Annotated in this window: 48 protein-coding genes, 7 pseudogenes and 1 riboswitch (1 of these 56 running past the window's edge); of the genes and pseudogenes, 10 read left to right on the forward strand and 45 right to left on the reverse strand. The window is 39.8% G+C overall.

The genetic code is table 11. The annotated features are described in order from the left end of the window. Nucleotides 1-292 precede the first annotated feature (292 nt). Nucleotides 293-433, forward strand: a pseudogene (locus O0550_RS09875) (helix-turn-helix domain-containing protein); the annotation flags it as partial. Nucleotides 434-468: 35 nt separating this feature from the next. Here O0550_RS09875 and O0550_RS09880 read toward each other — a convergent pair. From O0550_RS09880 to O0550_RS09970, 19 genes and pseudogenes are all read right to left on the reverse strand, one after another. Next, complete coding sequence (locus tag O0550_RS09880; RefSeq protein ID WP_255253011.1) at nt 469-657, reverse strand: hypothetical protein; 189 nt, start codon at nt 655-657, stop codon at nt 469-471. A gap of 161 nt (nt 658-818) precedes the next feature. Next, complete coding sequence (locus O0550_RS09885) at nt 819-2,171, reverse strand: glycosyltransferase family 2 protein (protein ID WP_258426179.1); 1,353 nt, start codon at nt 2,169-2,171, stop codon at nt 819-821. A 135-nt stretch (nt 2,172-2,306) separates the two neighbouring features. Continuing rightward, nucleotides 2,307-2,647: pseudogene (locus O0550_RS09890) on the reverse strand (transposase); the annotation flags it as partial. A gap of 737 nt (nt 2,648-3,384) precedes the next feature. After that, nucleotides 3,385-4,011, reverse strand: coding sequence for a hypothetical protein (locus tag O0550_RS09895; RefSeq protein ID WP_258426180.1), 627 nt, complete (start codon nt 4,009-4,011; stop codon nt 3,385-3,387). A gap of 263 nt (nt 4,012-4,274) precedes the next feature. Further along, nucleotides 4,275-4,607, reverse strand: a complete 333-nt coding sequence (locus tag O0550_RS09900; RefSeq protein ID WP_035318564.1) for a hypothetical protein — start codon at nt 4,605-4,607, stop codon at nt 4,275-4,277. A gap of 510 nt (nt 4,608-5,117) precedes the next feature. Further along, nucleotides 5,118-5,363, reverse strand: a pseudogene (locus tag O0550_RS24645) (RHS repeat-associated core domain-containing protein); the annotation flags it as partial. A 153-nt stretch (nt 5,364-5,516) separates the two neighbouring features. Then, on the reverse strand, nt 5,517-5,759 hold the full coding sequence (locus O0550_RS09905) for a hypothetical protein (RefSeq protein ID WP_138976951.1): 243 nt from the start codon (nt 5,757-5,759) through the stop codon (nt 5,517-5,519). A 152-nt stretch (nt 5,760-5,911) separates the two neighbouring features. Beyond that, the gene (locus tag O0550_RS09910; RefSeq protein WP_258426181.1) at nt 5,912-6,271 is read right to left on the reverse strand and encodes a DUF7674 family protein; all 360 of its coding nucleotides are present in this window, start codon (nt 6,269-6,271) and stop codon (nt 5,912-5,914) included. Nucleotides 6,272-7,299: 1,028 nt separating this feature from the next. Then, entirely contained in the window at nt 7,300-7,677 is a 378-nt protein-coding gene (locus tag O0550_RS09915) for a YxiJ-like family protein (protein WP_258426183.1), read from the reverse strand. 83 nt (nt 7,678-7,760) lie between these two features. Then, nucleotides 7,761-8,463, reverse strand: a pseudogene (locus tag O0550_RS09920) (polymorphic toxin-type HINT domain-containing protein); the annotation flags it as partial. Between the two features lie 97 nt (nt 8,464-8,560). Then, entirely contained in the window at nt 8,561-8,995 is a 435-nt protein-coding gene (locus tag O0550_RS09930; protein ID WP_258426186.1) for a hypothetical protein, read from the reverse strand. Next, the gene (locus O0550_RS24520; protein WP_258426187.1) at nt 8,992-9,579 is read right to left on the reverse strand and encodes a polymorphic toxin type 35 domain-containing protein; all 588 of its coding nucleotides are present in this window, start codon (nt 9,577-9,579) and stop codon (nt 8,992-8,994) included. Before O0550_RS24520 ends, O0550_RS09930 begins: the two co-directional genes overlap by 4 nt. 101 nt (nt 9,580-9,680) lie before the next feature. Then, the gene (locus tag O0550_RS24525) at nt 9,681-9,941 is read right to left on the reverse strand and encodes an RHS repeat-associated core domain-containing protein (RefSeq protein ID WP_258426188.1); all 261 of its coding nucleotides are present in this window, start codon (nt 9,939-9,941) and stop codon (nt 9,681-9,683) included. A 133-nt stretch (nt 9,942-10,074) separates the two neighbouring features. Further along, nucleotides 10,075-10,395 (reverse strand): hypothetical protein, encoded by a 321-nt coding sequence (locus O0550_RS09945; RefSeq protein WP_018674242.1) that lies wholly within the window; start codon nt 10,393-10,395, stop codon nt 10,075-10,077. Nucleotides 10,396-10,413: 18 nt separating this feature from the next. Next, complete coding sequence (locus tag O0550_RS09950; protein ID WP_258426189.1) at nt 10,414-10,866, reverse strand: hypothetical protein; 453 nt, start codon at nt 10,864-10,866, stop codon at nt 10,414-10,416. Nucleotides 10,867-11,324: 458 nt separating this feature from the next. After that, entirely contained in the window at nt 11,325-11,612 is a 288-nt protein-coding gene (locus O0550_RS09955) for a magnesium and cobalt transport protein CorA (RefSeq protein WP_176489377.1), read from the reverse strand. Between the two features lie 19 nt (nt 11,613-11,631). Then, a complete protein-coding gene (locus tag O0550_RS09960; RefSeq protein WP_258426190.1) occupies nt 11,632-16,956 on the reverse strand; it encodes an RHS repeat domain-containing protein in 5,325 nt (1,774 codons plus the stop codon). Between the two features lie 23 nt (nt 16,957-16,979). After that, nucleotides 16,980-19,049, reverse strand: coding sequence for a fibronectin type III domain-containing protein (locus tag O0550_RS09965; protein WP_258426191.1), 2,070 nt, complete (start codon nt 19,047-19,049; stop codon nt 16,980-16,982). Between the two features lie 428 nt (nt 19,050-19,477). Further along, entirely contained in the window at nt 19,478-20,473 is a 996-nt protein-coding gene (locus tag O0550_RS09970; RefSeq protein ID WP_258426192.1) for a DUF2167 domain-containing protein, read from the reverse strand. A 425-nt stretch (nt 20,474-20,898) separates the two neighbouring features. On the opposite strand from O0550_RS09970, the gene O0550_RS09975 reads away from it, so the two are divergent. Next, nucleotides 20,899-21,294, forward strand: a complete 396-nt coding sequence (locus O0550_RS09975) for a RidA family protein (protein WP_003341972.1) — start codon at nt 20,899-20,901, stop codon at nt 21,292-21,294. 411 nt (nt 21,295-21,705) lie between these two features. On the opposite strand, the gene O0550_RS09980 is transcribed toward O0550_RS09975, so the two are convergent. The 11 genes from O0550_RS09980 to O0550_RS10030 all read right to left on the reverse strand — a co-directional run bounded on the left by O0550_RS09980 (nt 21,706) and on the right by O0550_RS10030 (nt 35,570). Further along, nucleotides 21,706-22,689, reverse strand: coding sequence for a glycerophosphodiester phosphodiesterase family protein (locus O0550_RS09980; protein WP_258426193.1), 984 nt, complete (start codon nt 22,687-22,689; stop codon nt 21,706-21,708). A 249-nt stretch (nt 22,690-22,938) separates the two neighbouring features. Continuing rightward, nucleotides 22,939-23,895, reverse strand: a complete 957-nt coding sequence (gene arcC, locus O0550_RS09985) for a carbamate kinase (RefSeq protein ID WP_121474185.1) — start codon at nt 23,893-23,895, stop codon at nt 22,939-22,941. Next, a complete protein-coding gene (locus O0550_RS09990) occupies nt 23,877-24,791 on the reverse strand; it encodes an oxamate carbamoyltransferase subunit AllH family protein (RefSeq protein WP_258426194.1) in 915 nt (304 codons plus the stop codon). The genes arcC and O0550_RS09990 overlap by 19 nt, the downstream gene beginning before the upstream one ends. Before the next feature lie 26 nt (nt 24,792-24,817). Further along, nucleotides 24,818-26,083: a YlbE family protein gene (locus tag O0550_RS09995; protein WP_003341981.1), complete on the reverse strand. Its 1,266-nt coding sequence runs from the start codon at nt 26,081-26,083 to the stop codon at nt 24,818-24,820. A 102-nt stretch (nt 26,084-26,185) separates the two neighbouring features. Then, nucleotides 26,186-27,928, reverse strand: coding sequence for an acyl-CoA synthetase FdrA (fdrA, locus tag O0550_RS10000; RefSeq protein WP_258426315.1), 1,743 nt, complete (start codon nt 27,926-27,928; stop codon nt 26,186-26,188). A gap of 121 nt (nt 27,929-28,049) precedes the next feature. Next, nucleotides 28,050-29,099 carry an ureidoglycolate dehydrogenase gene (allD, locus tag O0550_RS10005; RefSeq protein ID WP_181748557.1) on the reverse strand — a complete coding sequence of 350 codons (1,050 nt, stop codon included), beginning with the start codon at nt 29,097-29,099 and terminating at the stop codon, nt 28,050-28,052. Between the two features lie 37 nt (nt 29,100-29,136). Further along, nucleotides 29,137-30,186, reverse strand: a complete 1,050-nt coding sequence (gene allD / locus O0550_RS10010) for an ureidoglycolate dehydrogenase (RefSeq protein ID WP_096885911.1) — start codon at nt 30,184-30,186, stop codon at nt 29,137-29,139. Between the two features lie 120 nt (nt 30,187-30,306). Next, entirely contained in the window at nt 30,307-31,071 is a 765-nt protein-coding gene (gene allE / locus O0550_RS10015) for a (S)-ureidoglycine aminohydrolase (protein WP_022585260.1), read from the reverse strand. A 64-nt stretch (nt 31,072-31,135) separates the two neighbouring features. Beyond that, nucleotides 31,136-32,416, reverse strand: a complete 1,281-nt coding sequence (locus O0550_RS10020) for an MFS transporter (protein WP_003341991.1) — start codon at nt 32,414-32,416, stop codon at nt 31,136-31,138. A gap of 55 nt (nt 32,417-32,471) precedes the next feature. Continuing rightward, nucleotides 32,472-33,704, reverse strand: a complete 1,233-nt coding sequence (allC, locus tag O0550_RS10025) for an allantoate deiminase (RefSeq protein ID WP_003341993.1) — start codon at nt 33,702-33,704, stop codon at nt 32,472-32,474. Between the two features lie 183 nt (nt 33,705-33,887). Further along, entirely contained in the window at nt 33,888-35,570 is a 1,683-nt protein-coding gene (locus O0550_RS10030; protein WP_035318569.1) for a PucR family transcriptional regulator, read from the reverse strand. Nucleotides 35,571-35,770: 200 nt separating this feature from the next. Between O0550_RS10030 and O0550_RS10035 the strand changes: the two genes are divergently transcribed. Next, nucleotides 35,771-36,637, forward strand: coding sequence for an alpha/beta hydrolase (locus O0550_RS10035; protein WP_258426196.1), 867 nt, complete (start codon nt 35,771-35,773; stop codon nt 36,635-36,637). Nucleotides 36,638-37,002: 365 nt separating this feature from the next. On the opposite strand, the gene O0550_RS10040 is transcribed toward O0550_RS10035, so the two are convergent. From O0550_RS10040 to O0550_RS10050, 3 genes and pseudogenes are all read right to left on the reverse strand, one after another. Further along, nucleotides 37,003-37,176, reverse strand: coding sequence for a hypothetical protein (locus tag O0550_RS10040; RefSeq protein WP_258426197.1), 174 nt, complete (start codon nt 37,174-37,176; stop codon nt 37,003-37,005). A gap of 24 nt (nt 37,177-37,200) precedes the next feature. Beyond that, nucleotides 37,201-37,827: pseudogene (locus tag O0550_RS10045) on the reverse strand (ABC transporter substrate-binding protein); the annotation flags it as partial. Between the two features lie 201 nt (nt 37,828-38,028). Next, the gene (locus O0550_RS10050) at nt 38,029-38,469 is read right to left on the reverse strand and encodes a hypothetical protein (RefSeq protein WP_258426198.1); all 441 of its coding nucleotides are present in this window, start codon (nt 38,467-38,469) and stop codon (nt 38,029-38,031) included. A 212-nt stretch (nt 38,470-38,681) separates the two neighbouring features. Here O0550_RS10050 and O0550_RS24650 point away from each other — a divergent pair. Further along, nucleotides 38,682-39,160, forward strand: a pseudogene (locus O0550_RS24650) (DUF4386 domain-containing protein); the annotation flags it as partial. On the opposite strand, the pseudogene O0550_RS10065 reads toward O0550_RS24650, so the two are convergent. From O0550_RS10065 to O0550_RS10075, 3 genes and pseudogenes are all read right to left on the reverse strand, one after another. Continuing rightward, nucleotides 39,155-39,331: pseudogene (locus O0550_RS10065) on the reverse strand (Crp/Fnr family transcriptional regulator); the annotation flags it as partial. The pseudogenes O0550_RS24650 and O0550_RS10065 overlap by 6 nt on opposite strands. 569 nt (nt 39,332-39,900) lie before the next feature. Then, nucleotides 39,901-41,664 carry a dihydroxyacetone kinase subunit DhaK gene (gene dhaK, locus O0550_RS10070; RefSeq protein WP_258426202.1) on the reverse strand — a complete coding sequence of 588 codons (1,764 nt, stop codon included), beginning with the start codon at nt 41,662-41,664 and terminating at the stop codon, nt 39,901-39,903. A 1-nt stretch (nt 41,665) separates the two neighbouring features. Next, entirely contained in the window at nt 41,666-42,799 is a 1,134-nt protein-coding gene (locus O0550_RS10075; protein WP_258426203.1) for a glycerol dehydrogenase, read from the reverse strand. A 197-nt stretch (nt 42,800-42,996) separates the two neighbouring features. Between O0550_RS10075 and O0550_RS10080 the strand changes: the two genes are divergently transcribed. Continuing rightward, nucleotides 42,997-44,025, forward strand: a complete 1,029-nt coding sequence (locus tag O0550_RS10080) for a PocR ligand-binding domain-containing protein (RefSeq protein ID WP_258426204.1) — start codon at nt 42,997-42,999, stop codon at nt 44,023-44,025. Between the two features lie 197 nt (nt 44,026-44,222). Further along, nucleotides 44,223-44,993, forward strand: coding sequence for an ANT(4')-I family aminoglycoside nucleotidyltransferase (locus tag O0550_RS10085; RefSeq protein ID WP_258426205.1), 771 nt, complete (start codon nt 44,223-44,225; stop codon nt 44,991-44,993). Nucleotides 44,994-45,345: 352 nt separating this feature from the next. Here O0550_RS10085 and O0550_RS10090 read toward each other — a convergent pair whose 3' ends face one another. From O0550_RS10090 to O0550_RS10105, 4 genes are all read right to left on the reverse strand, one after another. Beyond that, the gene (locus O0550_RS10090; protein ID WP_258426207.1) at nt 45,346-46,044 is read right to left on the reverse strand and encodes a BclA C-terminal domain-containing protein; all 699 of its coding nucleotides are present in this window, start codon (nt 46,042-46,044) and stop codon (nt 45,346-45,348) included. 633 nt (nt 46,045-46,677) lie between these two features. Beyond that, entirely contained in the window at nt 46,678-47,298 is a 621-nt protein-coding gene (locus O0550_RS10095; protein ID WP_258426208.1) for a helix-turn-helix domain-containing protein, read from the reverse strand. Between the two features lies 1 nt (nt 47,299). Beyond that, entirely contained in the window at nt 47,300-48,313 is a 1,014-nt protein-coding gene (locus O0550_RS10100; RefSeq protein ID WP_258426209.1) for a hypothetical protein, read from the reverse strand. A gap of 385 nt (nt 48,314-48,698) precedes the next feature. Further along, nucleotides 48,699-49,364, reverse strand: a complete 666-nt coding sequence (locus O0550_RS10105) for an MBL fold metallo-hydrolase (protein ID WP_035318571.1) — start codon at nt 49,362-49,364, stop codon at nt 48,699-48,701. A 546-nt stretch (nt 49,365-49,910) separates the two neighbouring features. Between O0550_RS10105 and loaP the strand changes: the two genes are divergently transcribed. Further along, the gene (gene loaP, locus O0550_RS10110) at nt 49,911-50,492 is read left to right on the forward strand and encodes an antiterminator LoaP (protein ID WP_258426210.1); all 582 of its coding nucleotides are present in this window, start codon (nt 49,911-49,913) and stop codon (nt 50,490-50,492) included. A gap of 311 nt (nt 50,493-50,803) precedes the next feature. Here the strand turns inward: loaP and ribH are convergent, their stop codons facing one another. From ribH to O0550_RS10135, 5 genes are all read right to left on the reverse strand, one after another. Then, nucleotides 50,804-51,277, reverse strand: coding sequence for a 6,7-dimethyl-8-ribityllumazine synthase (gene ribH / locus O0550_RS10115; RefSeq protein ID WP_258426212.1), 474 nt, complete (start codon nt 51,275-51,277; stop codon nt 50,804-50,806). 19 nt (nt 51,278-51,296) lie between these two features. Further along, nucleotides 51,297-52,493, reverse strand: coding sequence for a bifunctional 3,4-dihydroxy-2-butanone-4-phosphate synthase/GTP cyclohydrolase II (locus O0550_RS10120; protein ID WP_096885514.1), 1,197 nt, complete (start codon nt 52,491-52,493; stop codon nt 51,297-51,299). 25 nt (nt 52,494-52,518) lie between these two features. Further along, a complete protein-coding gene (locus O0550_RS10125; protein ID WP_258426213.1) occupies nt 52,519-53,193 on the reverse strand; it encodes a riboflavin synthase in 675 nt (224 codons plus the stop codon). A gap of 15 nt (nt 53,194-53,208) precedes the next feature. Continuing rightward, nucleotides 53,209-54,363 (reverse strand): bifunctional diaminohydroxyphosphoribosylaminopyrimidine deaminase/5-amino-6-(5-phosphoribosylamino)uracil reductase RibD, encoded by a 1,155-nt coding sequence (gene ribD, locus O0550_RS10130; protein WP_258426214.1) that lies wholly within the window; start codon nt 54,361-54,363, stop codon nt 53,209-53,211. Nucleotides 54,364-54,682: 319 nt separating this feature from the next. Further along, nucleotides 54,683-54,822: riboswitch (FMN riboswitch) on the reverse strand. A gap of 297 nt (nt 54,823-55,119) precedes the next feature. Then, nucleotides 55,120-55,503, reverse strand: coding sequence for a VOC family protein (locus tag O0550_RS10135; protein ID WP_068793356.1), 384 nt, complete (start codon nt 55,501-55,503; stop codon nt 55,120-55,122). A gap of 327 nt (nt 55,504-55,830) precedes the next feature. On the opposite strand from O0550_RS10135, the gene O0550_RS10140 reads away from it, so the two are divergent. From O0550_RS10140 to O0550_RS10150, 3 genes are all read left to right on the forward strand, one after another. Further along, the gene (locus O0550_RS10140) at nt 55,831-56,607 is read left to right on the forward strand and encodes an NUDIX hydrolase (RefSeq protein WP_258426216.1); all 777 of its coding nucleotides are present in this window, start codon (nt 55,831-55,833) and stop codon (nt 56,605-56,607) included. A gap of 75 nt (nt 56,608-56,682) precedes the next feature. Then, nucleotides 56,683-57,237: a cysteine hydrolase family protein gene (locus O0550_RS10145; protein WP_258426217.1), complete on the forward strand. Its 555-nt coding sequence runs from the start codon at nt 56,683-56,685 to the stop codon at nt 57,235-57,237. Between the two features lie 53 nt (nt 57,238-57,290). Next, nucleotides 57,291-57,671: the 5' portion of a nicotinate phosphoribosyltransferase gene (locus tag O0550_RS10150; protein WP_258426218.1), read on the forward strand. The gene runs 1,254 nt beyond the window's last position; 381 of the gene's 1,635 nt are visible here — the first part of the coding sequence; its start codon is at nt 57,291-57,293; its stop codon lies beyond the right edge, outside the window.

Below are 57,671 nucleotides of genomic sequence, written 5' to 3' on the forward strand. Positions count from 1 at the left end.
CCACTGTTCTTTTAAAATCTTCATTGTATCTCTTGTTCGTTTTTTTGTGTTCCATCCGGACTCATCTCCTCTTGTTTTCATTGTAAGGACTTAACTAAGAGGTGTCCATGAAACTATACTAACTCCAAATAATGTTTTGTTTTTCATATATCAAAAACTAAATTGAAGATTTATTAGCACAAACACTCCATCATTTAATAGTGGACGCATCATCCAGCTTTTTCAACGTATCATAACAATTTGTTCTTCCAATGAATATGTGCCAGCCCGGTACGGAAGAGAAGGCAATGTGGAAAAAACAAAAATATTGCAGGCATTAGAGCGCACATATGGAAATAAAAAAGCAGCCGCGCAACTATTAGGAATGTCACGCGGCACACTCTATAACAAAATGAAAAGGTATGGACTTTCAGAGAAATACAATAAACAATAACATCGCACTTAGTTACGACACATTTATATCTTGTGTTACTTCCTGCTCTCTCTGTGGCCAAAGCTGGCGTTGTCTTTTGTTAAAAAAGTTTTCTTAGATTCAATATACCGCTTACTTTCTATACCAAGTAAATCTACATATTTTTTTATTTCTTCTTGAGTTACCTTAAATTTTTTAGCAGAGATTTTTATTGCATCTTGCTTGGTGTAATTTAAATCAGTCATACGTTTACATGCTGATAAGATAGATTTGAACAAATTACTATCCAGAAACTCGTTACGTTCTATTAAAATTTTATGTAGACGGGAATACAAATATTTGACTGCTACTTTAGCTTGCTGAACTAATACACCCTAAGCTAATGGTTCATTCTTCGATAACTCTCTCACTTCCAGTTTCTTTTAAATTTAAAAAATTCTTGTATGTAACCATACACAGAGATAGGTGACATAATCATTTGATAGCCAAGAATAAAGAAAATAAAGCCTATAAAGTTTTTTCTAATTCTAAGATTTAAAGGTTTAAATACAAAATTTCTTTGATAAAAATAAAGAATACTATAACTGATTAGGGTTAAAGGTAAAACAAGAAGTGTCATTGGGCCAACAATCCAGTAATAACCGAAAAAAGTCAATATCAGCCCAGGAAGCCAAAATAGTGTATAAGTAAGATCTAAATAAGGCATGATTAAATTAATTCCAGTTAAGTATTTAACAAATACTTGAGGCTGGTTCCATGGCTTTATTTCATTTAAACCTTCTATCATACCTCTTGCCCATCTTGCTCTCTGTCTGACAAAGTGCTTAAGGGAACTAGGTACTTCAGTAAATGAAACTGCCAATGGCTCAAAATAAACTTTCCACTTTTTCTCAAGTAAACGCCATGTTAAAACAATATCTTCACCTATAGCATCTGGCCAACCACCGACTTCTTTTACACATTGTGTTTTATATATACTAAAGGCTCCTTGAGCAACTAAAGTTCCTTGATATAGGCCTTGAAGTCTTTTAATAGACGCAATACCTAAAAAGTAATCCCATTCTTGAATTTTTGTCCAAAAGTTTTCTCTGCTGTTTTTGGTTAGAACCGAGCCAGCAACAGCACAAACATTTTCTGGGCTAGATTTCATACGTGCTACAAGATAACGTATAGAGGATTTAGGAAGCAGTGTATCTGCATCGATCGTAATGACATAAGGAGTTTCAACAAATTTTAGAGCATGGTTCAAGGCATGGAATTTTCCCGGCATTTCTTCATGAAGTAATGTAATTTCAATACCTAATTCTTTTTTTGCTTTTATGACTTCGTGAACTGTTTGATCTGTAGAACAATTATTAATAACAAATACCTTAATTTTCCCGTGATAATCTTGTTTATTTATATATTGCAAAGTTTGATAGATTTGTCTCTCTTCGTTATAGGCAGCTATAAGAACGATAATCTCATCATGAGGAAATTCATTTTTGAAAGCAGGCTGACGATCAAGAATTAAACTTATTACTAAAAAGGCATTCATATAGCCAGGAATGTATGATATACCTCCGATAATTAATAAAGCTAAAGGAAAGGATACAATATGCGCAAGGTCTTCTAACCATGGAAGCGCCAAGTAAATAGAAAAGCACATCCAAAGCAAAGCAGCTACGTGACTGATCCAGAATTTTGTTATTACTGGGATATACGTTTTCTTATAGGTATGTCCTGTATGGGGGTTAATGGGATTCAATTCAGGTTTCATGAGCTTATCCCCTCTTTTAGATATAAGATGCAGTAATAAATACCTATAAAAAATACTATACATACAATTGAAAGTAAAAATGTATATTTTGGAAATTTAACAATTTAATAGCAGGTTGTCGAGAAACCCAATTTATTAGTTAACCTCAAGCAGTATTTGATTGTCTTGTTGCACGAAATGATCGTTCTCTACCTTAGCTACTCTAGCGAGGTGAAGAGCGATCTTTTTTATATTCTGTACAGTTGCCATCAGTAGCATCTGCGCCTGTTAATTTGTTTTTCCCCGTAAACAGCTGTAGCGAAGTCCATGCAGTTCTTTCGAATCTGCAAAACTTCGCTCTATCGTTTGATAGTGCAGTCTATATGGATATCTTCCTGGCTACTAAGTCAGTTCTGACGAACCCATTCTTTTCTGTTTTCCCAGACATTTCTAGTAATTACTTTTTGGCAACTTTTTGATCGGGTACATTCACGTAATACAGGCGTTTGGATACTGCACATGTGCGGTATCCCCTGCTGTGGATGTATCGTACTCTTAGGTGATTTTATGAGTCCTAGCTCATCATAGGTGCAAGTTGTTGCAGTTCCATCTGGATACACAATCGAGTCCGGAGTATTATCTTCATCCTCGTATCTTTGTTCGTACGTACGCCCAAATGTAGTCATAGAAGTTGGGCATATGTAGGTATATTTACGAGTATTTCCTTTACGATCCATAAAGCTTGCTAGATTCTTACTTTGGTCATATTAGTAATTCTCTTGGACCTTTTCAGTAGCAGGATCGATTTCGTGGAGCTTCCATGAGGGACCATTGTATACATAACGGGCTGTCTCCTTGTCATATTTGCAAAGGTACTCATCGGTTCCCGTTTGCATCGTATTGGAATTTATATATGTTCTTTTCCGGATCTTTTACATAGATCTGTTCTCCTCATAGATCATATTTATAGTCCCAGTTACGTTTTTCTTCCTGTTCGTTTGCTTACTTCCGCTAAGATTACCTCATATTTCTGCTTGTGATTGTTTCTTAAGAACAAGTGCTCATTTCTTCTCATCGTTCAAGTTGGAATAAGCCTTCTAATTTTATCAAATAAATTTATTAATTTTTATTGATTGTATTTGTATGATCCCGCTTCTAAAAAGTAACCCGGCAACTCAAACAAAAAGAACCCCCTGACGAGTAGTTTATCGTTTGGGGTTCCGTTGTACACTATTTAAAACATTCTATCCACTGCTTTTACGTAACTAGGACACCAATGAAACGCATTGACACTCGAATACGCTTCTTGAAATTCTTGTTCCCGTTGAAACCAAGGTAAATCAGGGTGACGATTTAATACATCCCATAAACAGTACCAACCATGTCTTAAGTCTTCTCCACCAGTTGACCTGAAATCACCAATTGAGCAAAAAGCACAAATGGTAAAGGATACGTCCATTTTGTCTTGAAGTGCTTGTAAAGCGATGGAAAAATCCTCAATAGCTTCCGCTTCAAAGGTTATGCCTCTGTAGTCGCATACTAATCTGAACTTTAATTGAGGTTCGTCAGGGTCATATTGTCTAGTGACAGCAATATATTCCTCTATCGTTAGTATTTCTATAGAATTACCATTTGTAGATTGTACAATATTTAAGAACTTTAGCTCATACCCCTCTGGTAATTTCGTTATTAACTCAAGAAGACTCTGAACATATGTTACTTCATTGCTTTCAATATACAGAGATTTTCCTACCAGAATCAGATGAACAGTATCATTTTCTCTAAATCGTACATAAAGGTTCGAATCATGACTGTGTCCCTTATCGTCAACTAGTTTAGTTATGACAATTCTCTCGTTCATTCTCCCCCTCCTTCCTTTACCTTCCCTTGATTGAGATAGACTTTAGTACAATAGTTAAATAAAATAATACGGATTTGATTCTGGATTATACTCAAAATGAAGCTTAATCCCTTTCTTCTCATATCCCTATACCATATCCTATTAAGTCGTTGACCACCTAATAAGTTTGAAAGGGGGTATACTTGATCCTCTATTAATTAAGTATGATCAAAGAAAAAACACCCCAACGAGCATTACTACTCATGTGGAGTGTATTTTGGAGTCTATTTAAATTTTTGTATTTCTAACGAAAAATTTGGTTTCAATTTAACAGGAATATCTCTATGTGAGTTTGATTGTCTAATGATTAAAAGATCACTCTCCGTTCTTATACTTTCAACATCAATTAGTTCAAATTCAAAAATTGAATCTTCCAGATCTTTATGGGTCAAACTCAAGGTACATACATTCTCAAAAACAGATAAATACAATTGTAGATTAAACCCATGCTTGTCCTGCTTTGAGTATATATACATACCTGTTTCTTTTTCATGGAGGACTATTGGTTCTTTACAAAATAGCTCTAATAATTCATACTCGTCAAATTTGATAAACATGATTTACCTCATTTCTATTTTGGAATAACTGTAATTACATTACCTGCACTATTTGAATAACTCTGACATTCCCAAGTCTATAAACCCAAGTACCTACGGTATTACCTTCAATTCGCATTCCACGTTTTATCACATTCTCAACAACCATAGGAGGATTCCCCATTGGGTCAACATAATAAAATCACTATATACCTTTGTCCCTTTTTTCAAGCCCGTGCTAGTGCTTTTTCATTCTATCGATCTAGCTTCTTGTTCAACTCTTGCCTGTAGAGTATCCGGAGCCATTCTTTCAGAAAGCCTTCCAGCGATTATTGAATCTCCCTTTTTCATACTCTAAACTCTTTTTGTAACTTGTGTAGATTTACCAAGCGAAAAACTTTAGTAACGGAGCTAACAGTAATAATAGCCTTACCTCTAATTCTATATCTTCACGAATTCTATCATTAGGCATTTCCTAATCAAAGATATCTATTTTATTACCGTTTTCTTTGATAATACTTCCATTGATATCTAGCTGAATTTAATGCCCTTGTTATTACATGAGCCAGGATGTGTCCACCTTCCATCCTTAGATTCACACCAATTCCCAGTAGGATCAACATTACTCACAGGATTGTTATGCGCATATGTATACCGTTTCACACTCAGTAGATTATCCACTTGCCTCTTATACGTATCCTCTGTTATAAACCTTCCATCATTTGGATCATAATACCCATAATAGCTTGCTCGCAGATAAATCAAGCCCGATTCATCATCTTTTGAGTGGCGGTTTCAAAGCAAAAAGAAACCCCAAACGAGTTTACTCGTTGGGGTAAAAATATATACTTTATAACCTTCTTATCTTAACTTTAATTAATATCCATAAATCCCCAAAACCTCCTTTTTTATAGCACTAGTTGGATCATTTTATAGAACTTCTTTGGCTAGTAGTATAGCCTCCTCTTTACATATCAATCGATCTGGAACGGTATGAAAAAACAACAAATTTTCTTTCAAACTAATAATGTTAGGAGATAACTCTAATGCTCTCCTACTATGAAATAAAGCCGACTTATAAGCTCCGTCAATATGACGTAATAGATGACTTAACAAGGATGAAGCTAGACAGCCAGATAAATCCTCCAACTTCATATCTTTAGCTTTATTCATAGCTTCTAAGTAATTACCCGAAAGTAAAGCGTCGTTAATCCTTGTATTGGTTTTCACCCACCCATTTTGGGATGTCTTCTACCACTATCACTATAATTTAAATCAATACCTCACCAGAATAACAAGCCCAATGAGGTGTCGAATAAATTTATTTAGTATCCATATGCTATTTCTAGCTGTTCACACAATTTCTTTGTTACACTCCCCATATACTGCTTTGCTTTAACAATAATGTTCCTTTCCGTTATTAACGATTCAAGAATAGTGGTAACTAATACCTCCTTTACTTTTTCATCAGAACTCATTGCCATTTTTTCTAAGAATATAAAAATCGCTTTTAGTTTTTTCTCTTGGTCATGTACATTCAGAATTTCAATTAAATACGGATTAAAAACAATACCAAAAATTACATGAGGTAAATCTTCCTTTAACCACTCAATTTCTTCTTCATACACAGGGTTAAGTTCTGGTATTTCTACTAACAATGTTTGAACTAAATCATTGTACTCCATGTTTAATTCACTCCCTATATCTTTATTTACCAGCTAAAGCATTCTCAGATCATTTAATAACGCCTGCGCAATCTGTTTCTCCTGATGATTTAATGTATTATTATTCACTGACTTTTCTAATGCTCTGCTATAGTCTTGACCTTTTTGACTATGTAGTAGTTCCATTTTCGATTAATTTAAGCATATTTTGCCCTTTATACAATTCATTCACAATGTTTTTTAATTTTTTATTACTTACAGCAGGTTTAATACTAAAAATTAATTTTAGAAAAAAACTGCAAATCCGTTTTGATAAAAGTAGTTGTAGCTTCTTGTTTTTAGCTCTACCTTGATTGCCCCTTTTAGTAGCCCACCAACACCCCATCTCTCACATGTAAATGATACTTAAACCCTTTCTCCTGCAAACGAAAACTAGCATTGAAATGGGTACGTAAAGTTTGATGACATCGGTTGAAGAAGTCCCAATATACGTCCGTAAAATCTACTACAATTCGATCAATCGAACTGGCACGTCTTCCATACTCAGCCCCCAATCCGAATTTTTTAACGAATTTCGGACTATATTAGAGGACAAGGTGGTTAGCCTAAAACGTTCCTTACCTGCTTCTATGTAAACTTGCACGTTACCAGATTAATTTTGACCCTTACACAATAAACATCGGGATATCCCCTCATTTTGTTGCAATGAATATTTTTTGATCGTCCTTCACCCTATACATCGCTTTATGTACGTACATTGTCGCAACCTTTTTTTGAAAATCTGCAAGAAACCGAAGATAACAAAAAACAGGTCAACCATGGTGGTATCTGACCATAATCAATCTGAATATCGTAACGGTATTGCGTTACTTAGGGTATATTTGTTAACCTCTCTCGTACATACCTTCTTTTCAGGAAAATATTATACCGGGTTGATGAGGGTTAAGTTCTTGTGGAACGTACCGCCCGATTCATTCGGCACTGGGTGGGGAAAAGAAAGACCTCGAAGGATAACCCCTCAAGGTCTGCAATAATTAAATTGATACTCGTTAATTGCTGTGCAAATAATCTAGAATTAGCTTTCTTAATTGTTCATGATTATTGTACTCATTTTGAAAGTCAGGATAGTTCTTCAAACTTGTTTCAATAAAACTGTACTGAGGAAATCGTTGAAAAAAACCCTCATTCAATAATTCAACTTGCTTCTTAGGGATGTTAGCAACGTTACCTTTTAAAATATAACTCGTCGTTCCAACAATTACAGTACAATAATCATTAAAATCAGCGTTTAAACTTTCATCCTGAAGTAATACAAAATCCCTTTCAAAATCAATTTTTATTCTCCTAGTATCCTCATATGGAAAGGGATTAACTAGTTGAAATTTGTACAGGTATGATATCTTTGCTAGAATTTCTTCTTTATTCAATTCCCTAAACCTCCAACCAGTTAAAAATACGTTATTGCTTACCAAAAGAAACTATAGTACCATCCGGTGCTTATGCTCCAGTTCTAGCTTTCTATCTTGAGTGTATTTCCATCGCTCTGAACAAGCAAGTCACCAACTTCAAGGTCTTTCACATACGTCCATCCCTTGCCCCCTACCCAAAACGGATGATTATAGGGCGATTCAATCACTTGGTCGCCAACATGGATTTGGTAAATCTCATCTGTTTCATGGTTGAATGTAGCCGTAACCTCTTTGTATGCAACCCCGCCAGTCTCGACATTCTTAGAGAGAACCTTATCTCCGACTTGAATGTCTTCGATATTTTTCTCCCCTTCGTCTGTCAATACCTTAGTACCTTCTGTAAAGCAATTACATTTTGAAATTGCTTTGGCTACTTTGTTAATTTTAACTTCAACTTTAGCTACTTTAAGAACTTTTGCAAATGGGAAAAGGCTAGCGGCAGTAAAAGCTTTTTCACCCAATGATTTAGTCGGATCCAAAAGCGTATTTATATCGTCTACTATTAAGAAATTTGCTCCTTCAGTTGCTATCTTCTTACCTGCCGTTACTTGTGCATCAAGATTTGTCTTGCAATTCGCCATATCAACAGCACATGTTAAAGACGGAGAAACCATTGTACACATACGTATACCGATTCAAACTAAGCGGATTATCCACTTGCGCCTTATACGTATCCTCTGTAATAAATCTTCCGTCATTTGGATTATAAGTTCTGGGGCGAAGATAAACCAAGTCCGATTCATCTTTCGAGTGGCGGATTCAAAGAAAAAAGATACCCCAAACGCGATCTACTCGTTGGGGTAAGAATATATACTTTATTGCCGTATTATCTTAACTACAATTAATATCCATAAATCTCCAAAACTTCCTTCGCTATAGCACTATTTGAATCAGTTTGTAAAACATCTTTGGCTAGGAGGATAGCCTCATCTTTACTTATCAATCGATCTGGAATGGTATGAAAAAACAACAAATTTTCTTTTAAACTAATATTGTTAGGAGATAACTCTAATGCTCTCCTACTGTGAAATAAAGCCGACTTGTAAGCTCCGTCAATATGACATAATGGATGACTTAACAACGATGAAGCTAAACAATGTAAATCACTATTTTCACCTAATTGAAAGATTAAAAAAGTAACAAAAGTGTATGCTACAATTTCTTCATTTTCAAATGCGAGTTCAAGTAATGACCCAGATAAATCCTCCAACTTCATGTCTTTAGCTTTATTTATAGCTTCTAAATAGTTTCCTGAAACCAGAGCTTCCTTAATCATGGTATTGTTCTCACCCATCCATTAGAAATTTTTATACTACCGTTCGGCAATTTCACATAAGTTACCTCTACAAATTCACTGCCTACTTTTAGTACTTTTTTATATGAGGTTGTAACTCCACTTTTATGGACCTGCTCCGCTCCTTCTCTCATAACTCTAGACATGATGACAGAGACCTGGGTCCAATCATTTGGATCATTAACAATTCTACTCCAAGCATGCTTAGAATCCATGATATGTTTTATTTTATTGCTTCCTAACTCCGAAACTTCCTTCATTACATATGACGAGAAATGCTGAAGATCTACCTTAAATAAAAACTCTCCACTTTTTTGAACAACTTGCTTTGAAGAACCTTTTACTATTCCTTTTATTGACGATTTAAAGATTCCCTTAACAATTCCTCCACCTAAAGATAAATAAGTAAATGGATCTTCAAATCCTTCTAATTCTCTGGCCCCACTACCATCATCATATTTGAAAGCCCCAATAACTTTACCGTTTTCAATGATAAAGTCACCACTATGATCATTATCATGAGACTTTTTGCTGGATTTACTACTACATCCGCAGGATGTGCCCACCTTCCATCCTTAGATTCACACCAATTCCCAGTAGGATCAACATTACTCACAGGATTGTTATGCACATATGCATACCGATTCAAACTAAGCGGATTATCCACTTACCCCTTATACGTATCCTCTGTTATAAACCTTCCATCATTTGGATCATAATATCTTACACGCAGATCAATCAAGCCCGATTCTTCATCATACATCTCACCTGCATACAAGAACGGATTGGACATCTTTTCCTGCTTGCTCTCTACATTTCCCCAAAGGTCATACTCATACTTATTCAGGGTTTGACCTGCCTTATCCTTTATTTCTACGATGCCAGTGTGGGTATTTGTATAGTAATAGCCTTGTTTTTCATCCTTCACATCATCCCGGTAGAGAAGCTCGTTCCCCCAGATGTTGCAGGCTTGGAGGTTATTTTTTTCATCTAGTGCTTTCTACAACGTCAAAAAGAAACCCCAGACAAGCATGATTGCTCGTTTGGGGTAAAAACATAGTCTAGTATAAGGTCAGGTAATCATCATCAATTTCTCCAGATAAAGTGAATACAAGTCTGTACGAACCAACTCCTTTTTCCTGATAAAAAATCCGAAGGTTTGTTACTACACGAGTGTAATTACACTCAGGCCAGTTTCCAAGTGATAATGAAACAGTATCAATGAATACATCCAAATACTCAGGGTTATAGTTAGTAAAAAACATACGAAACTCCTCGGGATCGTCTACACGATAGCTTTCAAATGCTTCCCAAAAGGATTTAATGGAGCGCTCTTCTATTTTATTGGATAGACACCACTCTTTTAACGTTTTAATATTCATTATATTTTCTTGCTCCTTTTAATGTTTTCCTTTATCAAACCTATCAAATATAATACGTCCAGACTTCGAATCAAAGTTACCGTAGATACGCCAATCACCGTACTGCCCCTTAACTTTAACTTCATATTTATACCATTTTTTTCCTACCCCTATTCCCTTACCAGAAAGCATCTTAATCCCATTTTCACCTTTACCTCCGACTATGCCCTTATTCATTGCATCTACAAATTTTTGAACTCCTTCCTTACCAAACTTGTTTCGAATTTCATTATAAACCTCATGTTTAATCCAACCCTGACCTATATTCTTAGAGAAAAATTGCAAATCCATTTTAATAAAAGTAGTAGTAGCTTCTTGGGCTGCCTTTTTGGCTCCAGCTTTGATTGCTCCTTTTACTAGCCCACCAACACCTGAAATGTAAGTAAATGGATCTTCAAATCCTTCTAACGCTCTTACTCCATCATTAGACATTTCATACTCAAATATATCTATTTTTCTATCATTTTCTTTAATAATACTTCCATTGTGATCACTATCATAGCTGGATTTACTGCCCGTGTTATTACATGAGCTAGGTTGTGCCCACCTTCCATCCTTAGATTCACACCAATTCCCAGTAGGATCAACATATACAAGAACGGGTTAGACATCTTTTCCTGCTTGCTCTCTACATTTCCCCATAGATCGTCTCATACTTATTTAGAGTTTGACCAGTCTTATCCTTTATTTCTACGATATCACCGTGGGCATTTGTATAGTAATAACCTTGTTTTTGTCTTTACACATCATTGTGGTAGAGTAGTCCATATCCTAAAATTTTACAGGTTTAGAGGTTATTCTTTTCATCTCTTCTTTCTACAGGCCAAAAAGAAACCCCAGACGAGCATTGATACTCGTTTAGGGGGTTAAAAACGATTTTACGTGTTCCTTCAAATGTTCAGTTTATTTACTACTATACTAACCGCTTCTCTAACATCCTCTATTTTATAAAATGCTTTTGGATCGAGTTTATGATCCTCCTCGTAGGGAGAAAATCTTGAGGTAACGTCCGCTAGATTACGAAACATCTCACTCTCAAGTTCTGTTAACTCATCATAATCGAGATCAATATTGTAGGTATACGAAAACTCATCACAGAATTTTGGTAATTCAATCTCGTTTTTCTGTAATAATTCAATTAGCCAATACAAGCGTTCTTTAGGAGTTCGTTCGCTCACATTCTCCACCTCATTCATTTTACTTCGGTATAGCTGGGAGATGACCCATAGCCTTCCTTGCATATTCAAAATGATAGACTGTGTTCGTAGCTACATCGTAGAGCACTTCTATATTGTACTTTTTACCATTTCGATAAATTATATCGTAATACATCTTAGCTTGGGAGCCTCTTGGGTCAGCAAATCCTTTCCCGTATTTTATAACCGCTTGTTGAATTTGAACAGGCACAAATCTTCCAGCTTCATCCATATGCTGAGCAGCTTTAGCAGCAAAGTTTAATCCTTCGTCTAGCTTACTAAAGCCCTTCCCCTTATTAAATATACTTCCAATGATAAACGCACCTTTGACTGCAGCGGCTTCTCCTGGATAATCCCATATTGCTTTATTAAAGTCTGCAATAAAAGTAAGCCTTGGAGCAGATTCTCGTGCCATCTTCATCACTTGTGAATCAGGAATTATAGCATCCGAGGATTGCATAATATCTGACTGGGCATATCCTGCTTTAGTCATTTTCGCTCTTATATCATTAGCGTAATTACTCCAGTATTTACGCTCACCCTCAGTCTGAGCCAAAGCCCATTTATTCTTTGCTTCGTTTATTACCCAGTTAGCACCAATATTTTGTTCCCATTGCCCCGTAGGATCAATGTAGCGCAGCGGGTTATTCTTCACATACGTATACCGATTCAAACTAAGCGGATTATCCACTTGCCCCTTATACGTATCCTCTGTTATAAACCTTCCATCATTTGGATCATAATACCTGGCACGCAGATAAATCAAGCCCGATTCTTCATCATATATCTCACCCGCATATAAGAACGGATTGGACATCGTTTCCTGCTTGCTCTCTATATTTCCCCAGAGGTCGTACTCATACTTATTCAGGGTCTGCCCGGCCATATCCTTTATTTCTACAATGTCACCATGGGTATTTGTATAGTAATAGCCTTGTTTGTCATCTTTCACATCATCGCGGTAGAGTAGTTCATTCCCCCAGATGTTACGGGCTTGGAGGTTGTTCTTTTCATCTAACTCCTCAATCACGTTGCCATTTAGATAGACATAGTGAGTTGTTTTGCCGTCTATTTCTTTACTTGCTCTAAGCTCACCCGGATAATATGTGTAGGTGCTTTCTGTTCCGTTCTTTGTAAAGGTTTTAAGACGGTTAAGAGCATCGTAGGTGTACGAGCTGTCTTCAATGGTTGGAGATTTTGCCGTCAAAATACTTTGGCGATTGCCCCGTTCGTCGTACGTGTACGTTTGTTCTCTTGTCGGTGTTGTTTCCTTACGAATCCGATCCAGTTTATCATAGCCGAACGTGAAAGCAAATTGGTTTACCGTTGTTTCCACTAGATTTCCAAAACCATTGTATTGGTTTTGCTCTGTCCATGCTTTGTTGTTGGCTTGGAAATGCTGCACATCTGTTGTCTGGCCAAATGAGTCGAAGCCTTTCTCGATTTTGGTACCGTTTGGATACTGGACATGCACGGTATCCCCTGTTGAGGATGTATCGTACTCATAGGTGATTTTGCCCATTCCTGGATGCTTAATGGATAATATGCGTCCTAGCTCATCGTAGGTGTAAGCTGTTGCAGTTCCATCTGGATATACAATCGAATCTGGGGTATCATCTTCATCCTCGTATCTTTGTTCGTACGTACGTCCAAATGTGGTCATGGAAGTCGGACGTAAAAAGCTGTCATACGTATAGGAAACCCTTGTATCGTTGTTTTGCTGTGTCAGGAGCTGACGTGTTGTTTGATCGTAGGTATTCTTCTCTGTCTCTACTACTTTTTTACCTGACAAGACCTGCATTGTATCAAGCTCATAGAATGGTGTATAGGTATATTTACGAGTATTTCCCTTCTGATCCGTAAAGCTGGTTAGATTTCCACTCTGATCATATTCGTAATTCTCTTTGACCTTTTTGGTAGCTGGATCAATTTCACGCAGCTTCCATGAAAGTCCATTGTATACGTAACGGGCCGTCTCCTTGTCATTTTCAAAGGTACTCATCAGGTTCCCGTTCGCATCATATTGGAATTTGTATATGTTCTTTTCCGGGTCTTTTACATAGATGGGTTCTCCTCGTAAATCATACTTATAGTCCCATTTACGCTTTTCTCCCTCTTCGTTTGTGATCTGCTTATGCGTTGGATTGCCAAAGCGGTCATACTGCATTTGAGTTTCCGTTGATAACGTGCCGTCTGCCGTATGAACCATACTGGTAATCATTTGTCCATAGCGATCATAAAGCTGTGTGGTTTCTAATCCATTGGGAGCAATTGTTTTTTCTACTGGAATTATCAAACTGCTATCCTCGGCCTGATTGGCGTATTGCATGGTGGTCGTGCGTTTCAGCGCGTCTGTGACAGTCTTTAGGGTTCCATCACTGTGATAGCTGTATGCGGTTCCTTTTTCCTTTTTCCCATACGGATATGTTGCTACTAATCGTTTTCCATCCTCTGCATAGCTATTTTCTACAAGAGTTCGTCGATTGCCCTGACTATCTACCTCTACGGAGAACACGACTTCCCCAGCAGGTGTATATGAAGTGATCAGACCTGTTTTGTTGGGCAACGATTTCATCACTGTACGATCCCTGTTTGTATACGAATATTTTGTTTCCCGATTATCTCCATCTGAGGAAATAAACATTTCCTTTTGAATCCTTCCAAGTTCATCGTAGAAATACCCTACTATGCTCTCATCAGGAAATTGTTTAGTTACTAAGAAATCTAAATCGTCATACCTATAGGTAAATGCATATGTTTCTAGGGAGTTTTCTCCGTTATAGACCGTAATTTGTTCCGTAGAGACATGCAGATCATTCTGGTCATAGGTAAAGGACTTCGAGAAATGTGAGAATTCGTCACTTGCCCCAAATTGAACCTCTGTTAAGGAATTTGGAAGCTTTTTGTCCCCATACTTGTACGTACGAAGCAGCTTATCCTCATATTCCTGCCCTGGATATTTGGCTGTAATGGTTTCTGTTTCCAGTAGATTGTCCCGATTGTAAACATACTCTTGCTTTTTGGAATGTCCATCTTCAGCAACATGTTCCACGAGAACAGGCAGTCGCAAGGTCCCTACTTCTTTGTAGCTATAATGGGTTGTTAAACCATTCGGTTCCTTTTGCTCTGTGACATCTCCATTTTGGTCATACTCATAGCTTGTCTCATTTGCTAAGGAGGAGAGGTTTTCGATCTTGTCGCGCTTATCGATCTGAGGTGCCAATAAATACTGCTTAGCCTCACCCTCTGGCAGGTTATCTACAAAATGATAGACATACGCTGGCTTTGTTTTAATTCCTTCATAGGCGTAGCTGGTATAGCTCACCGGGTTATATCGATAAGCTTTCCCATCTGCTGCTAACGGCTCGGATTGCTCTTTGGGACTTGTCTTCTTTTCAAGAACCAGATTAAAATGTTCGTTCTCATTAACACGATAGGTTCTTTCCGTCGATTGCGAGGAAAAACTATTGGTTTCTTCTATGGTCACAACGTCTCCCTGACGAAGCGGATGGTTACTCAAACGCGTAATGCCAGACTTAGGTGTCTTCCAAATCTCTTTTGTCGGCTTTCCTTGATTGGTGAATTTGTAGTAATAGATAAAGCTTTTTCTTTCGGAATTCCCAAACAAGGAAGAGGTTTGATCATAGCTAAATCGAACCGAGGTGACCGGATGATACGTATAGTAGGATATCGCTTGGTTATCCTGATAAAGCCTAATGACTCCGCGTTCAAACGGATTGGCAGGCTCGGGATTATAGGTGCTATAGGTATAATCTACTGTTAATCCCTGTGTAGGATACTCTACCTTTTGTAGTAGTAAGTATTCAATAAACTGCCGTTTTTGTTTGTCTTTTGCTAGATAGGCTTCCGATTCAAGCTGATCTGGCTTCACAGCCTCGTTATTTTCTTTTGGTAATTCGTATGACTTGATGTAGTTATATTCCGCAGTTGCTGTTTTATAGCTGTATCTAGCAATTGTAGTAGATTTTCCATCCTTTACTTCTTCTACACTCTCCAGCCGCTGTGTATTGTTCGGATCTCCATAATGGTATCTAAGCTCTTTGATCAGGTTATTTTTTTGGTTATACACCTTAAGGAAATCGATCGTTCCTTCCTTCCCATACCCAATCTCCACTCTTCTTCCAACGGTATCAATAATTTCGATCGTACTTTTATAATCTGGAATCTTGTACGTAATTTTATCTCCATAGATATTTTGCTTTTCAACAATATACGTACTACCTTTTTCCCTATATTCAATGGAATAGGAATAACCATCTTTTGCAAAACCTAACTCTCTGTTTGTCATAAGAGAAGGCAATTTAATATTCTGGTAGGGAAGCTTTTTACTACTATCAATCGTACTCCAGTCATCACCGGACATGATAAACTGAGAAACAGGGTGTTTTGTATTTTTTGCCTCATAAAATTGCTGATTACTATAATCATGCACGTTAATCCCTAATTCCTTTGTTATCTCATCAAAGGTTGGAAGATTAAAGCTCCAGCCTGTTCCTACCGTATGAGGCAAGGTACCGGATTCTTCTCTTACGATCGAGGTTCTATTCTCTTTCGCCGTTTCACTATATTCGAACCCAGGGGCCGTAATTTTACTAGATAGCGAGTTATATCGGCGCTGGATAACTAAATCCATTCCATGCTTTCCTTCAAGGGTCAAATCTGTTTCCAGCATGTTCGAGGTTAGATAGATATCATCTACGGGATTTTCCACATGATTGGTAAAATGACGAATAGGCTGTTCCTTTTCTGTAAAGTGCATGCTTGGACTTGGCGCAGGAGCCGATGCCATGCGCTTTACTCTAGCTTTTGGTTTGTCCTTGTCTCTCCAATCCTGCAAAGCCTGAATGACACTAGGGGCGTTTTGCTCTAACAGCTTCACTTTTTCGGCTGATAAGTTGGCAATCTGGCCCATAACCTGTTCGTCATTCCACGTGTACAGCTGATTGATCTCTTCTTCTGTCAAAAGCTGATGCACATCGGTATAATAATAGGCAACGATTTGTAAAAGAGTGCGATCCCCCTGATCAAAAAGCTGTTGAACAGACGCAAGCGGAAGCTGTTCCCACTTCATTTGGGCTATTTGTTCTTTAGTTACGTCCCCTTTCGTAGATGTTGGTTCTATTTCCTTCTGTTCTACTTTTTTCTGTTCCTCTATAATCCAATCTTTTGTATCCTTTTCATTTGTCTTTCTTATTTCCTCGTTTTTCTCTGGCGCATCTGTTGCCCCAACAACAAATGCGTTTGTAAACAACCCTGTCCAAAGAATGGCAACACATAAGAAAGAGGAAACCCATTTTCTATACATAAATTCCTCCCAAATCCTTTATTTTACTCCTGTACGGTTTTTTTCGTTAGTAGATTTCCATTTTCATCGTATAAATAACGAAGGATAATTGTTCCGTCTTTTTTAATAGCGATTAATTGATTCTGCTCATTGTATTCGTACTCATACAAGGCTGCAATATTGTTCTCACGAAAAGCAATGGCGAAGGTATCGCTTTTTGCCTCAGCAGTTGCACCAACAATACAATTCTTCTCTATTTTCACCATCAGGTTGTCCACTGGCTTATCATGGATCTTGGCTTTGCCATTCAATTGAATGGTTATCTGATTGTCTGAATCACGTTTTGTCGATACCGTTAAACCTTCTGGCAAATTTTCAATCGTGATCCCATTAGAGAGATCCTTCTCAAAAATCCCCTGCTTGAGATAAACACTGAAAGGCGTAGCTATGCTACCATCGTTTTGACTTGACTCCTGAAGTACATTCGTAGATAGGATTAGTTGCGGATTCGTCACGGTACCAGGTATCTGGACTTTTAACTCATCGCTGAGTAACGATACAGTTAAGGATTCAAAAATGACAACGACCTGATAATGATATTGCATGCCAGGCTGTACATTCTTATCGACATATTTATTATTGCTTACATTTTTGGGATTCTCCCCATTTCTGATCACGGTATACGATAGAATCGGATCGTTTGGTTTTACGACAGGGTCCCATGTTAACGTAACTTCGTTTTCGCTAACCGATGATGCTACGAGATTAACCGGCTTCGTGGAAAGTTCATGTAAGCTTCGATAAACCTCACCCTTGTAAATCACATCGATATCAGCATACTTATCCTCATTTTTTCCACCACAACCGATGAAAATATAACTATCCTTCTTTACATACCCACTGTAGTTATCCTTATCCTGATAGGTAATTCGGCTAGGTGCCTCTCTAAAAGCAGATTCCTCTCTAATTGCACAGGATGTATCATCATAAAACCGTTCTTTCTTATAGATTTGGACCGATTTTTTATAGGGAATGGGAACCGCGACATTACTTGGCTCGGAACGTCTACCTGCTAAATCGATCGCTCGAACCACATAGCTGTAAACCAAGGGATCTTGATCACTATCCGTAAACGTAGTCGTTTTTGTAATAGCAATGCGCTTCCCATTTCGATAGATTTCATAACCTGCTAAAGCAACATTGCTTTTCGAACCAGTCCAGTTGATGACCATTTTTTTATCATCCGTTTCAAATGCTTTCAAAAGACCGGGTCTTGTTGGCGGTTCTTCCCCTTCTAAAATCGATCTTTTCTTGCGAGGCGAGACCTTAGGTTGATCTGTAGGCTGCTCGTCTCCTAGTTCAAAATGCTCAAGGGTAAGCGGGGAACGCTCAATGTTCCCACTGTATTCAATGCTGAGAATCACTGTTTTTTGATCGTCTTTATCTAGTACAGTAGCGAAGTATTTACCTTTAACCAGTTGACCCCTATACTGATTGTCGTTATAAGTAATCTCTGGTGCAGCAGCTTCATACATCGACTTCTCTATCTCGATAAGTTTACTTGGATCAAGCTCTTCTTGTGGTAATGTTCGTTCAGACGTAAGAGAAATGGTAACAGCTTGTTTTGTCTCTTGTTCTTGCAGAATTTTTTCCACGATCTCTTTTTCAAGCGTTACCTCATTTTCTTGAGTAAGCTGAGAGGAAACGGAAGATTCATCTCCCGGTATAGAAATGAGTTCGGAGTTTGTTTCAGGCTCTTGGGTCTGTTGTTTTTGCTGGTTTTCCTGGTTTTCCTGATTTTCTTTTTTTTCTTGGTCAGGTACTATCCCAGATTCTTTCTCAGATTTTTGTTCAACGGTTGAAGCCGTGTTTTCTGAGGGCTCTGGCGTTTCTGGCGTAGCTAGAGAGGAAGAATCAGAGCTGGGCGTTTTTTCCTTCGCAGGTTGTAAAATCCCCTCTGTTTCCCTCTGTTCCAACGTCTGGCTTGTCGTTGGCTCTGATGGTATTGCTTGATCTGTTTGCTCTAAAGCAATGACTTCACCTCCTGGCAAGATACTGATACACAGCGTGATAATCCATATCATTGCTGTCCACTTTCTAATCGTGTTGTACATACGAGATAGTTACCTCCCATTTCCAAATTGGCAAAACATAGTTATCTTATAATGAAAGCTGGATCGTAACAAGGGTATTCATGAAGTTAATTTATTTCATTATAAAAAATCTTAATGACATTCCCCTCGCCCTTCCTTTAGAGCAATATTTTACCACGCTGTTCTACGATTTCAGTTTTTTAACTTTATTCGCAACGGCATTAAATTTTTCGACAAAAATAAACTGCTTTTGACAATAAAAAAGAACACTAAGTCAATAGCGTTCTACAACGTGAAGATAAAAGAACAGGAGGTATTGGGGGGACCTAGTAACGAACACCTGTTTATTACATTTGGACCGCCGTTTATTTCTACTTCTTTCTACTACTTACATACGGTTCTTATAAAAAGTAAAAAACCACCTCGGTTACCCAAGATGGTTTCACTATTTATAGCGTTTTAGAATTATCGTTTGAAGCAGATGTCGAATCAGTTTGATTTGAAGGAGCCGATGATTCAGTTGAATCTACTACTGGAGCTTGCTCAATTGAAGAGGTAGGATTACCCTCCGCATCCATAACACCGTATGTTTCCACAGGGTTCTTTTTCTTTTTGAAGATGTTCATGACCATTTTAAAGATACCACCTAATACAAGAACCACAACAATCCATGCTTTTTTCAAAAATACTAAAATAAGTGCAAGAAAGCCTACTTTTTTAGCGACAGCTAAGCCTAAACCACCTAGAACGAGTCCAGTCAAGCCATAGTCAGCTAGCTTATCTGTAGACGCATCATAATCGTCGTATCGATTTCCTTCTACCAACTTGAACTGAGGCACAATTTGCTCCGTTAAGGTCTTTTTATCCTTCGCTAGTGTTGCTGGATCAGATACAAGAATAAACGAAACATATCCTTTTCTTGTTAACATTTGCAAATTGTAGTTGATAATTGGATTTTTGTTATTATCCTCGGCAAGCATTGACCATTGAAGGGTATGTGTTTTTGCATCATAGGAAGGGGGTACATCCCAGCCTACTACATGAATTTGTTCTTCTGGCTTACGTTCTTTGTTATGCTCTTCTGTTCCTTCTTTATAACTCTTCAGAATTGCATCTTGATCAATATTGTTTTGCTCATCGTCCATGATGTGTCCTACTTCATCATATTCCATTACTACGAACCAATTTTCCTGATCCGAAGTAGGATATATACTTCCAATCTCACGTGACGATGTAGAGTTACCGAATTGTTTTTGGACCATGATTGTATCTTCTTTGTTCAAATAAGCAAGCTTATCAGGGATTTTAAAAGTAGCTAAACGATCTCCTACATGAACGGTTGTCCCCCCTTTCACCCACTTTAGATTTTCTGCTGCATAGACAGAAGTGGTAAAAACGGCAATAAGTAATACAAGAATGACGGAATAAATGCTTTTTGATTTCACCTAGATGCCTCCATTGTCAAAATTAGTATGATATACAAACGAAATCTTAACAATTGATTTAATAATGGTAAATGATATATAAGTTGTGAATAATTAAGCGAAAAGTCATGGGTATTCAGGAACTAACCGCATTATTCTGATTAATTTATATTTTGCAAGAGTCTTTGGATACATTTTACATTTTTATTCTCTATCTATTTTCCTTTTGAATAGTGACCTGTGTTCCTTGTATAGCAATTCATAAAGGGCTTAAGTAGGTAGATTTTTGTCATTTTATGTGAAATAATTGTACCAATCTTACGGGAAATGACATAATTATACCCCCATATGAATCCTAATTTTTAGATTTAGATTTGGTGGTTCTCATCTACAAGGTGAGTGTGTCACTCTAAAATTTGTTTGATAAAACAAGGAGGAGAAGCACCTTGCAAAAAAAATTTATAAATCCTGAATCAATGCCAGCGACTTTTGGTTACTCCCATGTAGTAGATGTTAGCAATGCCCGTAGAACAATTTATGTTTCTGGACAGGTTGCAATTAACGCAGAGGGTAATATAGTAGGAATGGGAGATTTAGCTTTACAAACAAAACAAGTATTTGAAAATATCAGAATAGCTTTGGAGGCTTCGGAATTAAACTTTCATGATGTAGTGAAATTAACTTTTTTCTTGACAGATATCTCGCAAATGCCAGTTGTTAGAGATATTCGGGATCAGTACATTGATACAATGAATCCTCCAGCTAGTTCAGCAGTAGAAGTTAGAAAACTGATAAAAGATGAACTATTAATTGAAGTAGAGGCAATTGCGGTAGGAAACTGATCTTTCACGTACCTTACAGAGTTGCTGTTTGTATTACATAATCATCAATTGTATAAAACCTTAAAATAAATAAAACAGATAAAGACTAAGATAAATGAGCTTCTATCTTTAGTCCTTATCTGTTTACAAAAAAACACTTATTGCTTTTGTTTCGTAAGTTGAGAAATTTGTGTAATCTAAAAAAGTTTCTGGCCAATTTTGTGTGGGAAGTGTTGTAGTTTTATATCTCTGAACCCTAGCAGAATGGATGCTAACCTCATGAAAAAAAGACTGACTTTACATAATAAATATTATGTTTATTATTTTTATACCGATTCCTTCCTATTTAAATGTGCCTGATCTCTTATTATCTTTCTGCCTATTCTATAGAAAGTGCTACCGAGAAAAATCTATTTGCCCGAAAAGGATAGTCTACTGTTTATATAAAGGAGCTATTTTATCAATCCGATTTGTCCATATCCCGCCGCTGTAATTGTTTGGTAGGCGTTTGATATCCTCAGGAGAGTCAAATCCACTTGAAAATCCTTCTCCATCTCCACCTACAATAATGACTCGTGTGTCCATTTCATCCATCCGATTCAGAAAACGATTTGGCCATCCCCATAACCAAGGAGCAAACTGATCAGGTATATGTAACTGGGCATGCTTTAGACTAGCGGGAACGTAGCCGGTCCACCCTATTGCCATATAAGTAAGAAGATCTTTTTTCAACGAAGCCTTTGACATGGTTCTCAGGCTAGGAATTCGCTCCTTTATCTCGGCTATCGGCTTATCCCCGCCATACACAGTTAATTGGTCCAGACGGCTAGCGGGTAGTTTTTGCAGATAAGCTGCCATTTGAATTCCTTCATTGGCATCATTACTTTTGATATGAATCAGAAAGAAACGATCAGGAAAATGGTTTAGCACCTCATCCAGAGTTGGCATTAGATTTATTCCTTTCCCTCGGAATGGAAAGGTTTTACCGCCATCTACCGTGTAGCCGTATCCAATATCGAGTGCTTGCAGCTCTTTGGTTGTAAAATCTCTTGTAACACCCTTCCCATTCGTACGACACTCAAGAGTCCAATCATGGAAAACAACAAAATTGTTATCTTTTGTCCATTGAACATCGAATTCTACTATATCCGCACCAGCTTTAAAAGCGGCATCCATAGAAGGGATGGTATTTTCTAAATAAGGATGCTCTGGCGTCATTATTCGCTCGGCTGTACAGGTATCATTCGTGATATTTTCCATGCTAAAGGTCTGAGCAAGTCCTCGATGGGCAAGCAACAGAGGTGATCCATCGGGTCGATGGGCAAACAAAGAACTGTTGTTACCATAGATAAATACAAATAGGACCAGACATATCCAGACGATTTTTCGTTTCAATAGTTTCTTTATCATGTTCATTGGTTTCTCCTGTTCCATCTCTTGTTGATAGCTCACGTTGTGTTTATTACATTATCCTTTTACATACTATAACTGATCTGATTGTTTTTACAATGATACTGAGATGACATTTTACTCATATAAAAATAACAAATTTGTAGTTGATTGTTAGTTGGAATGGTTTTCTTTGCCATAAAGTAGAATAGAGCAGTCCTATTGTCATTTACATGACTATAGAACTGCTCGTGTCGAAATTAGCTCTTCTATTATTTACTTTGCGCTAGATATAGCTTGAGTGATGCGGGTACCTGCTTTTCCTGCCAAAGCTAAATCCGCCTGATCCAAGGAACAAATGATAGCAGTCCCACCTTTTTCGGCAAAGCCTATGGCTGATTCCATTTTAGGTCCCATGCTTCCGGCACTGAACTGACCTTCATCAGCATACTGCTTAGCTTCTTCCAGCGATATCGTTTCGAGAGATTTTTGATTTGGTTTGCCATAGTTCACATACACATTCTCAACATCTGTCAAGATCATAAATATATCGGCATTCACATCTTGAGCAAGCTGGTAACCACTTCGATCTTTATCGATTACAGCTTCCACCCCTACAAGAGTTCCGTCCGATTGACGGGATACAGGTATGCCTCCTCCACCCGCAGCAATAACGATGTTCCCTTGATCTGTCAGGGATTGGATTAAGTCAGCTCCGATAATCGCTTTTGGCATTGGAGACGGAACTACACGACGCCAGCCTCTGCCTGCGTCCTCCTTCACAATCCAACCTTTTTCCTCAGTAAGGCACTTGGCTTCTTCTTCACTATAGAAAACGCCTATCGGTTTTGTCGGATTTTGGAATGCTGGATCTTCCTTTGATACTTCCGTTTGAGTCAGCATGCTTACTACGGAATTAGTTAGTCCGAGCTTTTGTAGCTCATTTAATAGGCATTGATTCATCATATACCCGATAAAGCCTTGGGATTCTGCACTGCACACATCAAGAGGGAATGGCGGAACTACTTCTTTTGCTTCGTCCTGTTGACGCAAAATATTTCCGACCTGCGGACCGTTCCCATGTGTGATAATTACCTCGTAGCCCTGCTTCACAATACGTGCGATTACCTCGCAGCTTTTCTGGATATTCTCCAGTTGATTTTCATAAGTAGCCTGCTGTTTGGGTTGTAAAATAGCGTTGCCTCCAAGAGCAATTACAACTTTTTGTGACAATTTGAATTCCTCCTTATTATCAGCATACCGATCAGTATGCCAAATGCTGTATCCAGACCTGAGCTATGACCTACGCGTAACAAATCTCTAATCCTCTCATTCAAGCTGTCTGTATCCTTTTGTAGTAGAGAATGTAAAACATCTGTCACCACCGAGCTAAAGTCCCGCTTCAGCGCATACTTCAGATATTCCCGACTGATATCTGTTGTCAGTGCTTCGTTCTCCACCAGACTGGTTACGTGCAAGCGGAAGGAGTCCGTCAGCACTTCCGTTACCGCATCCACTGCAAGCAGTCCCACCAGCATGTCGTCTCCAGAAGGAGTGAGGCCTTTTCCTCGACCAATCCAGTACCTGAGAACTTCATCGATCTGTGAGAAGCTCTCGGTTGAAGCAGCATCCATCAGTTGTAACACCTTCCGTTCGCTTTCCGAACAAAACCCAAAGGATTCCTTCATGAAGCAGTGGATAAAATGCTCTACGGAAATATCAGCTCCTGTAGGCCGATTATCCTCTACTAGCTCAACTACAAACGCCTTCAAATGCCGAAGTAAAGATTCAGGATGCTCCGTCATCGGTTCTACATAGAGATGATAAGCATGTTTAGGGTTCAATTTTATATAAAACGTGGAAAAGAGAAGAGCCGACATGCCGCTGTCATAGCGAACGATTTCCCCTTGCTTGATCAAAGAAACAAGCTTGGGTACCAGACTATCCTCCACATGAATGCCAAAAGGAAGCAGTCCGTTCTTTGTTCCCCCGATAAAAATAAGCCCATCTTCCATTCCGATATTAAATCCGTTCTGAAACACACTATGGATATAGCCGGGGGTGCCGGTCTGGAGGAGAGGGTGTACAGACTGGCTGTACATCCCGTTTATGTGCAGTAACTCTTTCATGTCGCTCTCCCCTTTTCTGCGTTTTGTTAAATTAATCCCAGTTTTTGTGCATAAGCTTCCAGAGCTTTTTCAAAGCAAGCGAGAGGTGCGCGAACCGTACCTGCGCCAATTTGACCTACACCAGGCTCCTTGTGGGCAATTCCAGTATTGATGACTGGTGTGATGCCTGTTTCTACTACTTTTCGTGCATCGATTCCGAGGCAGATACCTTGGAAGTTCCAAGTTGGAATCGTGAAGTTAGGGTTATGATCAATGCAAATTTCTGTCATCTCATTGCTGGTTGCTAGCGCATCTTCAAATCCGCCCGCACCGACAAAACGCGTAACACCTGGAGCTGCAACCATAGCCATACCGCCAACACCAAATGCTTCTGTAATAGCGCTATCACCGATATCAGGATTCGCCATTTCCTGGGAATAGCCTGTAAAAAATAATCCCTGAGGCGTATTAACTGGCGCTGTAAACCACTCGTCTCCCATACCGCTGATACGTATTCCAAAGTTTTTACCATTTCTAGACATAGCTGTTACCACTGTGCCGTGCTGAATTGTTCTTGCAGCATCTAACACCGCTTTCGAGGTTGCCATCGCAACGTTCAGGAAAAACTGGTCAGTATCTGCTAGGAATTTCACTACATCGAATTTGTCTTTTTCAGATGCATCGGTTTGCAGGATATAAGGACTGATTTCTTTTAAAAATACAAGAGAGGCTGCGATGTTGCGTTGATGGAATTCGTCTCCCATCGTAATTGCCTTTGCCATCATGACGTTAATATTTAAGCCGTTCTCAGTCTGATGCAAAGCCTTAGAGAGAGTAGGCGCCAGAACATCTCTCATCCATCTTAGACGCTGGATAACCTCCTCAGAATAGGCTCCGAATCGTAGTACTTTTCCGATTCCTTCATTCATCGTACAATAGGCACGATTTCCATCTGTCTGATTTTCCACAACCAATAGTGGCATGTTGGCTGATGTAATACCGCCCATAGGTCCTACAGCTTTGACATGATGGCACGGAATGAATGTGATGTCCCCTTGTTTTAACATGGTCATCGCTTCTTCTTCATTCGCCGCCCACCCTTCGAATAAGCATGCTCCGACGCAAGCCCCTTGCATTGGTCCTGTCATGTCCTCGAATTGAATAGGTGGACCTGCGTGGAGAAGCACCCGACCGTTTAATTCCTCTACTACGGATTTGGCAGGAACTACATCTACTAGAAAAGGAGCACCAGCCACAATTTTTTGAATAACTGCCTGATTTGCTTCATCAATTGTTTGATAAGGTCCGTACATGCTACATCCTCCTAATTGGATATTAGTTTATTTGTATATTCTTATATATATGCTTTGTAAGCGTTTTAATAATAACGAATTGTTTATGTTCTAAATGTCACCTTACTTCAATAAGCTCAAAATCTTACGCATTCTTTCATTTCCTCCAGCTACCGGGCGCCAATCAAAATGTACAGCACTTCCACCGTAGCTAGTTACTGCGTTTACAAATTTTTTGAGTCCCACATTAACAACCACCGGCTTTCCACTCAAAAGCTTAACAATGGATTCAGAAACCTTGTTATCTTCTTGTTCATTCTGGTTACTAGCAACCAGTGATTTTTCCTTGTCCTTAAGCTGGATTCCCATCATGGCGAGAGCTGTCCGAACAGCCTGATTGTTGCTTTCTTTTACGATAACGCCAGCTTGCTCAAGCTTTTGCTTTTGCTCGTGGTAATCTTGTGGATCTTTTTCAGTTCCGCACACCGTTGCTACGAAATACAGGTTCTTGCCTTTTTCTCTAGCATTACGTTGAGCTTTCTCTATGACAGGCAACAATGCGCTAGCCATATCATCATGGGCACCGTAACCTAAAACAATATCTAGTAAAATGATCGCTGTGGATTCATCCAAAGCTGCCTGCTCAATGTAATGGATTCTTGTCTCCGGATCAATCATTGGATGAGGTTTGCCTTGTGTATACTTGTCATCCCCTAAGTCGATTACCTCATGTCCTTTGGCTTTTAGCATATAGCCGTCTTCATGAATGAGTTGTCCTAATTCAAGTCCTTTCGACATCAGGATAGCGGTTTCATAAGCAAGCGTACCACCTGAGTACAGACCTTTAATGGCGGTTTGTTCTGGTTTCAACTCAATTTTCGGAGCCTCTGTACTTAGCATATTGTAGTTGGCCTTGATTTCTTTTCCTTTAGACAGATCCACGGCAATCATGGCAGTCTCTTCCAATGTGTAGGCATAATATACGCTACCTTCATGTGCTTCAGGCTCTTCACCTACAAAAATAGCAACTACTGGTTTTGAAATGCGCTGTAAAAGCTGAACCACCTGGTTACGAACTTCTTTTGCAGGAGGTTTTGAAATAACTACGATTACCTCGGTAGCTTGATGCTTCTCAAGTCCTGCAATGGCATCTAACATTGTAATTGCACCGATCGTTTCAGAAAGGTCTCGACCACCTGTTCCGATTGCATGGCTTACGCCTCCACCCAAACGGTCAATCAGAGTGGTAACTTCCTGAATACCAGTACCTGATGCTCCCACGACACCAATGTTGCCTTCTTTTACCACGTTAGCGAAAGCTACCGGAACACCGGATAAAATCCCTGTTCCGCAGTCAGGCCCCATAACCAGTAAGCCTTTTTCATGGGCTTTTTGTTTGAGTCGTAGTTCATCCTCAATCGTAACGTTATCACTAAAGATAAAAGCATGTAGACCGCGATCAAGTGCTTTTTCTGCTTCTTCGGCTGCATATTGACCAGGTACAGAGATCAGAGCAAGATTAGCCTTAGGCAGAGCCTGCATCGCTTTATCCCAAGTTCGAACGGATTCGAATTCCTGTTTGCTACTGCTGATAGCTTGGTTTTTCAGCTCCTCTTCAATGGTGGTCAGCACCTGAGCTACTTTGTCTTCATCGTCTGTATCAATCACGATGCACATATCGTTCGGTCCTGCTTTTTCTAGCTCATCGGTAAACATACCCGTATTTTGGAAAATCTCTTTATTCGCAGGTGTTCCCATCATAATGGAGGCTTGTTTGACTCCATCCATCGTGGAAATCTTGTTTGTTAGGAGCATGAGATTAACCGAATCTTGATAGGAATTTTCTTTAATGATGGAATGTAGCATTAGTACGAGCACCTCTTCCGTCAGATAAGTTGATTTATTCATTAAAGCATCACAGCGTCAATTGATTAAAGAATAGGGATGCTGCTATAGGATGACATCTCTTTCTAGGCTAGCTATGAACTTACTTTGCAAAAGGATCTTTCTTGTCGTATTGGTTTTTATGAACAACGTCCGACACTAAATAGTCATACACATCATCCACGATTTCGATCCCGTTGCTCTCGCTCTCTTCCTCGCGAATTTTACTACGCTGTCCCGGATAAGATACTTCTTTAAACCCAGGAGCTGGTTTTATTTGATTCAAATCCTGCATTGTATTGGTAATATTTTGTAAAAACCCAGACATGCTTGTAAAATAAGCTGGATTAATTACGATATGAAGCTGTCCCAGATTCCGGTATTCTGTCAGGTCATGATACATCGATGACACTTTATTTCCAAACGGCAATCCGAGTAAAATACCGGAAAGTACATCTACCATCATCATTAATCCGTATCCTTTAGGTCCAGCGATTGGTACCAAAGCGTTCACCTGGAATGGATCTGTGGTTGGATGACCCTGTTTATCTACCGCCCATGTATCTGGAATGGTTTCATTTTTTGATCTCGCATGTAAGATTTTTCCCCAAGCCTGTACGGTTGTCGCCATATCGAAAGTAATCATGTCGTCCCCATCCCCAGGTGCAGCAAAGGCGATTGGATTTGTACCATAATACGGCTCTGAGCCCCCAAATGGTACAACCATCGGATCAGATTGGCACAAAGAGATTCCAATCATCTTCTCTTTTGCTGCCTGCTGAACAAAGTAAGAGAGGGCTCCACTATGGCCGATTCTGCGAACACCTACAACTGCAAGACCGTTCTCTTTGGCCATTGCGATAGCTTCATCCATTGCTACCTTAGCCGCTACATGCCCTGCCCCATTGTCACCATCAAAAATAGCAGTGCAAGGACCCGTTTTTTCAAAGGTAAACGCAGGATACGCATTGGTACCACCCTTAGCAATCCGTTCGGCGTAGTATTCTACACGCATGGCACCATGAGAATGAACACCCCTTGCATCCGCATGAACCAGAACGTCAGCTACTCCTTCTGCATGCTCTTCTGTCAATCCGGCTTTATGGAGTTTGCGAGTGATTAACTCCTTTAGCTCTTGTTTGCTTACTCTCATTTATGCCACCTTCCCTTTCACACTACAACCGCCTATTTTATTTAGCAAAGGGGTCTTTATGATCATAGGCATTTCGATGGACGATATCCGATACTAGGTATTCATAGACATCATCGACAATTTCAATGCCATTTTTTTCGTATTCTTCCTGAATCATGTCGTTGTTTTGACCTGGGAAAAGCACCTGTTTAAAACCGGGTGCCGGCTTAATTTGATTCAGGTCGTCCATTGTAGCAGAAATATGTTGTTTAAACATATCTGCATCTGTAAAGAAAGCTGGATTAATTACAAGATGAAGCTGACCAAGGTTCCTATACTCAGTCAAATCATGGTACATGGAGGAAACTTTATTCCCAAATGGAAGATTAAGCAGAATACCTGAAAGCACGTCCACCATCATCATCAAGCCATAGCCCTTAGGACCCGCGATCGGAAGCAGAGCATTTACCTTGAAAGGATCTGTGGTTGGATGCCCTTCTTTATCCACCGCCCAAGTTTCCGGGATGGATTCCTGTTTAGATCGAGCATGAAGAATTTTTCCCCAAGCCTGTACGGTTGTCGCCATGTCCAGTGTCATGATGCGCTTATCATTGCTAGGGGCAGCAAAAGCAATTGGATTGGTACCGTAGTACGGCTCAGAACCTCCGAAAGGAACGACCATCGGATCAGATTGGCACAGAGAAATACCAATCATCCCTGATTTTGCAGCCTGACGTACAAAATAAGAAAGAGCTCCGCTATGTCCAATTCTTCTGACGCCAACAACAGCTACCCCGTTTTCTTTGGCCATCTTGATAGCTTCGTCCATCGCCTGCTTAGCGGCTACATGACCTACTCCATTATCCCCGTCAAATACCGCTGTGCTAGAGCCTGTTTTTTCAAATGTAAACGAAGGATCAGTATTTAGTCCGCCTTTTGCAATCCGTTCTGCATAGTATTCTACACGCATGGCTCCATGGGAATGAATGCCTCTTATGTCGGCATGGACCAGAACCTCCGCCACACCTTCTGCATGCTCTTGGGTCAAACCTGCTTTGTGCAGTTTATTGGTAATCAGATCTTTTAACTCTTGTCTGGATACTCTCAATTCCGACACCTCTATTACATTGGATTTCAGCAATACTGTGATTGCTCCTTAGCTATAACAAGGAGAATGGTAAAAAGCAGTCACCTTTTACCATCTTCCTCGTCTGCTGAGGCACTTCTCTTAGAGATCCGCGTCTCGGTTGCAGTCTTTCGAGTAAACATAAGCAAGCTTCTCTCGACCGACAGCGTAGCAAGCCTGCTGCACATATGGACCCATAAAGATATAATCGCCTTTTTTCACAGGAATCCACTCGTTATCGAGGTTGTACACTCCTTCACCAGAGAGTAAGTATGCTCCGTGCTCCTGAACGTGCGTTTCGATGAATGGATGGCATGCACCCGGATCAAAGGTCAAAATGTGGAAATTCATATCAAAAGCTATTTCTTTTGGTAGAAGATCCTGAATTCGCATATCAGTCATGCCATCATAATCTTCTTCCGGGATATCATTTGAGTTACCGGAAACGACCCATGGTTTCAAATCTTTTAACGGTTTATGTTTCTGCTTGTACAAGAATAGCTTGCTGTCACCATCCTTTAGGTTTTCCAAATACATGGTTGTTCCTGGTGGGCAGTATAGGTATCCGCCACTTGTCAATGTGTAAGCCTGTTCATCAGCAGATGCCTTTACTTCACCTTCAAGAACATATACGAAGGTTTCGACAAGGTCTTGTCCACCAAAGCCATCTGTATTTTTGCCACCCTTATGCATCGTAACCACATAATCGACAAAGCTTGCTCCAAGCTTCGGAGTTGCCAAAATAGAAATCGAGCAGTTGTCAAAACCCGGAACCACGTTATTAACCAAGCCCTCCGGAGCAATCAAAGCATACTTGCCATGTTTAATGATGGAACGGCTGGATAGTAAGTCAGTTGGATAACCCATTGTCATTTCTCTCCAATTCTCTATTTTTTTGGGTAATGATTCCGTCAGTACAAGACTAACGAAATCATTTGCTAAATTTGAAGTCTTGTTCGTTGGCTTCTACCTTTTTCCTGCGTGAGGATTTTACATTCACAAAGAACAGGAATGCGGTACATACTATAATAATACCGATTGCGAGGTAAAAGCCCAAGATTTTGCTTCCTGTAGCGTCTGAAATTAAACCGGTTACAAACGGAGCAACTACAGATGACATCATTCCAAAAAAGTTAAACACACCAAACGTTGTGCTATATCCTTGTTTCGGAGCAATATCTGCCACGTAAGAGATCATAATTGGATCTACGGCTAGTTTACCGAAGAATCCATACATGATTAGGAACAAAATCAGTAATTCGTTGTTTTGCACCGCCACCGTTAGATACAAGGTAACTGCGGCTATAATTTGTAGCAAAATAACAACCATTATCTTTTTATGCTTGAACTTGTCAGACAAACGGCTGAACAATAGGGCCCCTGGTACTGAAGCAAAGGCAACCAAAGCAGAAGCAAAGCCGATAGCAGCACCTTGAAAGCCTCTTTCCATTTGCAGGTAACTAGGAAGCCAGGTTACAATCATGTAATACCCGTAACACACGGAAAAGTAAATGACATAAGCAGAAACCATGCGAATATCGCCAAAAAGCGTTTTCATTGTTGCTTTATCATTCGGATCTTTTTCCTTTGTTCCTTCAACAGCTTTTTCTGCTGGTTTTTCCTTAATCACTTTAGCAAAGGCAATAACAACAATAATAATTAAAGCACCTGTAACATAAATGAGAGGTCTCCAGTCCCAGCCGAGTCCCTTTACCATGTAAGAGGAACCGATGTATCCTAGGGCCATTCCGAGCGCCGAGCCGCTGTTAATAATGGCAGTGGAAAAGCCTCGCTTCTCATTTGGGATTGCGGAGGATGAGATTGAATAAGCTGGCCCATAATAAGTACCTTGTCCAAGTCCTGCTAGGAAGCTTCCCACTAACAGGAAAGCCAAAGATGGTGCAATCCCTACTGTAAAGGCTCCAAAAGCAAAGATTAAGAAGCCCGGGATCAGCATTATTTTTCTTCCAAATTTATCAGCGAGAAAGCCGGATGGAATCTGCATAGAGGTATACGCCAGAAAAAACACACTGGAGATTAGACCCATGCTAGCATCTGATTCCACACCAAGCTGCACTTTAATTTCTGGTAAAATCGGGTTCAGTACAGTTCTGTAAATCCAGATGACAGTCCACCCAAGACAAAACAGAATGACGACCTTTTTCCAATACTCAAGACCACCTTGTTTAGCTGCTGGTGTATGTTCGTTCATCTCTTTTCTGCTCCTTACGATGAGGTTATGGGCAAACAATACGCCAAGATGTCGCCTATTCTTTATAGGCTAGCTCATAAAGTGTACCGATCAGAGCTTTTACGCCCTCGGCTAAATCATGAGGCTCAGTATACTCAGCCGGGTTGTGGCTAATTCCCTTTCTACTTGGTACAAAAATCATTGCTGATGGAACAAACGGCGCTAGAATTTGAGCATCATGTCCTGCTCCGCTGTGCATTAGCTTATAATTCAAACCTTTTTCCTTACACTGTTTTTCGATTACTTCAACTACACGTTTATCCATAGGAACTGGGTCAGCATCCATCCACATATCAACCTTCAAGCCTACGCCCATTTCTTCTGCAATGGCATTCATAGAAGCCATAATTTCTTCCGTAAATTGAACAAGCGCTTCTTTCTCAGTATGGCGAATGTCCATTGTAAATAGGGTATAGCCCGGAACCACGTTAACCACGTTTGGTTTAACTTCAATTTTGCCTACCGTTGCTACTAATGGATCTCCGTGCTTTTTCGTTCTGTTCATCACGTCACAGATCATGGTACTAGCGGCATGAACAGTATCCTTGCGATAACCCATCGGGGTCGTACCAGCATGGTTAGCTTCCCCTGTCACTTCTACGGTAAATCTGCGTTGGCCAACAATACTATGGACTACGCCTACAGATTTTTTCTCATTTTCCAGAACACTGCCTTGCTCGATATGGATTTCTACAAATGTTTTCAGATCTTTACGAATCTCAGTGGATTCTTTCCGAAAACCAAAGCCGCATTCTCTCATCGCATCCACAAAGGCTATGCCATCAAAGTCTGCTATGTTTTCTACTTCTTCGCGCTTGGCTGTGCAGACGATATTTTTGGAACCCCAGAATGCATAAGGGAAACGACTACCTTCTTCCTCAGCCATGGATACCACTTGTAGATTACGCAGTGGATTTCCGTATTTTTCCTTTAGGTATTTAATCGCAAGCAATCCTGCGATAATACCGTATTGGCCATCGTAGAATCCACCATTGCCTACCGTATCCACATGAGAACCGGTTAAAATAGTTTCATCCTGATACTTTGTTCCTCGTAGACCTCCAAATAGATTACCTACCTCGTCAAAATGGAAGTCAAAGCCTTCTTTATTCATCCAATCTTCTAAAGCTTTTTGAGCTTCTAACCACTCTTTCGAGTAGAGAAATCGGGAAATGCCCCCTTCAGGTTCTTTTCCAAAATGGCCCAGCCACTCTAAATGCTGTACAATCTCTTTACTTAACTCTCCCATACTCACTGTTCCTTTCTCTGAAGATGAATTGATTCGTATGACGTTTTCCTAACTTGCACTCCCATTGTAAGCGCTTACTATCATAGAGTCATTAACAGGAGTGGATAAAAGTCAAGCTAGGTATTTATCCATCTTGGGTAAAAAAAAGACGGGCATAGGCCCGTTTATCTTGCTTTTGTTATTTTATTTTTCAGTTTTTACCAGATTTAGAATCTTAAGGCCTACCCGGACTCCTAGCATCTCCTCCGAGTCCTCAAAATCCATGCTCGTTATTTCTCTAATCCGTTCTAGTCTATACATGACCGTTTTATAATGGACAAATAAATCATGGGCTGCTTTTGCAGCATTTTGGTTATGCTCTAAAAATACCTCAAGCGTATGCAGAAGATCATTTTTAATAGCACTCTTACTTTCAACCAATCTATTTAAAGAAGGAGGTATGAAGGAAGTTAGGACAGCAGGGTCTGGAAATTGACAGAGCAAACGGAACAGTCCAAGCTCGGCAAAGGCGGTAATCGATTCTTTTCCATAGAGCTTTTCACCTAAATCCAATGCATCCTGTGCCTCTTGATAACTTCGAGAAATATCCATTACCGTTTCTGCTACATTACCGATGCCGACCTGTACAACAATGTCTTTGGCTTTAGCACGGATCTTATCTTGAATCTCACGTGCCCTCTCCTTCACAGCAGATAGCCAGCTTTTCCCCTTTCCTTCCTGCTCGTTAACTGGCAAGAGCAGGATAATTGTATCTCCTCGTCTTCGAAAAATACCATTCACAAAATGAGAGCGCACAGCTTCATGTAAATCGCTGAAGGTTTTTGTTTGCAAGCTCCGTGTGCTTCGCAGCTTATCCATTTCATTTTGGCTCAATGACGTAAACTCTTCTTTTACATGAAATAAAAGCACAGCATAGGAACGATCTAAATCCCAACCGATCAAATTAGCTCGATGATAAACCGTCTCTAGCATTTGGCTTTTACCCGCTAAAAGATCGTCAATAATGTCATTTTTAAATTCCCGCTCCACTTCTGCTACGGCAAATTGCTTGACTAGCTCAAGAGATAGGGCAGTAGCAGCATTTTCCATCGCAATAAAATCTAGCTCTTCCAGCCGCTTTTGGGCTTCCGTGATGACTAGATGCACTTTAATATGATTGATCGTCCGAATGGGTACGACTACCTGCTCGACAAATTGAGGCTGCGATTCACCTTCTAAAATCTGCGCCGTCAACCAGTAATAAGGGAATTTGGTTTCAACTTCTTTCTCACGTTCTACTAAACTGTCCCGTTGTTCGATAGGCATCGTGTATGAGGATGTAGCCGTCATACAAACAAAATTCCGGTCATAAATGGCGACAGGGTTTCCAATCAATTCACCTAATGTAGTAATAATGGATTCCAGACCGGCATCCGTTAGGGAAAGCGCCGTGAAGCGGTCATGGACTTCGATAAAGTATTTAAGCTTCATCACCTGATTATTAAACAGCTCTTCCATAACTGGATAAAGCACGTCCACATAAGGAATGTCTTGAGGAATCTGGATAATAGGCAAAGCTACCTGTTCACCCGCCTCCACGATCGCATCCGGGATTTTTTGGACGAATCGGTGGTTTTTGATCATCAAAGCACTGACTTTCTTTTCAGCAAGACGTAAGACAAATTCTCGTTGCTCGTCCTCTGTATAATTACGGATCGGATATAAGCTAGTCAGCAGCATCTCGCCACCCTTCAGCCAATCTGCAATATCGGGTGCTTCCATTATGGTGATCCCTTTAATCACATTGGAAAGCCCATTCTCGCCACCTAATACCTTCGCATCCTGTAATCTCTGCATTCTCAGTATATGCTCTACCCTGAACTCCATATCCTTAACTCCAACCCCTTCATTCGAATAATCTTAGCTGTCTTTATATAGAGAAAAGGCTCCATTTTCTTATGTGTTCTCATGCCAGCTATTGAGTCTGATGACAGAAGACAGTACTATAAGCATACCAATACTATCACTAGAAGTCTTCGTTAAGATACATCGTAACAGAAAAGACAGACTTAAAAAGGAGAAATAAAGTGAGAACAATTTGTTATAAAACGGTTAACGGGATTCATTTGCTCGGGGATTTTTATAGCGCTAGCAAAACGAATGCCCCTGTTATTGTCTATATCCATGGTGGCGGATTTATTTTTGGATCGAGAAAAGATATTTTGCCGGAACACATCACGCAATATAATCAGGCTGGATTCCATGTTTTCTCTATCGATTATCGATTGGCTCCCGAAACCAAGCTGCCTGCTATAGCCGAAGATGTTCAAGATGCTCTACGATGGGTTCGTGACCAAGCCCCGGGCATGCTTGGCATCGAGCCATCAGCGATTGCTGTAATAGGCTCTTCTGCGGGAGGTTATCTCGCTTTACTTGCAGGCTCTAAAGAGTCGTATGTAAAAGCAATCATCTCTTTTTACGGGTATGGGGATATTCGGGGGAATTGGGCGTCAGAGCCGAGTCCCTTTTACTTACAGAAAACGCTTGTCCCCAAGAAGTTAGCCGATCAATTAATTACGAAAGAAGTACTTACAGAAAGCTCCATCCAGCAAAGATTCGGTCTTTATTTATATTATCGACAGCAAGGTAGCTGGATTCGGGAAACAACAGGACTGGACCCAATACGAAATCAGGAAGAGCTGAGACTACTTTGTCCGATTGAGTACGTAAATCCCTCGCTCCCTCCTATTATGCTCCTACATGGGGAAACAGATCATGATGTTCCTTGCGAGGAATCTATATCTATGGCCGAACGGTTAAAAGGCGCTGGAATCGAGCATACACTCCTTACCCTCCCTGGTGAAGACCACTTATTTGATCGACAACCAGAGAAAGAAAACGTCCAGCGTGCGTTTGCTCAAGTGCTTGATTTTTTGTATTGTCATTTGACTTAAAATACGATAAAAAACGTATTTTTTTGTAATTCTAGCCAGTTTCTGATTCTACTCCCAGCGACAGACTATCTACCTATTAATTCTATTTTTTCAAAATAAATAAAACCAATAAAAAACACAAAATAGTGTGGTTCTGTCGTTCTTTATTACAAATGGTAAGAGCTACATGTAAATCGCATATGAACTTTGATTTCAAAATGAAAGAAGCAGTCAGGAACGAAAAAACATTTTTCTGACTGCCTCTTTTTATTTACCTATCGAACCCGTTAGTTCAACAACTTATCCGTTACTTATGATACGGTTCATCGAACTATCTTTAAACAAAAAATACAATTTAACCACAACATACACATCAGTATCTAAAGTCAATCACTCTGATAAGGAAGTGGTTTCTTTAAGTGAAACACCTCTTTTTTAATCTTTAATGATGTATGGATTCCAGCCATGCCTCTTTGATCGATGTCCACGAGGGACAACAAAAGCAAGCACCATCCAACAATCGCAAATGAAATCGTCCCTTTCATGATCATCAGATCCATTTGCTGCAATTTTTCTCCTTTCCATTATTTATCTAGATGCTTTTGCACACTTTCTAGAAACCTGATTCGACTATAAGCGGGACCTCCTTCCATAAGCGGATCAACCACGTTAACATATACGTGATCTTGTTGAAAGGCATTCAGGTTTTGTATGACGGGATTCTTTTTCAAGTCTTCAAATGCATGTTTCGCTTCTTGCGTTTCACTCGTAGAGAATTGCACAAATAAATAATCCGGGTTCATTTCCGCCAGCTGCTCGATAGAGATCGCTTCTTGCGTTTTCGCCATGTTTATCTGTTGCGGAACCTCCAAACCAATTTCGTCGTATAAGACAGGGTTAAAGTAAACATCTCTCGGGTAAACGAAAGCTTGTGACCCACGAATGCGAACAGCGGCTACTTTTTTGCCTTGAAGCTTTTCTTTCAACAATGCTTTTACTGCTTGTGTATCTGTTTCATATTGAGATAGAATCTTGTCTGCCTCTGTTTGCTTTCCTGTTAATTCTGCCATTAGCTTCAAATTAGATTTCCAGTCTGTAGCAATATGCGATACCAAAATAGTGGGAGCGATTTTTTGCAATTTCTCCACTGCTTCTTTTTGGAACTTGGATGAACCTAAAATAACGTCTGGCTTTAATAGCAATATTTTCTCTCGGACGGAACCCAGTATATTTGTGAAAGTAGTAGGAGAAGCGTTTGGGACTCATCCCATGCAACTCAGCCAATTCGTCGAGTGTCAGCGGATTCATATAATGTCTGTTAATGTATGCAATGGCTTCTTCTATCACCCTTTTACTCGGTGAACAGCCACTTTCTCGATGCTTGCAACCTACCAGAACTTGATGCATGATGCTTAAGAATAATTCCTTGACACGAAGTTTCTCAATCCCGCCAGTGTATAGGCATTCTGATGCATCATGATCAGCAATTCTATCACTCTCGGATTTGCTCCCGGTTCCAGCTTGAAGTGAGAGTCGCATACATGACCGCTATTTTCATCACCTAGCTTCTCCAATCTATAAAAAAGCAAATAATACTCGTACTCAGATTGGCCTAAAACCTGCGAGTCCAGTTGCATGCCTGGAGCCGCATGTAATACTGTTCCTGGATGTAATTCGTAGACAGTTTCATTCACGCACATTCTAGCTTCTCCACGAATGGTAAAAAGAAATCCATGCCTTTCGGTTCTAAATTCGCGTAATATACTTTTCGGCTGGATGACTAACCGATAGGCACCTTCTATATCATAGGAACCACTAGCAAATATCTCGGCTAATTTATCGACATCTATCATTGTTTATGCTCCTGCTCCTTATCCAATAGTAAAAAATTTGAAAACGAACAAATAAGTATGGTCTCTTGATTTACGTCAATGACCAGTCAAGCTCCTCCTATTAACATAAAAATAAACATTGTCATATAGGAGGCTATCTTACGGTTACCCCAGTAAAAGCGTTATTAAGAGAGCGAAAAGCCGCCATAACTGCTGGCACATCAATTATCATCATGGCACTTGCTGCATTTTTTTCCTATGGTTTTGTCCATGAAAGACTTGTGATAAAGGGCGATGCCAGCGCCACATTTCATATCATCATGTCAGCAAATAGCCTATTCAAAGCCGAAATTTTTGGGTGGGTCATCATCCTGATAAGTGACACTATAGTAGCATGGGCCCTGTATATTTTCCTGAAGCCCATTCGCCCATTCATAAAAACCTTTCATTACCCGGTGCATGCTTCCGTCTAATCTATTCGACAATATTGGGAATTGCCATACTAAACTTGGTATTTGTGCTACTACTCTCAAGATATCCAAATTATTTATCCTCTTTTAAAATCGAGCAAATTCAGTCACTTTTGATGCTATTTCTTGAAACATTCGAATCTATTTGGTCTATTGGTTTGACTGTTTTTGGCGGGCACCTGTTGATGGTTGGCTTTGTGGCCCTCCAATCAGACAGCATTCCTAAAGTGATCAGTATATTGCCTTACACATCCCCGTAATACGAAATAACATTTTGTGGGGACATTCCCTTGTCTAAGGAGCACTGTTCCCTTTTTATATTTCTCAATTAGGATATCTTCAGCGATAGCCTTTTGTTCCTCTTCACTAAGAGATGTAAATTTAGACATATACTTGAACAATATGCTTTTCATTTTTCTCTCCTTTTCTCTCTTACATGAAGAAATTATGGGTAATCTTATCTCCTATTTATATCATACTCCGACATCTATACATTATTTTGAGAAGCTCTGTTGTCATAGATTGATAAAGCTTGGCCTAACCTCGTGGCCCCTCATTCGTGTAATGGAGCTTACAATTTAGAACTGCATCCTCTCTCCACTTTACCACTATTTGTGATAGTCTACTGCAAATAATCTTGAACTATCCTGCTATGTTGGTACCCTGAAATGTTATTGACCTAACTTACAAGCAAAAAATGCGATATATTTTAGGATGATCCTTATAAAAAGCGGAAGGTGAACGCTAGTGGGTTGGAATTAGAGGGGATAAATACGCGGAAGAGCCTTTATTGAATTACTAACTGAATTACTAATTAAATTACGTAATGCAATCGGAAGAATTTGAATGATTTTATTCAAAGAATGAAAAGAGGAGTCAAAGAGTTACATGATTACGAGTAACAATAATAGGGCTGCCCTTTGTCATCACTCACGACTCAGGGACAGCCCTATCTTACATTTAGGGAGTTGCTTTAATCCGTTTACTCTAGAGCTTGAGCTAGCTGTGTGAAAATAACTCCCAATGCAAAAGCTCCTGCATCTGGATATCCGAGACTTCTTTCACCGACTGTTCCTGCTCGGCCCATTCTAGCGACAATGGACTCGGTCTTCTTAGCTCCGAGTACTGCAGCTTCTGCCGCTTTGGTAGCTGCTGTCTTACTATCATCGCCCTCTTTAGCACTTTGCTCCCAGGAATCGGAAAAAGGTACAAGCGCATCAATCAAGGTCTTATCGCCGACCACTGCTCCTCTTCCAAAGGACCTTTCACCCGTATCCTGAATGCCTTTGACAACAGCCTTCATCATGCCAGCGAACTCCGAAACGGATAATTCGGTCTTGTCTTTGGCAAATTTACTTGCGGCTCGGAAGGCTGATCCCCAAATCGGCCCAGAAGCCCCGCCACAATGCTCCATAATGACCAAGGAGCAGGCATTCAGAAAATCTCCTATATCGCTGACATGATGTTGGGTAATTTCCTGCCACTCATTTTTCAATTGCTTGAAGCCTTTCGCCACGCTCATGCCGAAGTCACCATCGCCTGCATGAGAATCTAGCTCGCAGAAAGCAACCTCATTTTCGATAATGACCTCACTCATTTTGTCAATCAAATATATTAGGTTGTGTAGCGAGAATACATTGTTCTCAATCTTTGCATATTGCTTATCCGTCTCACACTGATAGGAAACGGTGTGATTCAGTTGTTGCGACTCCAATACTACTTCGTCTGCACGCAACGGGCTAAATGGCTGGTTAATTTGTAGTGCTGGGGTATCGCAGCTTGCCTCTAAATAACGCTTAAGTTGATCGTCTAGTGAGATGAACGACACCGAAGCACCTGCCATATCTATGCTTGTCATATAGTTGCCAACGAATACCTTAAAGATCGATACGTTGCTCTTATTGATTTCACGAACAACTGCATTTGCCAGCAAATACAATTCCTGTAATGGCGATCCGCCGAATCCATTAATCAATACGCCAATTTCTTGTTGTGAATTGTCTTTGATGTTCATATCTCGGAATAAATCTGCTACCATTTTCTTGGCTAATTCATTAGCAGATACAAGCTTTTCTCTGCGAATTCCTGGCTCTCCGTGGATGCCTACACCGTACTCAATCTCATCCTCACTCAATTCGAAGGTAGGTGTCCCTTTAGCAGGAACTGTACAAGATGTAAGTGCAAAGCCAATGCTTCTGGTGCGATCTATAGCCTTTTGAGCAATTTCCTTTACTTCACTTAATTCCTTTCCTTCTTCTGCTGCTGCTCCGGCAATTTTATGAACCAATACGGTTCCGGCAACGCCCCTTCTTCCAACAGTGTACAGACTGTCTTCCACTGCGATATCATCATCAACTTTGACATAATCGACTAGCAACCCGTCTTCGGCTGCAAGATGTGCCGCATTTTTAAAATTCATGATATCTCCGCTGTAATTTTTAATGATCAGCAACGTACCTTTCTTACTAGCAGAGGCTTTGATCGCTTGATAGACCTGAATCTGAGATGGCGAAGCAAATACATCTCCACAGACAGCAACATCTAACATTCCGCTCCCAACAAATCCTGCATGTGCAGGCTCGTGCCCGCTTCCTCCACCGCTAATAAGCGTAACCTTATCTGTATTGATTTCTCTTTTCTTCATTATCTTATGTTTACTTATAAATTCTAAATCCGGATGTGCAAGTACCATTCCACCACACATTTCTCTTACCAGCGTTTCCGGCTTGTTCATGATTTTCTTCACATTACTCACCCTTTTTCTTAAATTCCTGCCCGATTTGATCCGCTACCATAATGGCGGCTACTACATCTTCTTCACTCACAGGAAAAGGCATAGAATGAATAGACTCTTCTAGTATACAAGCTTTCTTTGCGACATTCATCAGCTCGGCTCTGGTGACACTCGTTACACCGATATCAGAAAGACACACCGGAAGTCCTACACTTACGCAGAAATTCAATACCTCGTTTATTTCTTTTCTATCTGTATTTTCAAGCACCAATTGAACAAGTGTTGAAAATGCGACCTTTTCACCATGATAATACGAATGGGTTCCTTCCAATGCGGTTAACCCATTATGAATGGCATGTGCCGCTGCCAGACCTCCGCTTTCAAATCCTAGACCTGATAAAAGAATGTTGGTTTCAATTATGTTTTCAAGCGCAGGAGTAACAATATTAGAATCACAAGAGATTTTAGCTTTAAGTCCATCTTCCAGCAGTGTTTCATAGCAGAGCTTTGCAAGGGCAAGAGCAGCTTTTGTTCCTTTGGCTGGCTGACTTACTCCAGATATTGCTCCACAAGGAATTCCTGCATTCACATTGGAATAAGAGTTAGAAGTTGCTCTAGCTTCAAAGTAAGTAGAAAGCGCATCTCCCATGCCCGAGACAAGAAAACGCGTAGGTGCATGGGCAATAACAGTTGTATCGATCAGCACTACGCTTGGACTTTGTTTAAAGTAGGCATAGTCATCAAATTCCCCTTCTGGTGTATAAAGGACAGCAGAATGGCTTGTTGGAGCGTCCGTCGCGGCAATGGTCGGAACGATAATTAACGCCTCGCCCTCTGCTACGCATTTCGCGGTATCAATCGCTTTTCCTCCACCCAATCCAATCGTGCAGGAACAAGCGTGTTCCTTCGCAAGTTGTTGTAATCTATGAACTTCATTACGAGAACACTCTCCATTGAAACCGCTCTCAATTATCGTTACGCCAAATTGTGCCATGGTATGTTCAAGCTTATCTTTTACACGATTTATGTCATCCTGATGAGCAATTAGAAGAGCAGAATCACCAAATGTCTTGATGAAATACCCTAGATTGACTAATTCATTTTCACCTTGAACATACTTAGTTGGGCTAATAAACGCTTTTCTCATTTGAATAATCCTCCTCTGTGCGATTATATCCCCATTATAGAGCTACCTTGTCCGAAGATCATCGAACGATTCACTCCAAATAAAGCGCTTTCTCATCGTATTATCTTGTCCTTCATGTCCCAAAATGGTATTATCTTGTCCTGCCATCAGACTATTATGCTATAATAATGCGAAGGTACGAAAGGAGAGTAGATCTCATGACCTTGCATGTTAAATTGGACAAAATTATAGATCTAACAAAGTGGCAGAAACTGCAAGACTCGCTCTCTCTAGTCACTAAAATGGCGATTATCACAACTGATTATAAGGGTGTACCCGTGACGCAGCACAGCCAATGCCAGAGCTTCTGTCAGGCGATACGAAAAGACGCTGCATTGTCCGAATACTGCCAAAAATGCGATGCAAGAGGCGGATTAGAGGCTGTGCGACTGAATAGGCCGTATATCTATCTGTGCCATTTCCATATTATAGATATTGCCATCCCTATTATTGTCAACAATCAGTATATGGGAGCTATTATGGCAGGGCAGGTAAAATTACGTGATAATCCATTGGAGCTGGAACAAATAGTAACCCGGCCAACCAATGTCGATACCCATAAAAAGCTCCTTCGCTTGGAACAAGACTATGCCTCCCTTCCCGTCTTGTCCTATGATGAAATAACAACCATTTCTGAAATGCTTTATCACTTATGCAATTACATTGTGGAAGAAGCCATCACGAAAAATTCAACTATTGATATGTATCGTCATGCGCTCACATCGGACAAACCTGTTATTAATGCTATTGCCGATCACTCGTACCGCAATATCCAAACCATAAAAAAAGAGCTGGAAAATACGCTTATTGATAGTCAGATCATAAACATGTCTACCCATAAAAGAATTTCCACCAACACCATTCTTCAACCGGCCTTTGATTATATTTATGCTCATAAAAATGAAAACTTTACATTAGCGGATATGGCTGATATTTGCCATGTTAGCCCTAGCTATTTCAGTCGTTTGTTCACCAAGGAAACCGGGGAGAATTTTTCTGTGTTCTTTCCACGCTTGAAGATAGAGTGGGCTAAACAAATTTTAGAGACAACCGATCTCTCCATTTCTCAAATCAGCAATGAATTAGGATTCAGTGAGCCTAGCTATTTTATTAAAACATTCAAGAAATTCGAAAGGATAACACCTTCTATCTATCGTAATGTATATAGTAAGAGGGATGGTACCTAGGGAAGAAATGGGCAGGGAAAGATTTCCCTTTTCAATTGTCCCATGCAGGAAATTGAGTCTGATTGGGTATAATCCCCCATAATGTATGGGGAGGAGTTCTTATGCATCCAAAAATTGTCCCCCGTTAATCCCGAGGTCCTCCATTCATGTATTCGTATCAACCTCACCTAAAAATTTACAAAGGGAGATGTATGAGAATGAACATGAATGGACCTGTAAAAATTTCTCGAAGTGAAAGACTTCAAAACTGCCAAGAAATTGCCGCGAGGTTACATGAGGTATACAAAGATAAAGTCCTGGCCATAGGAATCTATGGATCTGTTTCCCGAGGTACAGACGGCCCTTTTTCAGACATTGAAAAGTTTTGTGTATTAGAAGAATCCAGCGAAGACGTAGAATTTAGTTATGAATGGTCAGCGGGACCTTGGAAAGCTGAAGTGAATGTATGCAGTGCAAATGTCCTTCTGAAAACAGCCGCTACTGTGGAAGGAGATTGGCCACTTACACATGGCCCCTTCTTTGCCCTGCTTAGTCTGTATGATCCTAAGGACTTTTTTTCAACGCTAAAAAATGCGGCAGATTCACCAACAAAGGAAGATTTTACACAGGCAGTCAATGGAGTTCTTGTAGGAGAAATGTATGAATTTATCGGGAAGCTTAGAAATGCACGTCTAAACGGCCATCTTAGCTATCTGCCCTATTTAACCATGCAAATTGCCCAATACGGTGCCATGGTAATCGGGTTGCACAATCAAAAACTCTACTCGACTGGGGCCATGGTTTTGCCCGAATCATTGGAACTCGCGAATCGTCCGGCAGGATTTGACGAGGTAGCTAGACTGGTGATGTCTGGAGACTTAGCAGATCCGTCCAAAATAATTGTCGCCTGCGAAGATTTTTGGAATGGCCTCATAGCCTGGGCAGCGGAACATCATTATGTGATTCATTCAGAACGAATTCCTTTTTGATCAAGGAAGAAACGAGTCCCTGCAAGAGAGGTCTTAGATTGTTGAGAAAAGCCCCGCTTTTTAGTGGGGCTTTCTTCTATTATGGTGATTTTTCTCAAGAAAAAATGGATTTATCATTTATGATGTTAGGCAAAATTACAAAAAGAAAACCACAATAGATGAGATCGTTTTCATTAAAAATACAGACGGTGGAGTAGAGATTCCAACGCTGGTGTCCGCGTATGACACGCATAAAAAATAAGCTGCCTTTATTCTTTTAAAACACCGGACTTCACAAACCATTACAAAAAAAAGAGGCCATCGAATTTTTTCAACAGCCTTCAAACAGATTAATCACTGAATATTTTGTATGTTAGGCAATTTTTTCAATTACTAAAGAGGCACTTACAACTGCAGGACCTGCACCTGATACACTATTCTGTAATACAGTACGCCCATCAATGTTACGCAAGGTAAGAACATCCCCTGCTGTAAAAGTGGTGATCACTTGCCCGCTATAAGTTTGGTTACCTGAACCAGCTCCAAAATTTGAGCCTGGTATTTGTACTAGACCATTGAATAAAGCAAATGCGGAAGTGCCCTGCTGTGGAAATACCTCATAAGTAATGAGATAAGTACCTGTTTGATTTATCGTGATGGGAGCAGTGCCTGGAGTATGGGTAACTAAACCTGGAGGCGAGATGATTCCATTTGTATTAAAAGTGACCGCATCATTTAATAGTAAGGTTTGTTGTGTTGTGTCAAATATATTTGCGAAACCTAAAAGACCTCCGCTTGCTCCGGTTGACCCTGTTGCCCCTGTTGCTCCCGTTGCCCCTGTTGCTCCCGTTGCTCCCGTTGCTCCTGCTCCTCCTGTTCCTCCTGTTGCTCCCGTTGCCCCTGTTGCCCCTGTTGCCCCTGTTGCCCCTGTTGCTCCCGTTGCCCCTGTTGCTCCTTGTGCTCCGGTTGGTACATTAATCTTGATCTTATTCTTTACTTTGCACTTGCTATTATTTTTCTTGCATCTGCATTTTTTATGTCCACATTGCCAGCACTTTTCATGGTTACCCATAATGAAATTCCTCCTTTTAACATACGTTACTAAATCGTATGCTACAGAGATAATGTCCGATTGGACTATTTCTCCAATTAGTTCTTTTAAAGGGCAAAAACAGTATAAAACATGACAGTTGTAACAGAATTAGAAATACGATTAAGTTTGTTGTCGAGTTGCTCATGTATAAAGGTTCCAAAATAAGATTCTAGGTAAAGAGGCAAAAAAACATAAAGTACCTCTAATCCCCAAATCGTATGCATTTGACATATAATTGCGATAAATTAATTTATCAATTTGAGGCGCTTAATGAAAAGAATCAGAAATCCTTTAATACGTATATGGAGGGAATAGTATTCTCCTAGAAGTAAAACGTAGAATTTTGCTTCAAAATCATATGGAGAGAAAGTTATTTGGGGAATTTTGGAGTAAAATAGAAAAATCCTTAGAAGAGATACTTCCTTCAAAGAATTTTTTCTATTAGGTATTGTGAATGGATAATGGGGAATTTAAAGAAGAATTAGGGACTTCTGTGTATAGAAGTCCCTTGTTAAGCCTTTCAGAAAATTCAAAGTGATTTAAAAAATTCCGCTTAGATAAAACTTATATAAGTTTAGCCTAAAGATGATGAAATACCCCTAACAGTAGGAATTAAGTTGGATAATACAAAATCATACTCAATCGGGTTAATGTCCTTCCTGCATTATGATAGGTATGGGGGCTATCTGCCTTAAATCTGATAGAATCACCACTGCTAATCGTATACTCATTGTTATTTACACATACGGTTAGCTCCCCTTCAAAAATAGTGAGAAACTCTTCCGTTCCCTCCATATGCGCATCAGAGCTTAGAAAACCACCCTTTTCTATCTCGACTGAGTAAACTTCAAAGCGTCTGTCATCATCAAACAAAAAATTGGGAAAGACTCGATATTTTCCATTGTCTTCAGATAATGTTTTAATTTCATTTCTCAAAACAACTTGAGTATCTGGTTGTGGATTATTTATGAGTGAAGTAAAGGAAATCTTTAATCCATTTGCGATTTTCCAGATAGTTGTAATCGTAGGGCTCGATTCCCCTCTTTCGATTTGACCGATCATCGTTTTGCTTACTCCAGTTAGTTCAGCAACTCTTTCAAGACTTAATTTCTTACTTTCACGAAAAGCTTTTACGTTTTTTGCAATGAACAGACAATTACATGGCGGGGTAGATACTGTATCCTTCTCTCTAACAGGAAGTAACCCTATCAGTGATGGACAATCTATCATCAATTTAGTTCATCAACCCTTGTTCCGGTTTAATAGAAAAAGTCCAAAAGGTTCCTTTCTTATTGATGCTAGCCTTGATCGTTGGCATCCCTTTTTTAGTAAAAGTATACTCATCATCATGAACGGAAACATCGTAGCCTTTGAGGTCTAATTGAAACCACTTTTTTACCATTGGACTGGCAGCGAGTATCGCTTTTTCTTTGGTATAGAAAGGTTTTGCAAATACCTTTCGGCGTTCCTCATCGGAGACATAGTCAACCTCTTTGCTTGAGGATACTGACACCAATTTACCTGTTTTAGCACCTACATATACGGAGTAACCGTGATGTCTGTCCCCAAATGACCATACTTTATCTATGCTTTCTTTCGGGCTTGTATAGATTCTGGCAGTTGGTAGAAGTTGAACCGATTGAGTTTTGGCCAGCTCTTTTATCGCTTTCTCGGCGATTTTTACTTTGCTTGGATCAATTTGCTCAGTCTTATACGAGGCTCCAGCAGAAATTACCTGTTCTGTTAGTGCATCAAGTAAGACAGAAGCTGAATCATTATCTGATCGAAACAACCAGACATTCTCCTTCTCCCATTTCGTTCTTTCTACGCTAGTAATCTTAAAAGTTCGTTTTTCATCTAGCCCCTTTAATGTTCTCATAACGGATTCTTGTAAGCTGGGTTTCACTTCTTCAAATGAAAATCTGACATTCACATGCTTTACCTCGCCCGTTTTTTTATCGACAAGGATATTGCCTCGATTATCTTTGGCTTTAACGACCCAGGAGCTTGGATTTTGCCCAACAATTTCGTCTAATTCAATTTCAACCCCTTCTGCTATAGCTTGCATGGCCTTCTTCATTGTTTCAATCACATTTTTGTCTAGTTCTGTAAGGGATGGTAGTTTCATTTGTGTAGCCGGTAAAGCATTCTCTGCTGCATACACGGATGATATCACCCCAGAAAAAGATGGTACGGTCTGTACCAATAGAGTAAGTGTGCATACCGCTAAAAGCGCTTGTTTTTTCATCGTATAACATCCTTTCTGTTTGTTAATCACTTATTTGATCCAGCAAAACAGATATTGTTACACCATCAATAAAAAAAGGAGCTCGATGAAGACACAAGTTCTCTTTTGAAAAAAAGATAGGGTTGCTCTCCTCTCCTATTCCTAGTTTTTCTTTTGCTCGTTTGGAGCAATAAATTTTGTGAATCCGCCAAATAAATCTGAAAAAAAAAGAGACCCGCCAGAAAAGGACAGGTCTCAAGAGCTTGTGGGAGTGAATTATCATCCTCATTTTGTTATATCTGGGGGTATCTAAGATCGAGCGTTGAAGTAGCTGATTTATTATAAAAACGACTGTAATCATCGGTTTTTCCATCCACGCTCCTCCGTTCTCATACAGCCAGTACCTTTATTTAAAATCAAATAAATTTTTCTGATTTTTACGCATCCGAAACTTGATGAATTGTTCTTTATTTTCGATTTGGAAATAAATATTATTTTTCAAAAGATAGCCCAAGGGATATCCTGGCTCTTTCCCATACGAGTGCCCCGGATATACGCGAACATTTGGGTCGACCCTATTTCGAATTTTTTGTACGCTTTCATACATTTGATCTGGACATCCTCCCGGCGTATCGCAAATTCCACAGCCTTCCACGAAGATGGTATCCCCTGTTAACAATGCAGCAGATAAGAGAAAACAGGAACCTCCTGCCGTATGTCCCGGTGTTAGAAGACAAATGATTTTTGTCTCTCCCAGCATAATCTCATCTTCATCGGCAAAGGAATGCAAATGAGGAGAATGATACTGATAATAGTCGATTTCTTTGGAAGACATGTATACCTTTGGCTGATACCGATTCACTAACGGTTCTACCAAATGAACGTGATCGTAATGTGAATGAGTAAGCAGTATCATCGTTACCTCTGCACCGAGGTCAGCAAGCATGGTCGTAATACGTTCCAAATCCCATGCAGGGTCCACAATTGCTGCCTTCCCCGTAGCTTGATCCATGATGATATAACTGTAGTTGAAACCAACTTTGAGTTTGTATAAACGATACGTATCATTCATATGATCCGCATATCTCCTTTCAAAGTTGTTTATCTAAAAACAAAAAAGAGGAATTACTCCCCTCTTACATTTTTTATGTATGTAAATTGGGCTGATTGCGGTTACATTTTGCAGGTTATGTGAGCTTGTAGACATACCTTCTCCATATCGTCTACAAATATGTACACTACTTATCATTTCATGTATGTACCCTAGTTTCTCTTAACGTGCCGAAACAACGATTAGTTTCCACTAGAGAATGAATAGTCGTTACAGTGAAAATGCTTTGCCTATATGATCAAGAAAAAATTCTTAATTTTATAATTAGTGGTATTATACAAATAATACTGTGGAATGTCGATAATTGTCAATTTGTTATTTTATACAATAGAATTGAATAACATTTTATGGTTATTAATTAACAAAAGTTTGGAAAAATTATGGTTGATTTACTTTTCAACTAGCCTATAATTATATTCAACATAAATAAAAATCTTTACATAGCACCCAGACATTTTGACTACTGAAAGATGTACGTAAAAAAACTTTTTGAAAGGAATAATTACTTTGAAATGGTATGCTCTTTACGTAAGATCAGGCGGCGAAGAAATAGTTAAAGATCATTTGAACTATTATTTTGATGAACAAACTTTGTATGCTCTCATACCTAAGAGAAAAGTTCCTGAGAAAAAGAACGGAGCCATTTTTCACAATATTAAAATTTTATTCCCTGGCTATGTCTTAATTAAAACGGATATGACTTCAAGTATTTTTTACAAAATCAAAGAAATACCTAACCTATACAAATTTGTTAATATAGGTCCCATATATTCAAAATTAACAAGTAGCAATCATGCTAAGAAGGATATTTCAATCACGAATTTTTCAGCTATTGATGATGAAGAAATGTCCCCGCTCTTACGATTATTAGGCAATACAGACATCATTACGTATTCAAAAATTCACTTAGAAAATTCAGAGGTCTATGTCAATTCGGGTCCCTTAAAAGGAATGGAAGGACAGATTAAAAAAGTAGATCGACACAAAAAACGCGCTAAAGTACTCATAAAATTTATGGGTTCAGAAAAATTGGTCGATCTTGGTGTTGAAATACTTTCCAGCTCAAAAAATCTAAATATTAGCAACTAAAGAACTATTGTTCACTTTTTTGCCATTATTAGATGATTACTTTCACTTATCTGCCTATTACTGTAGTCATCCCGTAAAAGTTCTACCCATCAAGCATCTTCGGATTGTAAGCCCCTTGACTTAGTTACAATTTCAATAGCATTTATAGATTTTCGTAAGAAAGCTTCAGTCTGTTCATAAACGGATTTAAAATTATTAAAATTCCAAACATAAATCTGCTTTATTCGTATTCTTTCATTAACAATTACAACGTTCTATTTTTTGTAGAAAAGAGCTACCGAATCTATCGGTAGCTCACATTTTAATACCATTTAGCAAGGTTGTTCAAAGCTACGTGCCAAATTCGCCATTTCAATAGCGGAAGCGGCCGCTTCACATCCTTTATTTCCGGCCTTTGTCCCAGCACGTTCAATAGCTTGTTCAATATTATCAGTCGTCAGGACACCAAAAATAATAGGTACTCCACTGCTCATAGAAAGAGCTGCTACTCCTTTTGCACATTCATTGCAAACATAATCAAAATGAGGAGTCGATCCGCGAATCACTGCTCCTAATGTAATAATCGCGTCAAAACGCGCTGTTTCGGCCATTTTTTTCGCCATAAGTGGAATCTCAAAGGCACCAGGAACCCATGCCATTTCAATTTGGGCTTCTTCCACACCATGCCGTTTTAATGTATCTAAAGCCCCACTTACTAGTTTACTGACAATTAATTCGTTAAAACGACCAGCAACAACTCCTATACGCAATCCTGAACCGACGAGCTTGCCTTCCCAGATTTTCATATTCATCCTCATTTCTTCATTATAATATAGTTAGCATATGTCCTAGTTTCTGTTGCTTGGTATGCAGGTAATGGTAATTATGCTGATGACTTTTCATTTGAAGCGGTACTCGTTCCGTTACTTTTAGACCATATCCATTGAGTGCCACGATTTTTCTAGGATTATTGGTTAAAAGACGCAATTTCTTGGCCCCCAGATCACGCAATATTTGTGCACCAATTCCATATTCACGTAAATCAGCGGGGAAGCCTAGCCGTTCATTGGCTTCAACAGTATCTAAGCCTTCTTCCTGTAGCTGATATGCTTTTAATTTGTTTATTAAGCCAATTCCGCGCCCTTCCTGTCTCATATATAGCAGAATTCCGGCTCCTACCTCGTCGATTTGTTGCAGGGCAGCATGCAATTGTGGTCCGCAATCGCAACGAAGAGAACCAAATATATCGCCTGTTAAGCATTCAGAATGCACACGCACTAAGACAGGTTGATCAGGGCGAATATCTCCCTTAACAAGAGCTACATGTTCCTTTCCATCCAACGTATTCGAGTAGGCAAAGATGCGAAAATCTCCGTATTCTGTAGGCAGAATGGTCTGTGCCTCCTTCTTCACCAGCGATTCGCTTTGCATACGATAATGAATCAGTTGTTCGATCGAAACAATTTTTAGATCTAAACGCTTTGCTATTTCTAATAGAGCAGGTAAACGTGCCATGCTTCCATCCTCTTGCATGATTTCGCAAATTACCCCAGCAGGATAACCACCAGCAAGCCTTGCCAGATCTACCGCCGCTTCTGTATGTCCTGCCCGCTTTAATACTCCGCCCTCCTTGGCAACCAATGGAAAAATATGTCCAGGGCGCCGGAAACGATCAGCTTCTGCTTGCGGGTCAAGCATTGCCATGATCGTTTGTGAACGCTCATGCGCCGATATCCCTGTATGCGTATCCCTTTCATCTATGGACACTGTAAAAGCTGTTCCATGATGATCTGTATTATTTTCCACCATCTGTCTTAGCTGTAGCTCACGAGCTCTTTTATCCTCAATCGAAACGCAAACCAGCCCTCTTCCATGGGTAACCATGAAATTAATCATCTCAGGTGTTGCCTTCTCCGCCATGCACAGAAAATCTCCTTCATTTTCCCGATTCTCGTCATCGACCACAATAATGGGCTTCCCCTGACGCAATTCCTCTAGCGCCTCTTCTATCGTGTGAAGCATGTAGATTCCCTCCTAGCCATTGGTATTAGACAAACCCATTGTCACGTAAAAAGCTTTCTGTTACAGAATGTTGCTTGTTGCGAGCAGAATGCAAAGAATGGAGTAAGCTTCCTTGAGAAGCTAGTAGCCTTTCCACATATTTACCAATCACATCATTTTCAAGATTTACGCATTTCCCCACCTGTTTCTTTCCGAGCGTAGTAACTGCTGCGGTATGAGGAATGACCGAGACGGAAAAGGAGTTGGCTTTGATGGCAACCACTGTTAAGCTTATTCCATCTACTGTAATAGAGCCTTGGGGAATGAGATAACGCTGGATATCTGCTCCCGCTTCTATTTCGAATAGTATGGCATTTTCATTTTGCCTTTTCGATAAAATTCTTCCTTTCCCATCAACATGCCCTAATACCAGATGGCCACCTAATCTGTCGCCAATAGACATCGCCCGCTCCAAATTTACTAGCTCACCATTCCGGAACTCACCCAGATTCGTTCTCTTCAGCGTCTCTGGCATAACATCAACTACAAAGCCATTAGCGGTAAACTCGGTAACCGTTAAACAAACTCCATTTACTGCAATGGAATCACCTATTTTACTACCCTCTACAACCAGCCTAGCGTTAATATGCAGGCTGCCAGCCTTTTGACTGGCTAAAAATCCAGTGATCGTACCTACTTCCTCAATTATCCCCGTGAACATGATCGTCCTCACTCCTTATGAATTGCCATGATCCGTCCAAAGTGGGTAACCCGTTATCTTTACTTCCTGTTCACTCACCTTCTCTACTGCTACATCTCTGAGTTGAATCGCATCTTTCATCAAAGGAATACCGTTTCCTCCGTAGGCGACTGGAGATTCCACTCCACCCACAAGTGTAAAAGCGACATAGGCTATTACCTTTTGAATCGCTTGTGCCTCTAAAAACGCCCCGCTTATCTTGCTGCCACCTTCTACAAGTACCGATACAATTTCTGCCTCTCCCAAGGTTTGGAGGACAAATGGTATCGTTACTTGATCCTCTTGTTGCACCGTGATTCGAATTCCTTTTGCACGCAGGAAATCTACTTTTTGTTGAGAAGCTCTTCTTGTGGTAAAAATCCAAACTGGCGATGTAGTATCTTTGAGAATCGTAGCTGTCTTTGGAATACGAAGGGTTTGATCAAGAACGACTCGTATCGGCTGTCTTCCCTTTTCATACAACCGGGCTGTCAGTAAGGGATCATCTTTTATCACCGTGTTTATACCCACTAAAATTGCGTCAGACTTGGCCCGTTCCGCATGAACTTCCCTGCGTGCCAATTCACTCGTTATCCATTTGCTATCGCCGGTTGCTGTAGCCAGCTTCCCATCTAATGTACTGGCCGTCTTCAGCGTAACAAACGGCCTTTTCGTATGAATATAATGAAAAAACGATTCATTGCATTCTCGGGCTTCCTTTTCGAATACACCGACCTGCACATCTATACCAGCATGTTTTAAAGCTGCTACACCTTTACCTGCCACCAGTGGATTAGGGTCTTCTATGGCAATGACAACCCGTGCCACTCCTGCATCTAGTAGCGCTTGAACGCAGGGTGGTGTTTTCCCATAATGACTGCATGGCTCCAAGGTTACGTATACAGTCGCCCCCGCTGCCTTTTCCCCAGCCATTCGTAAGGCATGAATTTCAGCGTGAGACTCACCTGCCCGAAGATGGGCTCCTAGACCAACAATGCTCCCATTTTTCACAATAACAGCACCCACTGTAGGATTAGGAGATGTTTGATGACTCGCTCCTTCTGCCAATTGAATTGCTATCTTCATAAAAGCTTGATCCAACAGCACTTGATTCTCACATTCGCTCCTCTTCCATTCTTGAAGCTCATTCATAAGCGTTCCTCCTTTCTGTGTTTTTTTGTTCTGTGTATCTTGCTTTTACTCTTGCAAACGCACCTTGGTTACTTTCATAACCTATTTTTTTACAATAAAAAAATGCCCTTTTCATTAAAAGGGCATAGAGAAATACAGCCTACCGTCGGATTTTTCAAAAAACAGATACATAAAGTGTTACACCACCGCAAATAGATCATGCCTTGACTGACATATTTTGAATATATCTAAATAAACCGTCTTCTCATTTATGAAAAAACAGTCTGCGATGGCCACCACAATTTAAGTCATGTATCCTCATTGAAAAATGTGATAAGCCTTGTACCTTCTCCCATCCGGACTATACCGTCGGCCTTGGATTTTCACCAAGTCAGTCGCAAAAACGGTTTGCGAGTCGCGGGCTCAGACATAATCGTCATTACCGCCGGTCGGGAATTTCACCCTGCCCTGAAGGTGGTTATGCAATTGCCTGTAGTATAGCACAAGTATCCATACATGGGAACGGCTACTTTTCTGACTTCTTGTCAATCGCTTTGTATTTTGTTGGATAATAAGCTACAGCTTGGTCTTCCTAGTAACGGAAAAAATTTTGTGTTTACACTAGAAACCTACGTCCTACTATCCTGATTGTCACTGCTTGTCCAACGTCTAATGCCGACATCCTCATCATGGAGAATACGTTCATTATGTTGAAAAGGAGCATTAGTAATGTCTGTCTGCTAATCTTCCAAGCCGCTTTTCCTTCATGATTGTGTATCATCCCTGAAAAAGTTGGATAAGATTACCGCATGTATCATGAAACACAGCAATTGATGTCCCTTCTATATCTACAGGCTTACTCTTAAAGACTACACCCAGTTTTAGCAGTCTTTCATACTCTTTGTGAATATCGTCAACAGCAAACGTCATTAACGGAATGCCTGCCTCAAACATTTCTTTTTGAAATGTTTTCGCAGCGGGATGCCCCAGTGGTTCCAAAAGCAATTCAATATCTTCCGGGCCTTCCGGCGAAACAACCGTTATCCATTTAAAATCTCCTACTGGAAAGTCGCTTTTTTTCACAAAGCCTAAAACCTCTGTATAAAATGAAAGAGCTCTATCCTGATCGTTGACAAATATACTTGTTAGTTTAATTTTCATTGAAATTCCCTTTCCTCTAAGATAAATTCAAGCTGAACACAGAGAATATACCAAAATGGAACGAATTTGTGCATTTATCCATCTATATTATTGATCAAACTTTCACTTCCATTCCAACTCCTTAAAAAGACCGATTGCCCTTTCCGCTTCCCTAATTTTTGCACAAATATTTAGATATAGCGTTAGCTACATATATAATTAAATACAGCTCCTTTTCCATAGCAAAGAATGTATGTAAAAAGTCCTGAATTTAATATAGTCGTATTGACAATATAAAAATAACTATATAAAATAACCTCAAGAACACGTAGAAAGGAGCTTCACACTTTGCAAATTCCTCCAAAGGAAAAGCCAGTCTATCGATCTCCTGATGGCTTACCTACCGACATTTGTATATTTACGATTACATCGGAGCCTAGAAAAGATACCAAGCACAAATCCCTTCCCGATCGTAAGCTAAAAATATTGCTGATTCAGCGTGATCCACAAAGCGATCGCTTTCCAGGGTATTGGGCTTTTCCTGGTGGTTTTCTCAATGAACACGAAACACTTGATCAATGTGCTGAACGTGAGCTGCGTGAGGAAACACACATCTTAAATGAGAAGGTACATATTAAGCAGCTAAGAGCCTACTATACTCCAGGCCGTGATCCGGGTGGATGGATTCCAACCGTTGCCTATTATGCCCTTGTTAATGAGCAGGCATTGACTGGATTTAAGGCTGATGACGATGCTGTAGATGCGCGTTTGTTCACGGTTGAGGAAGCAATGTCCATGAATTTGGCGTTTGATCACAACGAAATCTTAAAGGATGCTCTGCAAAAAATCCAAGAGATTATGGTTCAAACTAATATTGCGAAAGAATTTCTACCCGAAGAGTTTACCTTATCTGAGCTGCTTCAGGTCATTGAGACGGTCGTACCTGATTTTAAAGTAGATCGCTCTAACTTTAGCAGACGCTTGGTGTCTACCATAAATAGAAAAGGGATTATTGAAGAAGTCAGAGATGCGGAAGGTTCTTCTAAATACTCGAATAAATACTCACAAAATCCAGCCAAATTATATAAATTTACTGACTACGTGCCATTTGTGAGCATCTATTAATCCTTCTTTTTTTACTCATTTATATAGTCATATTAACTATGTTAAATCAAACATTTAAAATGGAGGTATATATTTATGAGTCAAAAAGCTATCCTGATCATCGATTACACGAATGATTTCGTTGCAACCAATGGCGCTTTGACATGCGGAGAGCCTGCCCAAAAAATCGAACAGCGGATTGTTCATCTTACCAATCACTTTCTTCAAAATGGTGAATTTGTGGTAATGGCTGTAGATGCACACAAAGAAATTGATCCATTTCATCCTGAATCGAAGCTCTATCCGCCCCACAATATTATCGGAAGTGAAGGACGCCAATTATATGGCGAACTACATAGCCTCTATAAACAAAAGGAAGCGTCCATTTATTGGATGGATAAAACAAGATACAGTGCATTTGAAGGAACTGACTTAGCACTACAACTGCATACGCGCGGTATTCGCCAAATTCATCTTGTCGGCACATGCACGGATATATGTATTCTCCATACGGCCGTATCTGCTTGGTATCTTGGCTTCGAGGTGATTATTCATGAGGATGCAGTTGCAAGTTTCAACCCTGTAGGACACGATTGGGCATTACAGCATTTTAAAAACCAAATGGGAATACAGGTTGTTAATGATTATTGACTAATTATGTATGCTTTTCACTCAAAAAGATATAACGAGGGGACTCGCCGAAAATGACAAAAACAATCTTTGATATTGTTGATCCGAAAATATATCGCTATATTCATATGTGCCTCTTCTGTAAACAACCTGCTTTTAGAATGACGTCTGAAGAAACTCCCTGCCCTCTTTGCGGAAAACAAGAATTAGAAATCCTTCCCTTTTATGATCCCTCCAGAGATTACGGTCTTGATGTGGATGAATATGCGATTACGATGATGTATGCCTTATACAAAAAAAATCTACACCGCACGATAGTTGTCTTTGATGATTTTTATCGTAAAGCTCCTTTTGTTAAGCCAAGCAGTGATTTTACTGGTGAGCTAGGGGGATACGTTGCTTTTGGGGGACTCGACCAGTTAATTGATATTGTAGAGAATTTATACTTTAATGAA

It is taken from the genome of Brevibacillus halotolerans (assembly GCF_026891775.1).
Taxonomy (GTDB): domain Bacteria; phylum Bacillota; class Bacilli; order Brevibacillales; family Brevibacillaceae; genus Brevibacillus_B; species Brevibacillus_B halotolerans.

Bases quoted from the DNA above. Each gene is read 5' to 3' on its own strand.
- allD (WP_181748557.1), bottom strand. From the start codon at position 29,099: ATGAGAGTAAGCAAACAAGAGCTAAAGGAGTTAATCACTCGCAAACTC.
- O0550_RS09980 (WP_258426193.1), bottom strand. From the start codon at position 22,689: ATGAACATGATAAAGAAACTATTGAAACGAAAAATCGTCTGGATATGT.
- ribD (WP_258426214.1), bottom strand. From the start codon at position 54,363: ATGAATGAGCTTCAAGAATGGAAGAGGAGCGAATGTGAGAATCAAGTG.
- O0550_RS10105 (WP_035318571.1), bottom strand. From the start codon at position 49,364: ATGAATGATACGTATCGTTTATACAAACTCAAAGTTGGTTTCAACTAC.
- O0550_RS09930 (WP_258426186.1), bottom strand. From the start codon at position 8,995: ATGATTAAGGAAGCTCTGGTTTCAGGAAACTATTTAGAAGCTATAAAT.
- O0550_RS09895 (WP_258426180.1), bottom strand. From the start codon at position 4,011: ATGAACGAGAGAATTGTCATAACTAAACTAGTTGACGATAAGGGACAC.
- ribH (WP_258426212.1), bottom strand. From the start codon at position 51,277: ATGAAAATCTGGGAAGGCAAGCTCGTCGGTTCAGGATTGCGTATAGGA.
- O0550_RS09995 (WP_003341981.1), bottom strand. From the start codon at position 26,083: ATGTACGGACCTTATCAAACAATTGATGAAGCAAATCAGGCAGTTATT.
- O0550_RS10040 (WP_258426197.1), bottom strand. From the start codon at position 37,176: ATGGATCTGATGATCATGAAAGGGACGATTTCATTTGCGATTGTTGGA.
- O0550_RS10085 (WP_258426205.1), top strand. From the start codon at position 44,223: ATGAACATGAATGGACCTGTAAAAATTTCTCGAAGTGAAAGACTTCAA.
- allE (WP_022585260.1), bottom strand. From the start codon at position 31,071: ATGGGTTATCCAACTGACTTACTATCCAGCCGTTCCATCATTAAACAT.
- O0550_RS09965 (WP_258426191.1), bottom strand. From the start codon at position 19,049: ATGTACAACACGATTAGAAAGTGGACAGCAATGATATGGATTATCACG.
- O0550_RS10125 (WP_258426213.1), bottom strand. From the start codon at position 53,193: ATGTTCACGGGGATAATTGAGGAAGTAGGTACGATCACTGGATTTTTA.
- O0550_RS10020 (WP_003341991.1), bottom strand. From the start codon at position 32,416: ATGAACGAACATACACCAGCAGCTAAACAAGGTGGTCTTGAGTATTGG.
- O0550_RS10075 (WP_258426203.1), bottom strand. From the start codon at position 42,799: ATGAGAAAAGCGTTTATTAGCCCAACTAAGTATGTTCAAGGTGAAAAT.
- O0550_RS10100 (WP_258426209.1), bottom strand. From the start codon at position 48,313: ATGAAAAAACAAGCGCTTTTAGCGGTATGCACACTTACTCTATTGGTA.
- O0550_RS10145 (WP_258426217.1), top strand. From the start codon at position 56,683: ATGAGTCAAAAAGCTATCCTGATCATCGATTACACGAATGATTTCGTT.
- O0550_RS10135 (WP_068793356.1), bottom strand. From the start codon at position 55,503: ATGAAAATTAAACTAACAAGTATATTTGTCAACGATCAGGATAGAGCT.
- O0550_RS09900 (WP_035318564.1), bottom strand. From the start codon at position 4,607: ATGTTTATCAAATTTGACGAGTATGAATTATTAGAGCTATTTTGTAAA.
- O0550_RS09945 (WP_018674242.1), bottom strand. From the start codon at position 10,395: ATGAATATTAAAACGTTAAAAGAGTGGTGTCTATCCAATAAAATAGAA.
- O0550_RS10090 (WP_258426207.1), bottom strand. From the start codon at position 46,044: ATGGGTAACCATGAAAAGTGCTGGCAATGTGGACATAAAAAATGCAGA.
- O0550_RS10080 (WP_258426204.1), top strand. From the start codon at position 42,997: ATGACCTTGCATGTTAAATTGGACAAAATTATAGATCTAACAAAGTGG.
- O0550_RS09990 (WP_258426194.1), bottom strand. From the start codon at position 24,791: ATGAAAGAGTTACTGCACATAAACGGGATGTACAGCCAGTCTGTACAC.
- O0550_RS10030 (WP_035318569.1), bottom strand. From the start codon at position 35,570: ATGGAGTTCAGGGTAGAGCATATACTGAGAATGCAGAGATTACAGGAT.
- O0550_RS09880 (WP_255253011.1), bottom strand. From the start codon at position 657: ATGACTGATTTAAATTACACCAAGCAAGATGCAATAAAAATCTCTGCT.
- fdrA (WP_258426315.1), bottom strand. From the start codon at position 27,928: ATGCTACATTCCATCATTAAAGAAAATTCCTATCAAGATTCGGTTAAT.
- O0550_RS10050 (WP_258426198.1), bottom strand. From the start codon at position 38,469: ATGATAGATGTCGATAAATTAGCCGAGATATTTGCTAGTGGTTCCTAT.
- O0550_RS09950 (WP_258426189.1), bottom strand. From the start codon at position 10,866: ATGTCTAATGATGGAGTAAGAGCGTTAGAAGGATTTGAAGATCCATTT.
- allC (WP_003341993.1), bottom strand. From the start codon at position 33,704: ATGGGAGAGTTAAGTAAAGAGATTGTACAGCATTTAGAGTGGCTGGGC.
- O0550_RS09885 (WP_258426179.1), bottom strand. From the start codon at position 2,171: ATGAAACCTGAATTGAATCCCATTAACCCCCATACAGGACATACCTAT.
- O0550_RS09910 (WP_258426181.1), bottom strand. From the start codon at position 6,271: ATGGAGTACAATGATTTAGTTCAAACATTGTTAGTAGAAATACCAGAA.
- O0550_RS09905 (WP_138976951.1), bottom strand. From the start codon at position 5,759: ATGAATAAAGCTAAAGATATGAAGTTGGAGGATTTATCTGGCTGTCTA.
- O0550_RS10120 (WP_096885514.1), bottom strand. From the start codon at position 52,493: ATGCTTCACACGATAGAAGAGGCGCTAGAGGAATTGCGTCAGGGGAAG.
- O0550_RS09960 (WP_258426190.1), bottom strand. From the start codon at position 16,956: ATGTATAGAAAATGGGTTTCCTCTTTCTTATGTGTTGCCATTCTTTGG.